Origin of the sequence: Curtobacterium luteum (assembly GCF_014646995.1) — a bacterium.
GTDB lineage: Bacteria > Actinomycetota > Actinomycetes > Actinomycetales > Microbacteriaceae > Curtobacterium > Curtobacterium luteum.
This window is the reverse complement of the sequence record NZ_BMOI01000006.1, coordinates 1-56,508: the sequence shown is the minus strand read 5'-3', so window position 1 is coordinate 56,508 and position 56,508 is coordinate 1. Positions and strand designations below refer to the sequence as shown.

At 71.0% G+C, this 56,508-nt stretch carries 55 protein-coding genes; 36 read left to right on the top strand and 19 right to left on the bottom strand.

The annotated features are described in order from the left end of the window. Positions 1-18 precede the first annotated feature (18 nt). Entirely contained in the window at positions 19-213 is a 195-nt protein-coding gene (locus tag IEY20_RS08230; protein WP_175327890.1) for a DUF2795 domain-containing protein, read from the top strand. Positions 214-240: 27 nt separating this feature from the next. Here IEY20_RS08230 and IEY20_RS08225 read toward each other — a convergent pair whose 3' ends face one another. The 3 genes from IEY20_RS08225 to IEY20_RS08215 all read right to left on the bottom strand — a co-directional run bounded on the left by IEY20_RS08225 (position 241) and on the right by IEY20_RS08215 (position 2,588). Continuing rightward, positions 241-1,737 carry a threonine/serine exporter family protein gene (locus tag IEY20_RS08225; protein WP_175327889.1) on the bottom strand — a complete coding sequence of 499 codons (1,497 nt, stop codon included), beginning with the start codon at positions 1,735-1,737 and terminating at the stop codon, positions 241-243. Between the two features lie 74 nt (positions 1,738-1,811). Further along, positions 1,812-2,066, bottom strand: a complete 255-nt coding sequence (locus IEY20_RS08220) for a hypothetical protein (RefSeq protein ID WP_175327888.1) — start codon at positions 2,064-2,066, stop codon at positions 1,812-1,814. A gap of 81 nt (positions 2,067-2,147) precedes the next feature. Next, positions 2,148-2,588: an OsmC family peroxiredoxin gene (locus IEY20_RS08215; RefSeq protein WP_022902870.1), complete on the bottom strand. Its 441-nt coding sequence runs from the start codon at positions 2,586-2,588 to the stop codon at positions 2,148-2,150. 137 nt (positions 2,589-2,725) lie between these two features. Between IEY20_RS08215 and IEY20_RS08210 the strand changes: the two genes are divergently transcribed. Both IEY20_RS08210 and IEY20_RS08205 read left to right on the top strand, forming a co-directional pair. Continuing rightward, complete coding sequence (locus IEY20_RS08210) at positions 2,726-3,340, top strand: DUF805 domain-containing protein (protein WP_022902869.1); 615 nt, start codon at positions 2,726-2,728, stop codon at positions 3,338-3,340. 78 nt (positions 3,341-3,418) lie between these two features. Further along, positions 3,419-3,760, top strand: a complete 342-nt coding sequence (locus IEY20_RS08205) for a hypothetical protein (protein ID WP_175327887.1) — start codon at positions 3,419-3,421, stop codon at positions 3,758-3,760. Between the two features lie 60 nt (positions 3,761-3,820). Here the strand turns inward: IEY20_RS08205 and IEY20_RS08200 are convergent, their stop codons facing one another. Further along, complete coding sequence (locus tag IEY20_RS08200) at positions 3,821-5,683, bottom strand: gamma-glutamyltransferase family protein (protein WP_175327886.1); 1,863 nt, start codon at positions 5,681-5,683, stop codon at positions 3,821-3,823. A 147-nt stretch (positions 5,684-5,830) separates the two neighbouring features. On the opposite strand from IEY20_RS08200, the gene IEY20_RS08195 reads away from it, so the two are divergent. From IEY20_RS08195 to IEY20_RS08175, 5 genes are all read left to right on the top strand, one after another. Next, positions 5,831-7,042 (top strand): peptidoglycan DD-metalloendopeptidase family protein, encoded by a 1,212-nt coding sequence (locus IEY20_RS08195; RefSeq protein WP_022902866.1) that lies wholly within the window; start codon positions 5,831-5,833, stop codon positions 7,040-7,042. Between the two features lie 528 nt (positions 7,043-7,570). Beyond that, positions 7,571-8,665: a type I restriction endonuclease gene (locus IEY20_RS08190; protein WP_175327885.1), complete on the top strand. Its 1,095-nt coding sequence runs from the start codon at positions 7,571-7,573 to the stop codon at positions 8,663-8,665. Positions 8,666-8,669: 4 nt separating this feature from the next. Further along, the gene (locus IEY20_RS08185; RefSeq protein WP_175327884.1) at positions 8,670-9,512 is read left to right on the top strand and encodes a hypothetical protein; all 843 of its coding nucleotides are present in this window, start codon (positions 8,670-8,672) and stop codon (positions 9,510-9,512) included. Between the two features lie 49 nt (positions 9,513-9,561). Next, positions 9,562-10,365, top strand: a complete 804-nt coding sequence (locus IEY20_RS08180; RefSeq protein WP_175327883.1) for a sulfite exporter TauE/SafE family protein — start codon at positions 9,562-9,564, stop codon at positions 10,363-10,365. After that, positions 10,362-11,012: a DNA alkylation repair protein gene (locus tag IEY20_RS08175; protein WP_175327882.1), complete on the top strand. Its 651-nt coding sequence runs from the start codon at positions 10,362-10,364 to the stop codon at positions 11,010-11,012. The genes IEY20_RS08180 and IEY20_RS08175 overlap by 4 nt, the downstream gene beginning before the upstream one ends. Before the next feature lie 59 nt (positions 11,013-11,071). Here IEY20_RS08175 and IEY20_RS08170 read toward each other — a convergent pair whose 3' ends face one another. Further along, positions 11,072-11,440 (bottom strand): nuclear transport factor 2 family protein, encoded by a 369-nt coding sequence (locus IEY20_RS08170; protein WP_175327881.1) that lies wholly within the window; start codon positions 11,438-11,440, stop codon positions 11,072-11,074. Between the two features lie 22 nt (positions 11,441-11,462). Here IEY20_RS08170 and IEY20_RS08165 point away from each other — a divergent pair, with 22 nt between their 5' ends. Further along, entirely contained in the window at positions 11,463-12,356 is an 894-nt protein-coding gene (locus IEY20_RS08165; RefSeq protein ID WP_022902859.1) for an aminoglycoside phosphotransferase family protein, read from the top strand. A gap of 18 nt (positions 12,357-12,374) precedes the next feature. Here the strand turns inward: IEY20_RS08165 and IEY20_RS08160 are convergent, their stop codons facing one another. Further along, a complete protein-coding gene (locus IEY20_RS08160; RefSeq protein WP_175327880.1) occupies positions 12,375-13,187 on the bottom strand; it encodes a polysaccharide deacetylase family protein in 813 nt (270 codons plus the stop codon). A gap of 233 nt (positions 13,188-13,420) precedes the next feature. Between IEY20_RS08160 and IEY20_RS08155 the strand changes: the two genes are divergently transcribed. The 5 genes from IEY20_RS08155 (at position 13,421) to IEY20_RS08135 (ending at position 17,301) form a co-directional block, all read left to right on the top strand. After that, positions 13,421-14,614, top strand: coding sequence for a zinc-dependent alcohol dehydrogenase (locus tag IEY20_RS08155; protein WP_175327879.1), 1,194 nt, complete (start codon positions 13,421-13,423; stop codon positions 14,612-14,614). Between the two features lie 79 nt (positions 14,615-14,693). Beyond that, positions 14,694-15,767 carry an NAD-dependent epimerase/dehydratase family protein gene (locus tag IEY20_RS08150; protein WP_372379215.1) on the top strand — a complete coding sequence of 358 codons (1,074 nt, stop codon included), beginning with the start codon at positions 14,694-14,696 and terminating at the stop codon, positions 15,765-15,767. Between the two features lie 97 nt (positions 15,768-15,864). Further along, positions 15,865-16,188 carry an SHOCT domain-containing protein gene (locus IEY20_RS08145; RefSeq protein ID WP_175327878.1) on the top strand — a complete coding sequence of 108 codons (324 nt, stop codon included), beginning with the start codon at positions 15,865-15,867 and terminating at the stop codon, positions 16,186-16,188. 26 nt (positions 16,189-16,214) lie between these two features. Beyond that, a complete protein-coding gene (locus tag IEY20_RS08140) occupies positions 16,215-16,628 on the top strand; it encodes a DUF6314 family protein (protein ID WP_022902854.1) in 414 nt (137 codons plus the stop codon). 4 nt (positions 16,629-16,632) lie between these two features. Further along, the gene (locus IEY20_RS08135; protein ID WP_175327877.1) at positions 16,633-17,301 is read left to right on the top strand and encodes a pentapeptide repeat-containing protein; all 669 of its coding nucleotides are present in this window, start codon (positions 16,633-16,635) and stop codon (positions 17,299-17,301) included. A gap of 132 nt (positions 17,302-17,433) precedes the next feature. Here IEY20_RS08135 and IEY20_RS08130 read toward each other — a convergent pair whose 3' ends face one another. Then, positions 17,434-18,426 (bottom strand): NAD(P)/FAD-dependent oxidoreductase, encoded by a 993-nt coding sequence (locus IEY20_RS08130; RefSeq protein WP_175327876.1) that lies wholly within the window; start codon positions 18,424-18,426, stop codon positions 17,434-17,436. Positions 18,427-18,492: 66 nt separating this feature from the next. Here IEY20_RS08130 and IEY20_RS08125 point away from each other — a divergent pair, with 66 nt between their 5' ends. Then, the gene (locus tag IEY20_RS08125; protein WP_022902851.1) at positions 18,493-19,116 is read left to right on the top strand and encodes a cupin domain-containing protein; all 624 of its coding nucleotides are present in this window, start codon (positions 18,493-18,495) and stop codon (positions 19,114-19,116) included. Here IEY20_RS08125 and IEY20_RS08120 read toward each other — a convergent pair. After that, positions 19,113-19,790, bottom strand: coding sequence for a hypothetical protein (locus IEY20_RS08120; protein ID WP_175327875.1), 678 nt, complete (start codon positions 19,788-19,790; stop codon positions 19,113-19,115). The genes IEY20_RS08125 and IEY20_RS08120 overlap by 4 nt on opposite strands. Positions 19,791-19,939: 149 nt before the next feature. Then, a complete protein-coding gene (locus IEY20_RS08115; protein ID WP_188889041.1) occupies positions 19,940-21,103 on the bottom strand; it encodes a LacI family DNA-binding transcriptional regulator in 1,164 nt (387 codons plus the stop codon). A gap of 94 nt (positions 21,104-21,197) precedes the next feature. Between IEY20_RS08115 and IEY20_RS08110 the strand changes: the two genes are divergently transcribed. From IEY20_RS08110 to IEY20_RS08065, 10 genes are all read left to right on the top strand, one after another. Next, the gene (locus tag IEY20_RS08110; RefSeq protein WP_175327792.1) at positions 21,198-22,463 is read left to right on the top strand and encodes a sugar ABC transporter substrate-binding protein; all 1,266 of its coding nucleotides are present in this window, start codon (positions 21,198-21,200) and stop codon (positions 22,461-22,463) included. 5 nt (positions 22,464-22,468) lie between these two features. Continuing rightward, positions 22,469-23,509: a carbohydrate ABC transporter permease gene (locus tag IEY20_RS08105; protein ID WP_022902847.1), complete on the top strand. Its 1,041-nt coding sequence runs from the start codon at positions 22,469-22,471 to the stop codon at positions 23,507-23,509. A 29-nt stretch (positions 23,510-23,538) separates the two neighbouring features. Then, positions 23,539-24,420, top strand: a complete 882-nt coding sequence (locus IEY20_RS08100) for a carbohydrate ABC transporter permease (RefSeq protein ID WP_175327795.1) — start codon at positions 23,539-23,541, stop codon at positions 24,418-24,420. Beyond that, positions 24,417-26,363 carry an amylo-alpha-1,6-glucosidase gene (locus IEY20_RS08095; RefSeq protein ID WP_175327791.1) on the top strand — a complete coding sequence of 649 codons (1,947 nt, stop codon included), beginning with the start codon at positions 24,417-24,419 and terminating at the stop codon, positions 26,361-26,363. Before IEY20_RS08100 ends, IEY20_RS08095 begins: the two co-directional genes overlap by 4 nt. Before the next feature lie 104 nt (positions 26,364-26,467). Next, the gene (locus IEY20_RS08090; protein WP_022902845.1) at positions 26,468-26,893 is read left to right on the top strand and encodes a MarR family winged helix-turn-helix transcriptional regulator; all 426 of its coding nucleotides are present in this window, start codon (positions 26,468-26,470) and stop codon (positions 26,891-26,893) included. 30 nt (positions 26,894-26,923) lie between these two features. Further along, positions 26,924-27,565, top strand: coding sequence for an MBL fold metallo-hydrolase (locus IEY20_RS08085; protein ID WP_175327790.1), 642 nt, complete (start codon positions 26,924-26,926; stop codon positions 27,563-27,565). Positions 27,566-27,618: 53 nt separating this feature from the next. Continuing rightward, entirely contained in the window at positions 27,619-28,299 is a 681-nt protein-coding gene (locus IEY20_RS08080; RefSeq protein ID WP_175327789.1) for an HAD family hydrolase, read from the top strand. 15 nt (positions 28,300-28,314) lie between these two features. After that, positions 28,315-28,707 (top strand): hypothetical protein, encoded by a 393-nt coding sequence (locus tag IEY20_RS08075; protein ID WP_175327788.1) that lies wholly within the window; start codon positions 28,315-28,317, stop codon positions 28,705-28,707. Positions 28,708-28,891: 184 nt separating this feature from the next. Continuing rightward, on the top strand, positions 28,892-29,122 hold the full coding sequence (locus tag IEY20_RS08070; RefSeq protein WP_175327787.1) for a hypothetical protein: 231 nt from the start codon (positions 28,892-28,894) through the stop codon (positions 29,120-29,122). Positions 29,123-29,395: 273 nt separating this feature from the next. Continuing rightward, positions 29,396-32,581 carry a cutinase family protein gene (locus IEY20_RS08065; RefSeq protein WP_188889038.1) on the top strand — a complete coding sequence of 1,062 codons (3,186 nt, stop codon included), beginning with the start codon at positions 29,396-29,398 and terminating at the stop codon, positions 32,579-32,581. A gap of 1,728 nt (positions 32,582-34,309) precedes the next feature. Here the strand turns inward: IEY20_RS08065 and IEY20_RS08060 are convergent. Both IEY20_RS08060 and IEY20_RS08055 read right to left on the bottom strand, forming a co-directional pair. Beyond that, a complete protein-coding gene (locus IEY20_RS08060) occupies positions 34,310-35,044 on the bottom strand; it encodes a hypothetical protein (protein ID WP_175327785.1) in 735 nt (244 codons plus the stop codon). Positions 35,045-35,157: 113 nt separating this feature from the next. Further along, positions 35,158-36,012 carry a TrbL/VirB6 family protein gene (locus IEY20_RS08055; RefSeq protein ID WP_175327784.1) on the bottom strand — a complete coding sequence of 285 codons (855 nt, stop codon included), beginning with the start codon at positions 36,010-36,012 and terminating at the stop codon, positions 35,158-35,160. Positions 36,013-36,107: 95 nt separating this feature from the next. On the opposite strand from IEY20_RS08055, the gene IEY20_RS08050 reads away from it, so the two are divergent. Genes IEY20_RS08050 through IEY20_RS08040 form a run of 3 tightly spaced genes read left to right on the top strand, consistent with a single transcriptional unit; the run spans position 36,108 to position 38,949 of the window. Then, on the top strand, positions 36,108-36,602 hold the full coding sequence (locus tag IEY20_RS08050) for a GNAT family N-acetyltransferase (protein ID WP_022902842.1): 495 nt from the start codon (positions 36,108-36,110) through the stop codon (positions 36,600-36,602). A 35-nt stretch (positions 36,603-36,637) separates the two neighbouring features. Further along, entirely contained in the window at positions 36,638-37,261 is a 624-nt protein-coding gene (locus IEY20_RS08045; protein ID WP_229727952.1) for a TetR/AcrR family transcriptional regulator, read from the top strand. Next, on the top strand, positions 37,258-38,949 hold the full coding sequence (locus tag IEY20_RS08040) for an MDR family MFS transporter (RefSeq protein WP_175327783.1): 1,692 nt from the start codon (positions 37,258-37,260) through the stop codon (positions 38,947-38,949). Before IEY20_RS08045 ends, IEY20_RS08040 begins: the two co-directional genes overlap by 4 nt. Before the next feature lie 647 nt (positions 38,950-39,596). Here the strand turns inward: IEY20_RS08040 and IEY20_RS08035 are convergent. Next, entirely contained in the window at positions 39,597-40,583 is a 987-nt protein-coding gene (locus IEY20_RS08035) for a LacI family DNA-binding transcriptional regulator (RefSeq protein ID WP_229727951.1), read from the bottom strand. Positions 40,584-40,752: 169 nt separating this feature from the next. On the opposite strand from IEY20_RS08035, the gene uriH reads away from it, so the two are divergent. The 4 genes from uriH to IEY20_RS08015 are packed head-to-tail and all read left to right on the top strand — an operon-like array spanning position 40,753 to position 45,058. Continuing rightward, complete coding sequence (gene uriH, locus IEY20_RS08030) at positions 40,753-41,805, top strand: uridine-preferring nucleoside hydrolase UriH (RefSeq protein ID WP_022902838.1); 1,053 nt, start codon at positions 40,753-40,755, stop codon at positions 41,803-41,805. A 6-nt stretch (positions 41,806-41,811) separates the two neighbouring features. Continuing rightward, on the top strand, positions 41,812-43,236 hold the full coding sequence (gene uriT / locus IEY20_RS08025; protein WP_175327782.1) for a uridine transporter UriT: 1,425 nt from the start codon (positions 41,812-41,814) through the stop codon (positions 43,234-43,236). After that, positions 43,233-44,090, top strand: a complete 858-nt coding sequence (locus IEY20_RS08020) for a ribokinase (protein ID WP_175327781.1) — start codon at positions 43,233-43,235, stop codon at positions 44,088-44,090. Before uriT ends, IEY20_RS08020 begins: the two co-directional genes overlap by 4 nt. A 32-nt stretch (positions 44,091-44,122) precedes the next feature. Further along, entirely contained in the window at positions 44,123-45,058 is a 936-nt protein-coding gene (locus IEY20_RS08015) for a Ppx/GppA family phosphatase (RefSeq protein WP_022902835.1), read from the top strand. An 8-nt stretch (positions 45,059-45,066) separates the two neighbouring features. On the opposite strand, the gene IEY20_RS08010 is transcribed toward IEY20_RS08015, so the two are convergent. Then, positions 45,067-45,672, bottom strand: a complete 606-nt coding sequence (locus tag IEY20_RS08010; protein ID WP_042726460.1) for a putative antibiotic biosynthesis monooxygenase — start codon at positions 45,670-45,672, stop codon at positions 45,067-45,069. Between the two features lie 83 nt (positions 45,673-45,755). Between IEY20_RS08010 and IEY20_RS08005 the strand changes: the two genes are divergently transcribed. After that, positions 45,756-46,241, top strand: a complete 486-nt coding sequence (locus tag IEY20_RS08005; protein ID WP_175327780.1) for a DUF6328 family protein — start codon at positions 45,756-45,758, stop codon at positions 46,239-46,241. 48 nt (positions 46,242-46,289) lie between these two features. Here the strand turns inward: IEY20_RS08005 and ku are convergent, their stop codons facing one another. Continuing rightward, on the bottom strand, positions 46,290-47,366 hold the full coding sequence (gene ku / locus IEY20_RS08000) for a non-homologous end joining protein Ku (RefSeq protein WP_175327779.1): 1,077 nt from the start codon (positions 47,364-47,366) through the stop codon (positions 46,290-46,292). Positions 47,367-47,471: 105 nt separating this feature from the next. On the opposite strand from ku, the gene IEY20_RS07995 reads away from it, so the two are divergent. From IEY20_RS07995 to IEY20_RS07985, 3 genes are all read left to right on the top strand, one after another. Next, positions 47,472-48,362: an SDR family oxidoreductase gene (locus tag IEY20_RS07995; RefSeq protein ID WP_175327778.1), complete on the top strand. Its 891-nt coding sequence runs from the start codon at positions 47,472-47,474 to the stop codon at positions 48,360-48,362. Beyond that, complete coding sequence (locus IEY20_RS07990) at positions 48,359-50,845, top strand: ATP-dependent DNA ligase (protein WP_175327777.1); 2,487 nt, start codon at positions 48,359-48,361, stop codon at positions 50,843-50,845. The genes IEY20_RS07995 and IEY20_RS07990 overlap by 4 nt, the downstream gene beginning before the upstream one ends. Before the next feature lie 142 nt (positions 50,846-50,987). After that, entirely contained in the window at positions 50,988-51,140 is a 153-nt protein-coding gene (locus tag IEY20_RS07985; protein ID WP_175327776.1) for a hypothetical protein, read from the top strand. Positions 51,141-51,382: 242 nt separating this feature from the next. Here the strand turns inward: IEY20_RS07985 and IEY20_RS07980 are convergent, their stop codons facing one another. The 5 genes from IEY20_RS07980 to IEY20_RS07960 all read right to left on the bottom strand — a co-directional run bounded on the left by IEY20_RS07980 (position 51,383) and on the right by IEY20_RS07960 (position 56,257). Then, the gene (locus IEY20_RS07980; protein WP_175327775.1) at positions 51,383-51,550 is read right to left on the bottom strand and encodes a hypothetical protein; all 168 of its coding nucleotides are present in this window, start codon (positions 51,548-51,550) and stop codon (positions 51,383-51,385) included. Between the two features lie 10 nt (positions 51,551-51,560). Further along, positions 51,561-52,538, bottom strand: a complete 978-nt coding sequence (locus tag IEY20_RS07975; protein ID WP_175327774.1) for a sugar phosphate isomerase/epimerase family protein — start codon at positions 52,536-52,538, stop codon at positions 51,561-51,563. A 158-nt stretch (positions 52,539-52,696) separates the two neighbouring features. After that, the gene (locus tag IEY20_RS07970) at positions 52,697-53,380 is read right to left on the bottom strand and encodes a fumarylacetoacetate hydrolase family protein (protein WP_175327773.1); all 684 of its coding nucleotides are present in this window, start codon (positions 53,378-53,380) and stop codon (positions 52,697-52,699) included. Positions 53,381-53,417: 37 nt separating this feature from the next. Continuing rightward, positions 53,418-53,633 carry a hypothetical protein gene (locus IEY20_RS07965; RefSeq protein WP_022903652.1) on the bottom strand — a complete coding sequence of 72 codons (216 nt, stop codon included), beginning with the start codon at positions 53,631-53,633 and terminating at the stop codon, positions 53,418-53,420. A 242-nt stretch (positions 53,634-53,875) separates the two neighbouring features. Then, entirely contained in the window at positions 53,876-56,257 is a 2,382-nt protein-coding gene (locus tag IEY20_RS07960; protein ID WP_175327772.1) for a phosphoketolase family protein, read from the bottom strand. Positions 56,258-56,508: the final 251 nt, after the last annotated feature.

The window sequence follows — 56,508 nt, the reverse complement described above, 5'->3', positions numbered from 1 at the left end:
AACCGGAAGGAGCCCGTCGTGGCGAACCCCGACCCGATCGAGATCCAGAAGTACCTGAGCGGCATCGACTACCCGGCGTCGAAGGACGACATCGTGGCCACCGCCGAGCGCGAGGGCGCGACCGGTGACGCCCTCGATGCGCTGAAGGACATCCCGGACGGCGAGTACGACGCCCCGACCGCGGTGTCGAGCGCGATCAGCGACGCGAGCTGAGCCGCGGACCGGTCGACCGCGCCGGCGTCACCAGCGCGGTCGACTGCCGTCTCCGGGGTCGTAACCGGAGTCGCGGATGACCCGCAACGCGGTCGTGTCGCTGTGGACCGAGTGCACCACGACCTTCCGCGCTCGACGCAGGGCGCGACGGGCACCGGGCGTCGCGAACAGTCCGCCGAGGACGAGTCCCGCGCCGATCGCCAGCGCGACGGTCACCGCGGACACGAAGTCGAGTGCCGACGTCGACGACCCGGACATCACGGCGAGGAGCGCGTTCGACACCGCGACACCGGGCAGGAGCGCTCCGCAGAAGGCCGGCACGGCGATCGCCCCGACCGCCGTGCGCATCCGGGCCGCCGCGATGGTCGCGAGGACACCGAGGAGCACCGAGGCCAGGAAGGTCGCGCCGAGCAGCGGGAGGCCGAGCTGCCGCAGGCCCCACAGCGCGGCCCCGGCGGTGACCGAGAAGGCCACCGCGACCGGGATCACCCGCGCGCTGGCCTGCTGCACGAAGCAGTTCGCGGCGGCGGACACGACCGTGAGGGACAGTGACGCCCAGAGCGGCAGGGGGTCGAGCACGATGCCGGACGGGTCGACCTCGATCCGCAGCCAGTGCGTCAGCGCGATGCCCGCCGGGACGCCGACGACGATCGCGGCGATGACGAGCAGGATCGAGAACGCCCGCGCGACGGCCATGGCGCGGAACCCCGAGATCGCGTCCTGCGCCCAGGTGACGAGCGACACGTGCGGCAGGAGCAGCACCACGAGCGCGGCCACCATCGTCGCGGCACCGGCGGGTCGCAGGACCCCGGCGGAGATGGCGAGGGTGCCGATCGCCGACGCCACCGCACCCTGCGCGCCGGACACGAAGAACTGCGGGAAGCCCCGGCCGGTCAGCCACCGGCCGGAGACGATGATCCCCATCATGAGCACGAAGGCCCCGACCCCTGCTCGCCAGCCACCGCCGGCCTGCATGGCGATCGAGGTCCCCAGGATCGCGAGCCCGACGTCCGCCAGCCAGGTCGGCCAGCGGGGCGGCATCCGGAGCACGGCGACGAGGGCGCTCACGGCCGAGGTCATGTCCCGCGAGCCGTGCACGAGGTCGTCGACGATCTGGTTCGCCCACGCCAGGCGCCCGAGGTCGGACCCGTCGATCGTCACCGTGCGGAACTTCACGAGCGCCGGACCCTCGGCCGGGGCGTACTGGATCGTCACCGAGCTGCCGGTGAGGTCGAGGTCGAGCGGCGCGAGGTTCCACTTCGTCGAGACCGCGACGACGGCCGTCTCGACGCTCCGGGTGTCGGCGCCCGAGGCGAGCATCACCTCCGCGAGGTCGAGGCAGAAGTCGACGATCTGCACGGGGGAGTACTGCTCACGGGGTCGGACGTCCGGGGCGACGTCCTCGTAGATCGTGCCGCGCAGTCGTGCGCGGGCGTCGCGGAGGTCGTGCTGCGCGACCTTCCGGACACGGGGCCGCGGAGGGCGGCCGGGCTTCGGCACGCCGGGGAGGAACTGCTCGGCCATCCCGCCATGGTGCCAGTCGCGATCAGCCGAGTCCGGACGCGCGCTGAACGTGACCCTGGCGCCGGCTGGGACGGTCAGTGCGGTCGGCGCACGCTGAGCCGGCCGAGGGCGAAGGCCGCGACGACCGCGCCCACCAGGACGAGGACCGGCCCGACGACCTGCTGCCACGAGTGCGTCACCGGGTCGAAGACCGCTCCGGCGAGTGGGGCGTACGCGAACCAGCCGAACGAGGCGGTCGGTGCGGAGAGCCAGACCACCACGCCCGCGACCAGGACTGCGGTGCCCGCCCACAGGGCGAGCCAGGTCGGGGTGGCGAGGAACCGGGGCACGTCACCCAGCGTACGGGGCTGACGGACGGGAGGCCCGTGGCGGAGTCGCCACGGGCCTCCCGTCCGTCACGCCGGTGACGACTACTGCTCGAACGTCGCGTGCAGCTCGATGTCGACGCCGGTGAGCGCCTTCGAGACCGGGCAGGTGGCCTTGGCCTCGTCAGCGGCCTTGAGGAAGGCCGCCTCGTCGATGCCGGAGACCTCGCCGCTCACGGTGAGGACGATGCCGGTGAGCTTGAAGCCACCGGCCGAGTCCGGGCCGAGGGAGACGTCGGCCTTGACGTCGAGCGCCTCGACGGTGCCGCCGGCCTCGCCGAGGATCGCCGAGAACTGCATCGCGTAGCAGGAGGAGTGCGCGGCGGCGATGAGCTCCTCGGGGCTGGTGGTGCCACCGGCGTCGTCGGCGGCGCGCTTCGGGAAGGACACGTCGTAGGTGCCGACCTTCGAGCTCGAGAGTTCGACCTGACCGGAACCGTCGTTGAGGCCGCCGTTCCAGGCGGTGCGTGCGGTGCGCGTGGGCATTCCCGCTCCTTTCGTGTGGGGGTCGGCTCCGTGGAGCCGTCTGCTCCTGGTCGGAGCCAAGGCCGAGTCAATCGGAGAACGTTCGTTCTCGCAACCCGCTCACGGGGAAGACGCAGGTCTGCCCTACGATCGGGCGCATGGGGGACAGAGCGTCGTTCCGGTCGCGTGTGACCGTGCAGGGCCCGGTCGACGTGTCCGGGCGCCCGGACGTCGCCTGGGTCCGCTTCTGGACGCAGGGGTGGCGGTTCCACGGCCGCGCGAGCCGGAGTGAGTTCTTCTGGGTGATCGCCCTGCAAGCGGTGGTCGTGCTCGCGGTGTGGTGGCTCGTGGTGCAGCTCGGCATGACGGCGCGTTGGACTGTGTACGCGGACCCGTTCGGCATCGTGCCCTCGCCGCAGGTCGGGTTCCACCTGTTCGAGATCCACCGGGACCGGTACTCCGCCGCGTGGTGGGGCTACGGGACCGGTCGGGACACCTGGCCGGACAGCTGGGACGTCGCGATCATCGTCGGGGTCCTGGTGACCGCGATCCCGCGGTGGTCCTTGCTCGTCCGCCGACTGCACGACCGCGACCACACGGGCGTGTGGATCCTGCTCCTGGTGTTCACCGGGCCGATCGGGTGGCTGGTCGTGACCGGCATGGTCGTCAGCCGTGCGCGGGTGCGCGGGGCCCGGTTCGACCGCGGGGTGTTCGCCGGGCGGCGCGAGCCCGACCTCGCCGCCGACGGTGGCGCCCTGACGACGATCCGGTAACGCCCCTGGTGCGCCCGGAGTCACCGGGGCTACGGTGGGGTCGCGGGGCAGGGGCTGCCCCGCAGTGGGGAGCAGATCATGTCGACGAACCCGGACTACACCGAAGCGGTCAGGCCGCGGAGTTCCGGCAACGGGACCACCGATGGTGGCATGACGATGGGGATCCCGTACGACGCCCCGGCGCGCGGCCTCGTCAGCGGCGACGCCGAGCCGGTCTCGCGGTCGGGGCTCGCCTGGCGGATCGTCGCGTCGATCGTCCTCACCGTGGTCGGCATCAACGCGCTGGTGGTCGTCGGGCGGATCCTGGCCGGGCCGGCGGACGTGTGGGCGGGGGCGATCGGCATGGCGCTGGTCGCCGTGCTGGCGCTCGCCTACCCCGTCGTGAACGTGGTGCGCTGGGTGCGCGCCTCCCGGCGGTAGACCCGCACGACGACTGACGGGAGGCGCGGTGCCAGCTGGCACCGCGCCTCCCGTCCGCCGTCAGCGTGCGATCGCGTAGCCCTGCGCGCCACGCGGGTTCGCTGCGGCTCCGACCACCCCGGAGGACGGCTCGCGGGTGACGCAGCACAGTCGCCCGAGCGCCCAGTCACCGGCGCGGGTCACGACGTGGCCACGTGCCTCGAGTCCGGCGATCACGTCGGCCCCGAGCCGGTCCTCGACGACCAGGCCCGCCGGCTCCCACGTCCGCGGCCAGAACGACCCCGGGAACGACGTCGTGTGCAGCGCCGGGGCGTCGATCGCCTGCTGCGGCGAGTACCCGCCGACGATCCAGCGGAGCAGGAAGAGGAGCTGCCACTGGTCCTGCTGGTCGCCGCCGGGCGAGCCGAGCGCCGCGACGGGCTGCCCGTCCCGCAGCACGAGGGTCGGCGTGAGGGTCGTCCGCGGGCGCCGGCCGGGCGTCAGCGTCGTGGCCGTCCCCTCCTCGAGCCAGGTCATCTGCAGGCGGGTGCCGAGGCAGAACCCGAGCTCCGGGATCGTGGGGGACGACTGCAGCCATCCGCCGGAGGGCGTCGCGCTGACCATGTTGCCCCACCGGTCGACGACGTCGATGTGGACCGTGTCGCCGCGGGTCTCGCCGGTCGGGGCGACGAAGGGCTCGCCGCGGTCCTCCACGGGGACCGCGCGGGCGGCGTCGCGGGCCACCCGGACGGTGGGCTCCCCGGCGGAGCCGCCGGCGTCGGTGGCGTACGTGGTGCGGAGCGGCGGTGTGGCGTGCTCGAAGCCCGGCACCGTGCCCGGCCGGAGCTCCGCTGACGCCCGTTCCCCGATCAGCGTGCGGCGCTCGTCCGTGTACGCGTCGGACAGCAGCACGTCGAGCGGCACCTCGCCGTCGCCGTAGAACAGGTCGCGGTCGGCGAGGGCGAGCTTCTGCGCCTCGACGATCGTGTGCGCCCCGACCTCGGTGGACGGGTCGAGCAGTGCGTCGTCGAGCGGTTCGAGCAGTCGCAGCGTCTCGAGGAGCGCCGGGCCCTGCCCCCACGGTCCGGTCTTCGCGATCGTGCACCCGCGGAACTCGGTCGTCGTGGCCGGCTCGTACGTCGCCCGGAAGGCCTGGAGGTCGGACGCCCGGATCACCCCGGCGTGGTCCGTGCCGGAAGCGTGGCGGTGCGGTTCGCGGACGAACCGGTCGATCGCCTGCGCCACGAACCCCTCCGCCCACTCGGTCCGGGCGGCGTCGATCCTGGCGGTGCGTCCGGCGTGGTCGCCGCCCGCGGCGACCAGCCGCTCCAGGACCGAGGCGAGCGCCTCGTTGCGCACGACGGTCCCGGGTTCCGGCATCGCGCCTCCCGGCAGCCACCGCTCGGCGGAAGTGGGCCAGTGGTCCCGGAAGAGGTCCTGCACGGCGGTGATGGTCCGGACCACGGCCGGCGCGATCGGGTGCCCGTCTCGGGCGTAGCCGATCGCGGGGGCGAGGACGTCCGCGAGGTCCCAGGTCCCGCGGTCACGGAGCAGGAGCAGCCAGGCGTCCACTGCGCCCGGGACCGTCGCCGCCAGCGCACCGGCGCCCGGCACGAGGTCGAGCCCCTCGGCCAGGTAGTGCTCGCGGGTCGCGCCGGCCGGTGCCGGACCCTGACCGCAGAGCACGACGGGAGTCGGGTCGTCGGCGGTCGCGAACACGGCCGTGAGGTCGCCGCCGGGGCCGTTCAGGTGCGGTTCCACGACGTGCAGCACGAACGCTCCGGCCACCGCCGCGTCGAAGGCGTTGCCGCCGCGCTCGAGGACCGACTGCGCGGTCGCGGTCGCGGTCCAGTGGGTCGCTGCGGCGGCGCCGAACGTGCCGGCGAGGTCCGGGCGGGTGGGGGTCGACGTCGGCGGGGTGAAGGCGGGGTTGGGCGTGGGCATGCCTCCCATCCTGCTCCGTGCCGGCCGTTGCCCCCGGAACTGGGGTTGTGCTCAGCAACGCGGAACACCGACCATCGTTCGGTGACTCGTGCAGGGCGGGTCGCAGTCCGTGCAGGGGCACGGCGCACACCGACCAGCAGGGGAACCATGACCAGCAACCCGTCCACCGTCACGCGTCCGCGCCGGATCGCCCGACGGGGTCTCGTCCGGATCGCGGCCGTCGCCACCGCCCTCGCCGTCGGCGCCGGCGCGCTCGTCGCCGTCGCCGCGCCGGCCTCGGCGTCCGTGGTCTACAAGGAGACCGTCCCGGCCGGGACCACCCTCTTCCCCGGCGACTCCGTCACCTCGGCCAACGGGCAGTTCCGCCTGATCATGCAGGGCGACGGCAACCTCGTCGAGTACGGCATCGGGAACGCGGTGCTCTGGGCGTCCGGGACGTCGAACCAGCCCGGGGCCGTCGTGAAGATCGGGACGAACCGCGCGGTCGACATCCTCCGGAACGGCAAGCGGGTCGAGCGGTGGTCCTCGGCGGGCACGAAGCAGTCGACCTCGTTCAAGGTCCGCGGCGACGGCACGATGGCGCTCCTGTCCGGCACCACCTCGATCGTCGCCTGGAACGGCTACCAGGCCAGCATCCCGGCCGGGAACACCCTCCTGCCCGGCACCACCCTGCGCTCGGACACCGGGACGACACGGACCCTCGCGATGCGCATGGACGGCAACCTCATGCAGAAGCAGGGCTCCAAGGTCGTCTGGCAGTCGGGGACCAAGGGCAAGACCGGTGCCTGGACGGAGCTGCGGTCGGACGGCAACCTCATCGTCTGGTGGCGCAACGCCGCGCGGACCAAGGTCGCGCTGTGGTCCACCAAGACGACCAAGGCCGGCGGGGGGAACCTCCTCGTGCAGGTCGACGGCAACGTCGTGCTCTACGGCGGTCAGGACACCCGGGTGTGGTCGACGAAGCCCGTCACCGGCCTGCTCTGGCCCGTCAACGGCACGAAGATCACCGGCCGGTACGGCGACGACCGCGGCGAAGGACACGTGCCCCGCTACCACCAGGGCACCGACGCACCCGTGGCGGTCGGGACGCCCGTGTACGCCTCTGCGACCGGCACTGTGACGAGCACGGTGGCGAACAACGCCTCGTACGGCAACTACATCGTCGTGACCTACGGCAACATGACGGTGCTGACGGCGCACCTCAGCAAGATCGAGGTCAAGCAGGGACAGATCGTCTCGGTGCGGACCGAGATCGGGAAGTCCGGGAACACCGGGCAGTCGACGGGACCGCACGTGCACGTCGAGACGCGGCGGGCCGGCACCCTCGTCGACCCGTTGTCGGTGCTGCACTTCCGCTGACGCAGCCGCGATCGGGGCGCGGCCGGCCGGAACGGCCCGCACGCGTGCTGCGTGCGGGCCGCCCGTCTCAGTCCCTCCGCCAGACGTCGAGCAGGAGCCTGGTGCAGGCCACGAGCAAGCTCGCGACCTGCAGCCAGGACACCCGACGCCTGGGTTCGGACTCGTTGTCCTTCGACATCGAGACCACCTCTGGTGTCAGCGCCGGCGGACACGAAGAGCGGGGGTGCCGAGGGGTGCGTCCGTGACCGGGGTCACGTATGCTGATTCCGAGCGATCCGCTCGGGACGTACGCGGTCCCTCTGCACTCCACTCGGAGAGCAATTCGAAGCCCATCACTGTTCGCGCGGTGGTGGGCTTCATCCTTGCCCGGGGCGATCGTCCGGCGACCGCCGCCCCGCCGAGCAGCCTATCCTTGATGTGTGATGTTCCACCTACGGTAGTTTGGCCACTGCCCGCGAAGTGGGGGCGCGAGCGATCGCATTGGTGACGGGTCTTCAACTAACGTTGGATCGACTCAGGGGAGGAACGATGGAGTTCGAAGAGCGTCTCGCGGCGCTGGCGACGAAGGTGCAGAACCAGCGCGACGCGATCCAGACCGAGGAAGCGACGAAGAACGCGTTCGTGATGCCGTTCATCTCGACGATCCTCGGCTACGACGTGTTCAACCCGCTGGAGGTCGTGCCCGAGTTCACCGCCGACGTCGGGGTGAAGCGCGGCGAGAAGGTCGACTACGCGATCATGCGCGACGGCGAGGTGCAGATCCTCATCGAGTGCAAGAAGTCCTCGGGTCAATTGACCATCGAGAACGCGGCGCAGCTGTTCCGGTACTTCTCGGTCACCAACGCACGAATCGCCGTCCTGACGAACGGTGAGGTCTACAACTTCTACACGGATCTCGACGCGCCGAACAAGATGGATGACCGACCCTTCCTCGTCCTGGACCTCGCGGACATCGACGAGACCCTGCTGCCGGAGCTCCGGAAGCTGACGAAGGACGTCTTCGACCTCGACTCGGTCATCAGCGCCGCTGAAGAACTGAAGTACGTCGGTGCCATCAAGCGAGCGATCTCCGTGCAGTTCCGCGAGCCCGAGGAGGACTTCGTCCGGCTCTTCGCATCGCGGGTCTACGACGGCCGCTTCACCCAGGAGGCGCGGACACAGTTCACGACCCTGGTCGCGAAGGCCTCGAAGCAGTTCCTCAACGAGCAGGTGAACGACCGGCTGAAGACCGCGCTCGGCGCTTCCTACAGCGCTCCGGTCGAGGCCGCAGCCCCGGAGGAGGCCGTCACGAGCGCGCCGGTCGTCGAGGGTGATCTCGACCGGGACACTGAGATCGAGACGACGCTCGAGGAACTCGAGGGCTACCAGATCGTGAAGGCCGTCGCCTGCAGCGAGGTGAAGCCGGACCGCATCGCGCACCGGGACCAGAAGTCGTACTTCGCCGTCCTGCTCGACGACAACAACCGCAAGCCGATCGCTCGGCTGTGGTTCAACGGCAAGAAGCAGAAGTACCTCGGGCTCTTCGACGAGAACAAGGTCGAGACGAAGCACCCGATCGACGCGCTCGACGACATCTACCTCCATGCGGAGGCGCTCCGTGCAGCCGTCGCCCGGATGGTCTGACGGGATGAAGGCTCTCCACGTGCCAACGGACCGCATTTACGATCCGAGCGAAGTGACGGACGAGACTCGCGCGGGCCCGTGGCGTTGCGCGTGGCCGGGCTGTGCGGCCGTCCTCTTCCACTCTCGCGGGACGGAGCGAAAACTCGCCTCTGGCGGCACTACGACCGTCGCGGCCAAATTCTCCTGCTACTCAGACTCGTCACATTCTGCCGACCCGCACGGCCAACCGATTCGCTGGAGCGGCGACCCCGATGCCGTAGGCGCCTCGGGTACGCCCCGAGAACACATTCACCGACTCACGGATCTTCCCCTACCGGAAGCAAACAAGCACGCGGCCCCCTCGTCGACACGCGAATCGACCCCGCGCACTCAGTACACCTACGGTTCGCCGCTCGGAGGCGTCCGTGGGCTGCGGGCGTTCTCGATGAGGGTGGCAGCGGACGAAGAAGGGGCGGCAAATGAGCAAGTCCGATACCTCGGTATCGACTACTTCTGGAAGCAGATAGCGTTTGCGCCGACGGGCAGTAGCTTCGTATCCCTGGACGCGACGATCCGTGCGCAATTTCAGCGGTACCGCGCTTACTACGTCGAGGGCGCAGCTAAGTATCACGCCTACCCGGTCAGTAACGGAAAGCGCTTGGAGCTGACACTCATGGACTTGTCGGGCTCCCACGACGTAGAACTGAGCGTATTCATGCCCAGTAATCCCTACTTTCGGGAGCTCACAGCGACAGTCTCGCCTGGCGCGCGCTTCGCCCTGTTCTCCTTCGATTCTTTCGTGAAGAACACCGGGCGGGTCGCGTTGAGTCTGAGCGATGAGTCGCAGCTCGTCCCACTCGAGAACTGAGATTCACAGAATCTCCGAGCGGGTTCTCTCCCGCCGTAGGGTGGACGGGATGGAGAAGCGCGGCGGACGGGTCATCGTGTTGGTGGCGATCGGGATCGTGGCGGGGACTCTCTCCGGCCTGTTCGGCGTCGGCGGCGGGGTCATCGTCGTGCCGGCCCTGATGGCGTTCCTCCACCTCGACCAGCGCCGGGCATCGGCGACGTCCCTCGTGGCGATCGCCCCCGCGGCCGTCGTCGGGGCGATCACGTACGGCGTGCAGGGCGAGGTGCACTGGCTCGCGGCCCTGACCCTGGCGGTCGGCAGCGTCGTCGGTGCTCCGATCGGCGCGCGGCTCCTGCGGGCGCTGCCGCTCCGGGTCCTGCCGTGGACCTTCGTCGGGTTCATCGCCGTCGTGCTCGTCTCGCTGTTCGTGGCGGTGCCGACGCGCGGGGGCGAGGTGCACTTCGGCGTCGTCGAGGCGATCGTCCTTCTGCTGCTCGGGCTGCTGTCGGGCGTGCTGTCCGGGCTCGTCGGGGTCGGCGGCGGGGTCGTCATCGTGCCGGGGCTCGAGGTGGCCCTCAGCGCGGGCGATCTGCTCGCGAAGGGCACCTCGCTGCTCACCATGGTGCCGACGTCCGTCTCGGGCACGGTGGCGAACCTCCGACGCCGAGCGGTGGACCTGCGGGTCGGCCTCACGATCGGCGTCACGGCCGCGGTCTGCGCTCCCGGAGGCGCGTGGATTGCCCGCCTCGTCGATCCGCAGGTGGGCACCTGGCTCTTCGCAGCGTTCCTCGTGGTGGTCGCGGTGATCGTCCTGCGCCGCGGTCGCCGGACCGCACCGCGGAACGAGGCGACGGACGGGGAGGTCGCGTGACGCGCCTCCGGTCCGGCGGTGGACGGAACCCGGCGGATGCGGAGGCCGTGCTCGCGGCGTTCGCGCGCACACCCGGTGACGTGCCGGCGGCGCGACGCGTCGCGCGGCAGTTCGCCGACCTCGACGAGGGTGAGCGGTCCGCGCTGCTCTGGAGCGAGGACCGGGGCGCGCGGCTCGTCGCCGTCCTGCTCCTCGTGCAGGCGATGCGGGAGCACCCGGACCGGGAGCTGACCGACGAGTACCTGTCGGCGGCGAAGGCGGAGCGGTTCGACGACACGGTGCTGGTCGACCTCGGGGCGGAGGAGCTCGTGGGTGCCCCGCTCGTCGGGGGCTCGACCGGCCCGCTGTTCGCGCTCGTGAAGTCCGACGTGGCGATGGTCCGTCGGATCGCGGTCGTGGCCACCCTGGCGTTCGCGAAGCAGGGTGACGCCGAGGTGCCGCTCGCCATCGCGGGGCGGCTCGTGCGGGAGCGGAACGACACCGTGCAGTCGGCGCTCGGCCGGGTGCTCCGCGAGACCGGCAAGCGGGCATCCGAGGCGGCGCTCGTGGCGTTCCTCGAGCAGCAAGGGCGGTTCCTGAGCCCTACGGCCCGAGCGACCGCGACCGAGCACCTCCCGCTGGCGGAACGCGACCGACTGCGCGGCTGACCCCGCAGGCCGGGGCGCTGACACCGTCCAGACGTCGGACGGCGCCACCCAGCGAGGGATCAGTCGGAGGCCGTCGATTCCGCGAGGACGGTCGTGAGCGACACGACGACGCCGTCCCGTACCTCGACGACGTCGACGCCCCGGACCGCCGGCGCACCGACCGGGCCGAAGCCCCACGCGAGGACCCCGTGGTGCTCGGAGACGTAGCGACGCCCCTCCTCGACGAACTGGAACGCACCGGGCGCCTCGTCGAGGATACCCGCGGCCTTCTGGTCGAGGGCGTCCCAGCCGGTGACGGTCCCCTCGGGGTCGGTGAAGGTCACGTCGGGGGAGTACGTCCGCTCGATCGCAGCGCGCCGTGCGGCAGCGTCGCGGTTCCCGAAGACGTCGTGGAGGTTCGTGGTCAGCAGCTCGGACACGGTCGACATGGGCGGAGCCTAGCCTGGGCGCATGCACACCGAGGTGCCCCGACCCCGCATCGATGCCGCGCTCGTGGAACGGCTCGTGGCCGCCCAGTTCCCGGAGTGGTCCGGGCTGCCCGTCCGCGAGGTCGATCCGCAGGGGTGGGACAACCGCACCTACCGGCTCGGCAGCGAGTTGGCCGTCCGGCTGCCGAGCGCAGCCGGCTACGTCGCAGCCGTCGAGAAGGAGCAGCGCGTCCTGCCGTACCTCGCAGCGCGGCTCGACGTCCCGGTGCCGGAGCCGGTCGGCCTGGGGGTCCCGGCCGAGGGCTACCCGTTCCCGTGGTCGGTGCGCCGCTGGATCGACGGCACGGTCGCTGCCCGGGCCTCGACCCTCGACCGATGGGTCCTCGCCGCTGACGTCGGTGCGGTGCTCCGGCAGCTGCGGGCCGTGCCGGCGGGTGACGGTCCGGTCGCTGGAGCGCACTCGTTCCACCGGGGAGCGCACCCGTCGCACTACGCGGTCGAGGTGGTCGCGGCGCTCGACCGGCTCGGTGACGCCGTCGACCGTCATGCGTGTGAGGCGGTCTGGGGCGCAGCGACCGCCTCGGTCCGGGACCGGCCGGCCGTGTGGTTCCACGGTGACGTCGCCCCGGGCAACCTGCTCGTCGACCGGGACGGACGGCTCTCGGCCGTGCTCGACTTCGGCACGTGCGGTGTCGGTGACCCGGCGTGCGACCTCGTCCTCGCCTGGACGTTCCTCGACCCGGAGGCCCGACGGGTGCTCGGCGACGCCGTCGGCCTCGACGCCGGCACCTGGGCACGGGCGCGGGGCTGGGCGCTCTGGAAGGCGCTCATCATGCTCGCGGGGAGCGCCGGGCCCGGGGACCGCGCCGAGCACGAGGCGGTGCTGCGGGCGGTCCTCGCCGATCCGGTCGCCTGAGGCGCCGGGCGCGCGTGCTCAGCGTGAGAACACGTCGTCCAACGTGTAGGTCCCCAGCCGACGCTGCCGAACGAGGGCGCCCAGCCGGGGCAGCGCGCGGATGGTCCCCGGGAAGTTCGCGTGGCCGATCACGATCCGACCCGGCGCGAACCAATGGTCGGCGAACCCGACGATCTGTCCGGCGCCGATGTCACCGGAGTCGGCGAGCGTCCCGTACCAGAGCAGCGGTGTCGTGTAGCCGACCCGTGCGGCGGCGGCGTCGACCCGGGCGTCGTGGTACCCGTACGGCGGTCGGAAGTACGGGCGTGCGTCGACGCCGAACGTCCGCTCGATGAACTCGTGGTTGCGGGTCAGCTCGTCCTCGATGGCCTGGTCGCCGAGCCTCGTCAGGGCCGGGTGGTCCCAGGTGTGGTTGCCGATCTGCACCTGCCCCGACGCGATGAGGGGCCGCAGCACGTCGGCGTGCTCCGTCCACGAGGGCCGGACGCCGTTCACGAAGAAGGTGAGCCGGGTGCCGGTCTCGGCCGCGAAGCGGGCGTAGGCACCGACGACGTCGGAGGACGCGCCGTCGTCCACGGTCCAGGCGATCCCGGGTGTCCCGGCGGGCAGTCCGGTGACGGTGCCTGCAGGCAACGGTGTCCGCGTGAGCGTCGGCTGCACCCACGTCGGCGTCGGCGTCCGGGTGGGAGACGGGACGGGCGTCGGGGTCGGCGAGTGCGTCGCGACGGCCTCCCGTCGCGGTCCGGTGGGCGCACAGGCGGAGAGCGCTCCGGCCGCGAGCAGGGCGCCCGCTCCGGCGAGCAGGGAGCGGCGGGTGGTGCGGTGGTCCATCCGCACCAGCATCGGGTGACCGGCCGGTCGGGCGCATCGGCTCCCGGGACGATCCGGTTGGCCGATCGGCCACCGGGGCCACAGGGACCCAGCCAGGAGGCGCGGCTCGCGTCCGCCACGGACCGCGCTGGCCGGACGGGGCTGAGAACGCACCACGGGGCGGGCGGGTACCGACGTGGGGAGACGAGCCGCGCCTCCTGGCCGACTCGAAGCGACCACGAGAGGAACGCGACGTGCGCGCATTGACCTGGCAGGGCACCGAGAAGGTGTCCGTCGAGACCGTCCCCGACCCGACCATCCAGGAGCCGACCGACGCGATCGTGCGGATCACGTCGACCGCGATCTGCGGCTCCGACCTGCACCTGTACCGCGTGCTCAGCCCGTACATCGACAAGGGGGACGTCCTCGGGCACGAGCCGATGGGCATCGTCGAGGAGATCGGCTCCGGCGTCACGAACCTCAAGGTCGGCGACCGGGTCGTCATCCCGTTCAACATCTCGTGCGGGCACTGCTTCATGTGCCGCAACGGCCTGCAGTCGCAGTGCGAGACCACCCAGGTGACCGAGTACGGCACCGGTGCCGCGCTCTTCGGGTACACGAAGATGTACGGCCAGGTTCCCGGTGGGCAGGCCGAGTACCTCCGGGTGCCGCACGCCGACTACGGGCCGATCGTCATCCCGGACGACGGGACGCCCGACGACCGCTGGCTGTTCCTCAGCGACATCCTGCCCACGGCGTGGCAGGCGGTGCAGTACGCGAACGTGCCCGAGGGCGGGACGCTCGCGGTGCTCGGCCTCGGCCCCGTCGGCCAGTTCGCCGCCCGCATCGGCGCGCACCTCGGCTACCGGGTGCTCGCCGTCGACCCCGAGCAGGTCCGCCGCGACCTCGGGGCGAAGCACGGGGCCGAGGTGTTCGACCTGACGAAGGACGTCGTGCCGCAGCTGGTCGACCTGACCGACGGGCGCGGGCCCGACGGCGTCGTCGACGCGGTCGGCATGGAGGCGCACGGCAACCCGGTCGCCGGCTTCGCCCAGCGCGCCGCCGGGCTCCTGCCCGACAAGCTCGCACAGAAGGCGATCGAGACCGCCGGCATCGACCGGCTCGCCGCGGTGCACGCGGCGATCGACCTCGTCCGCCGCGGTGGCACGGTCTCGCTGAGCGGCGTCTACGGCGGGATGGCCGACCCGATGCCGATGATGACGCTGTTCGACAAGCAGATCACCGTCCGCGAGGGGCAGTGCAACGTGAAGCGCTGGATCGACGACCTCATGCCGCTCGTCTCGGACCCGTCTGACCCGCTCGGCACGCTCGACCTGACGTCACACCGGGTGTCGCTCGAGGACGCTCCGCACATGTACTCGGTCTTCCAGAAGAAGGAGGACGACTGCGTGAAGGTCGTCCTCGACCCGTCGATGGCCGCAGCGTGACGAGCGGGTCGCGGGTGTCGCGCGTGTCCTGCGTGGCTGCTGGATCGCGCGTGGCTGCTGGATCGCGACTGATCGCTGGATGGCGTTCGACCGCGGCGGTGCGCTGATGCGGGTCGTCGTGGTCGGGGCGACCGGGAACGTCGGCACGGCGCTGCTGCGGCGGCTCGCCGCCGCGCGCCTCACGGGAGAGGGCGACGGCGACCTCCGAGTCGTCGGCGTGGCGCGCCGACTGCCGGACGCCCGGGTGGCCCCCTACGACGTGGCCGTCTGGCACGCACTCGACGTCGGTGACCCCGGCGTCGTCCCGCAGCTCGCCGCGGTGCTGCAGGGTGCGGACGCCGTGGTGCACCTCGCGTGGGCGATCCAGCCGACGCACGACATCCCGGCGCAGCGGCGGACGGACGTCGACGGCCAGGCGCACGTCCTCGAAGCCGCGGTCCACGCGGGCGTCCGACACGTCGTCGTCGCCTCGTCCGTCGGGGCCTACCGCGGTGTCGACGCTGCCGGCAAGCGCAGACCCGTCGACGAGTCCTGGCCGGCGACGGGCATCCCGACCGCGACCTACTCGAAGCACAAGGCCGAGAACGAAGCGGCACTCGACGCGTTCGCGGCGGCGCACCCGACGGTGACGGTGACGCGGCTGCGACCCGGGCTCGTGTTCCAGCGGGCGGCCGCCGCGGAGATGCACGGGCTGTTCCTCGGACACCTCGTCCCGATGCGGATCGTCCGCTGGGTGCGGTGGGCGGTACTGCCGCTGCCGTACCCGTTCGTGTTCCAGGCGGTGCACGCCGACGACCTCGCCGACGCGTACTGGCGGGTCCTCGACCAACGTGCCGGTGGTGCGTTCAACGTCGCGGCGGCGCCGGTGCTCACCCCACCGCGCATCGCACGGGCGCTCGGCATGCGGGGGGCCGTGCGGATCCCGCTCCGGCTGCTCCGGGGGATCGTGACGCTGACGTGGCGGCTCCGGGTGCAGCCGACCGACGCGGGGTGGATCGACATCGCCGCCTCGGTCCCGGTCATGCGGACGGACCGGGCCCGGTCGGTGCTCGGGTGGGAGCCGCGGTACACGGCCGAGGAGGCGCTGCGCGAACTCGTCGGCGGGTTCGCGGACGAGGCGAACGTGCCGGCATCGGGGCCGTTGCGGGGGTAGTGCGCCCCGGTCGGTCGTCCCGCGCCGCCTGTTCGCGGGGCAGCGCTCGAGGCCTCCGGACCACTACGGTCGGAGTAGTCCGACGAAGGGGGACCACGTGTTCGGTGAGCTGCTCGGTGATGATCCTGGTGCCGGCTTCGGTGCGTTCGGGGTGGTCTTCGGCGTGGTCGCGGTGGTGATCGGCCTCGGGTTCGTGGCGATGATCGTGACGGTCGCGGTCCGCAGTGCCCGGATGGCGAAGCGCGGCCAGAACCCGTTCACGCTGCAGGAGGACCTCGCGTACCAGGCGATGCAGAGCAGGACCCTGGCGCCGGACAAGTCGCTCGAGCAGCGGCTCGCCGAGCTCGACGACCTCCACGCGCGCGGCGTCATCTCCGACGAGGAGCACCGGCTGGCCCGTGCGGAGGCCCTGCGCGGGTGAGCATCCCGCCGCCGTAGGGTGGTGGGGTGCTGGAACCGACGGATCTCCTCGGGGAGTGGGAACTCGACCGCCACGTGCTCGACCGGCGTGCGGGCGTCGACGGGACCGTCACCGGCACGACCGTGCTGACCGCCACCGGCCCGGACGAGGTCCGCTGGGAGGAGTCCGGCTCGATGCGCTTCGACGGTCGCACCGTGCCTGTGTCGCGCACGTTGGTCGTCCGACGGACCGGCGGCTCGTGGACCGTGCACTTCTCGGACGACCGGGTGTTCCATCCCTGGGTCTGGGGGACGTCGGTGTCCCACGCCTGCACGCCGGACGACTACACGGGGGTGCTCGAGGGCGACGCCGATCGGTGGACGGTCCGGTGGGAGGCCCACGGCCCCGCGAAGGACTACGTGCTCGAGAGCGTGCTCCGTCGGACCCGCACGGCAGACTGACCCCATGGCCCGCAGAACCGACGGTACCGACGCCCCGCGCACCTCCTTCACCGAGCCGGCCGACCTCGAGCCCTGGGCGCCCGGCGCCGGCGACGTCCTGTCCGGCGACCGGATCGACGGCAAGCGCATCGACGTGCTCGACCTCGCGGGGGAGCGTGTGCCCGACCTCGAGCTCGAGGAGTCCGTCGTCGACACCCTGCGGGCTGGAGACGCCGATCTGCGCGGGCTCCGGATCCGCGACGCGACGGTGGGGGAGTTCGATGCGCCGGTCCTCCGGGCGTCGAGCAGCACCTGGCGGGAGGTCCGGGTGACCGGCGGTCGCATCGGGTCGGCGGAGCTGTACGACTCCGCGCTCACCGGGGTCGAGTTCGTCGGCATGAAGCTCGGCTTCGTGAACCTCCGCGGTGCGACCCTCACCGACGTCGTGTTCCGCGACTGCGTCGTCGACGAGCTCGACCTCGCGGACGTGAAGCTGCTCCGGGTGGCGTTCCCGGGCACGCGGATCCGGGCGGTCGAGGGCACGAACACCCGCGTCGAGCACGTCGACCTGCGCGAGGCCGACCTCGACCGGGTGGAGCGCCTGGAGGGCCTCCGCGGCGCGACGATCGGTACCGACCAGCTGTACACCCTGGCTCCGCTGCTGGCGGCGCAGGCGGGCTACCGCGTCGACTGACCTCGCACCGTGCGACGGCCCGGCGCAGCGTGCGACGGCCTGGCGCACCGCGCGACGGCGCAGCGTGCGAGGTCGTGCACACGGTGCGAGGGTGTGGCGCTGCCACCGTGCGTGGAACCTCGCACGCAGCGCTCAGGGGCGAGGCGTGCCCCCCGCCGACGCCCCCGCCGCCGCCACCGCCGACGCCACGTCCGCCTGCACCAGGTCCCCGTGGACCGCTGCCCCGACCGCCGTCCCCGCAGCAGCCGATGCGATCACGGTCGCCATCGGCGAGGACACGTTCCCCGCGGCGTAGACCCCGCGGACTGCCGTCTGCCCGACCTCGTCGACCGGCAACGCGCTCCCGTACCGGTGGTCGCCCATGAACTGGTCGGCGGCCTCGAGACCGAGACCGGTCAGGAACCCGACTCGGGCCTCCGGCGTGCTCGCCGCAGCCAGGGCATCGAGTCCGACGAGACCGCCCGCTGCGAGCGTCACGCCGGTCAGACGATCGCCGTCGGACACGACCGCGGTCACCCTGTCCCGCACGACGTCGATGCCGCGGGCCGACAAACCCGCCAGGGCGGTGTCATCGACGAGGGAGGGATCGGCCACGAACGCCGTCACGTCGTCGCTCAGGGCGCGGAACATCAGTGCGTGGTGCGCCCCGGTCGGCGTGGTCACGAGCACGCCGATCCGTCGGTCGCGGATCTCCCACCCGTGGCAGAACGGGCAGTGCACGACGCCCCGCCCCCACTGCTCGGCGAGCCCCGGGGCCTCCGGCAGGACGTCCACGGCGCCGGAGGCGACGACCAGCCTGCGGGCCGTGACGACCTCGCCGGAGTCGAGCGTGACCGAGAACCCGACCGGGTCGTCCGCGTCGCCCTCGGTGGCGGACGCAGCCACGATCCTCCCGGCAGTCACCTGGACGCCGTAGGCGGCGACCTCCTCGCGGCCGAGGTGGCCCAGCTCGGCGGGGGCGGCGCCCTCCCGCCCGAGGTAGTTGTGGATGCCCGCCGCCGGAGCGTTCCGCGGCTCGCCCGCGTCCACGACGAGGACGGAGCGCCGAGACCGGCCGAGGACGAGCGCGGCGGACAGGCCGGCGGCCGCGCCGCCGACGATGATGACGTCGAAGTGATCTCGCATGACGGCAGCTTGGGCGGGATCGCCCGTGATCAGCAAGCACGGTTGCCGGCATGGCAACATGGCGGCATGGCACACGACCGGGAGGCGCGGATCACCCCGAGCACGACGGCCGACGTCGTCGAGGCGGTCGGCCCACGACTCCGCGCGCTGCGCGGGCGCCGCGACGTCACGCTGGCGGCGCTCGCCGCGGAGACCGGCATCTCGGTGTCGACGCTCTCACGGCTCGAGTCCGGGCAGCGGAAGCCGACGCTCGAACTCCTCCTGCCGCTCGCGCGGGCCTACCAGGTGCCGCTCGACGACCTCGTCGGGGCGCCGCCGACGGGCGACCCGCGGGTGCACCTCAAGCCCGAGCGCCACGGCGACCGGATCGTCGTCCCACTGACCCGGCGGACCGGCGGGGTGCGATCCTTCAAGCAGCTCATCCCACCCGGACCGGCGAACACGGATCGGACGTTGCGGACCCACGAGGGCTACGAGTGGCTGTACGTGCTGTCCGGACGGCTCCGGCTGCTGCTCGGCGACCGTGACCTCGACCTCGGCCCGGGCGAGGTCGTCGAGTTCGACACGCACACGCCGCACTGGGTGGGAAACACGACGGACGAGGTCACCGAGGTGCTCTGCCTCTACGGGCCACAGGGGGAGCGGGCGCACGTCCGGTCGCGCCCGGTCCCACGGACAGCGGAGCGCTAGAACACGTGCGCGATGACGTCGTCGAGCAGCCCGGAGGTCGTCACGTTCGACTGCCGGATGTGGATCCCGACGTCGCCGCGGGTGTAGTACGTGTCGCCGTCGGTGACCGGGTACTGGCTGTTCTTCGAGACCTTCTGGCAGCGGTAGCCGTACCCGTCGAGTGTGCAGTCGTACCCTTGCAGGGCGCTCTCGAGGTGCGGGTACGCCTTCGCGGAGTCCACCGTGGCGACCCGGATCGACAGGTACGTGGTGTCCGCCCCAGGATCACGCCAGACGCAGTACAGGGACTTCCCGTCCGGCTGCAGCACCGGCGTCAGCGCGTCCTTCGGCACCTCGGCCGGGTCGCCGACGCTGCTCGGGTCGTTGAGGGGAGCTGACGCGAACGAGTCGTCCCACTTGCCCGCGGTGATGAGTCCGGTGCAGGAGTCGGGAAGGTTCCCCGCATCGTCGTCGACACCGGGAACGGGGGTGATCGTGGAGGTCGGGCGGGGCGTCGGCGAGGTCGTCGGCGACGGGGTGGCGGCGTCGGCGGTCGCGGTCGGCTGGCCTCCTGCGCTGGTCGTCGCCGTGGGCGAACCCGGTCCGGCCGGCCCCTGCTGCGCGCAGCCCGCCAGTGCGGTCGTCACGAGGAGCAGCACCCCGATCGCGACCGTGCTGTTCGTCCGGTGTCCCATGGCTCCCCCTGCCGTCGTCGTCGTCCCGACGGTAGCCCGCCGTGTGGGAGCGGGCGCCGGGGTCGCGGGAGTCGTCACCGGATCGTGTCCGGACGCGGCACCGCGGGTCCCGGCGGGGGTGGACGCCGGGATCCGGTGCCCTCGCTCGGTCAGCCTCGCCAGACGACGTGCGGGGCGAGCAACCGGTGCCCGCCCGAGGCCGGCAGGACCGACCGCCCGGACCCCATCAGGAGCTCCACCGCCGCTGCGGCCGCTGCGTCCAGGGGCTGCTCGACGCTCGAGATACCGACGGCCGCAGCGACCGGGGTGTCGTCGTACCCGACCACCGGCACCTCGGCGCCGAGCGCGAACCGGGCTCCGAGCGCGAGGGTGTCGGAGGCGCACACCACGGCGTCGAACACGGTCCCGCCCTGCAGGGCCGCGGCGACGACCGCGGTGGCGGCCGCGACGTCGTCCTCGCAGGCGAGGTCCACGGCGCCCGAGGCCGAGCCCGAGCCCGCGCCCGTGGCCCCGTCGGCGGCCGCGTCGGCGCCGCCGGCCGGGGGAGCGCCCAGTCCCGCGTCGGCGCTGCCGGCCGGGGGTGCGCCCAGTCCCGCGTCGGCGCTGCCGGCGGGGGGTGCGCCCAGTCCCGCGTCGGCGCTGCCGGCCGGGGGTGCGCCCAGTCCCGCGTCGCCGAGGGCGTCGCGCCACCCGAGTCGTCGTTCGTCGCCCTGGCCGGAGGGGCTCGGCCAGCCGAGGAACCCGATCCGCCGGTGACCCCGGGCAACGAGTCCGGCCGTGGCCTCACGGAGCCCGGCCCGCCCGTCGACGTCGACCCAGGGGTGCGGGGCGTCGTCCATGTCCGGCACGCCCCACGGTCGGCCGAAGGTGACGAACGGCACGTCACGCTCGCCGAGCCAGGCCGCGCGCGGGTCGCCGTGCGCGGTCGACGTGAGGACGAAGCCGTCGACGTCGGACCCCTCCACGAGCCGCTCCATGTGCGCCAGCTCGTCGTCGAGGTCGGTCGCCGTGAAGAGCAGGATGCGCATCCCGCGTTCGTCGGCGCGTTCCACGAGGGCGTGGAGGAAGCGGTCCAGGACCGCGCCGGAGATGCCGTGCACCGGCGGGAGCCGGACGCCGAGCGTGGAGCTCTGCCGTGTGCGGAGGCGCCTTGCCGAGGCGTGCGGCCGGTACCCGAGCTCGTCGATCGCGGCGCGGACCCGGGTGAGGGTCGCCGGCCGGACGATCTCGGGCCGGTTCAGCGCGTTCGACACGGTCTGCCGGGACACGCCCGCGGCGGCGGCGACGTCGGCGACGGTGGCTGGCTGGGACACGGGGTTCACGCTAGCGCGTCGAGGGTGTACCGTGGACGCGTTTGATCGATCAAATTTGAACGATCGAAGTCGACTCGACGAGGAGCCCTCCCTGATGCAACGACGCACAGCACGCAAGCTGACCGCGGGCGCGATCGCGCTGACCGCGGCCCTGACCCTCTCCGCCTGTGGCTCGGGCTTCTCGGGCTCCGGCGGATCCGGTGGATCCGGTGACGCCGGCAAGCTGACCTCGAGCGACAAGGACCTGACCGTCCTCATCGGCTCGTCCGGCGACGCGGAGACCGCCGCGGTGAAGAGCGCCGCCTCCGCCTGGTCGAAGTCGTCCGGCACCGGCGTCTCCGTGCAGGCCGCCAACAACCTCGACCAGCAGCTCGCGCAGGGCTTCGCGTCCGGCAAGCCGGCGGACGTCTTCTACGTGAGCACGTCGTCCCTCGCCGGGTACGCGTCGAACGGCTCGCTCCTGCCCTACGGCGACCAGCTGAAGGACACGGGGGACTTCTACCCGACCCTGACCAGGTCGTTCACCGTCGACGACCAGCTCTACTGCGCGCCGAAGGACTTCTCGACCCTCGCGCTCTTCATCAACACCGCCGACTGGAAGGCCGCCGGCCTCACGGACGCCGACGTCCCGAAGACCTGGGACCAGCTGGAGACCGTGTCCGAGAAGCTCACCCAGGACGGCCGGGTCGGACTCTCCACCAGCCCGCAGATCGAGCGCCTCGGTGCGTTCATGGCCCAGGCCGACGGTGGCCTGACGAACGCCGATCAGACGAAGGCCACCGTGGACTCCGCGGCGAACGTCGAGGCGCTCGACTACGTCAAGGGCCTGCTCGACCAGGGGTCGATGAAGTTCTCGAGCGACCTCGGCGAGAGCTGGGGCGGCGACGCCTTCGGGAAGGACAAGGCCGCGATGACCATCGAGGGCAACTGGCTCACCGGCGCGATGTCGTCCAGCTACCCCGACGTCGAGTACGAGGTCGTCCCGCTGCCCGAGGGCCCGAAGGGTGCCGGCACGCTCCAGTTCACCAACTGCTGGGGCATCGCGAAGGACTCGCCGAACCAGAAGGCGGCGCTGTCCTTCGTCGAGAAGATGACCAGCACCGACCAGCAGCTCGCGTTCGCCAAGGCCTTCGGCGTCATGCCCTCCGTGGAGTCCGCGGCCAGCACCTGGAAGCAGGAGTACCCGCAGTACGCGGCGTTCCTCGACCAGGCCGACGCGGCGCAGGGCCTGCCGAACGCGAGCGGCACGGCCGACGTCATCGCCGACTTCGACTCCAAGCTCGGCACGCTGCGGAGCACCGACGTGAAGACCCTGCTCGAGGGCGTGCAGAAGAACATGTCCGCCGCGTTGAGGGGCTGACGGACGTGTCCCGGAAGAACCGCGGCGAAGCCGTCTCCGGCTGGCTGTTCACCGCCCCGACCGTCATCGTCCTCGGCCTGTTCCTCCTCGTCCCTGTGCTCATGGCGGCCTGGGTGAGCGTGTCCGACTGGCGCGGGGTGGGCAGCCCGTTCTCCTCCGACGTGTCGTTCGTCGGCGGCCAGAACTACGCGAAGATCCTCGGCGGGGGCGGCCTCGACGAGCAGAACTTCGGGACCGCCCTGCGGAACAACCTCTGGTACGTCGTCTTCGTCGTGCCGCTGCAGACCGCCGTCGCGCTCGGTCTGGCCGTCCTCGTGAACGGTCGGGCCCTGCGCGGCCGCGGGTTCTTCCGGACCGCGTTCTACTTCCCGTCGGTGACGAGCTCCGTCGCCATCACGGTGCTCTGGCTGTTCCTGTTCTCGTCGACCGGCGCCGTGAACACGATCATCGGGTGGATCGGACTGCGGGGTCCGAACTGGTTCAACGAGCCGACCGGGATCTTCCAGCTCGGGGCCGGGAACCCGCCGGCGTTCCTCGCCGACCACACCCTGCTCGGCATCTCGTGGTGGGAGTGGCTGTCGGGGCCGTCGGTGGCGATGACGGCGTTCATCCTGCTCGCGGTGTTCACCACGAGCGGCACGTTCATGCTGCTCTTCATCGCGGCGCTGCAGAACCTGTCGCACGACGTCGACGAGGCGGCGATGATCGACGGCGCCGGTGCGTGGACGCGGTTCTGGCGGGTGACGCTGCCGCAGCTGCGCCCGACCCTGTTCACCGTGCTCACCCTCGGGCTGATCGGCACGTGGCAGGTGTTCGACCAGATCTACACGGGCACGCGGGGCGCGCCGGCGAACACCACCATCACCCCGGCGTACCTGTCGTACTCCACGGCGTTCGGCAGTCAGCAGTGGGGCGTGGGCGCGGCGATCGCGTTCGTGCTCTTCGGCATCATCGTCGTCTTCGCGCTGCTGCAGCGCTGGGCGCTCCGGGAACGACCGGTGTCGCGTCGTCGCATGCGCTGGATCGAGAAGGGATCGGTCCGGTGACCGCCACCTCCACCCGGCCTGGAGGCGCGGTGCCCGACCTCCGCGCCGCCACCGTCACGCAGGCGCCCGGCCCGGGCCGGCGGCCGCGGCGGCTCACCGTCCGCGGGATCGCCTTCCTCGTCGTCGGCGCGCTGATCGCCGCCGTCTACCTGCTGCCGTTCTACGTCGCGATCGTCAACGCCTTCAAGACCGACCAGGACGCGTCGCTGCACCCGCTGGCGCTCCCCACGACCTGGACGGGCGCGGCGTTCCGCACCCTGTTCGAAAACTCCGACTTCGGGATCTGGACGATGAACTCGATCATCGTCGCGGTGTTCGTGACGCTCGGGCGGATCTTCTTCGACTCGCTCGCCGGGTACGCGCTGGCCCGCCTGCGCTTCCCCGGACGTCAGACGGTGTTCGCGCTGATCATCGCGGTGATGGCCGTGCCCGGGGTCGTCCTGCTCATCCCGAAGTTCCTCGTGATCAACCAGCTCGGCATGTACGACTCGTACTCGGGCATGATCGTCCCGCTGCTCGTCGACGCCGCCGGTGTGTTCATCATGAAGAACTTCTTCGAGTCGATCCCGGCGAGCGTCGAGGAACAGGCCCGCATCGACGGCGCCGGGGTGTTCCGCACGTTCTGGTCGATCGTGCTGCCGATGGCCCGGCCGGCCGTCGTCACCATCACGATCCTGTCGTTCCAGGGCTCGTGGAACGAGCTCGCGCACTTCATCGTCTCGACGTCGTCGCCGAACCTGACGACCCTGACCAAGGGCGTCGCGTCGCTCGCCTCCGGAGCGCTCAGCGCCGGCAACCAGTACCCGATCAAGCTCGCCGCCGCGTTCGTCATGACGATCCCGGTCGCGGTCGCGTTCTTCGTCTTCCAGAAGCGCATCATGAACTCCAGCGAAGGGGCGGTCAAGGAATGACCACCACGACCACCAGCACACCCACCACGAAGGCCGAGGCCCCCGCGATGCCCCTGCAACCGCTGCTGCACGACGAGGTCGTCGTCCTCGCCGCGCCCACGCAGGCGTGGTCCGACCGGCACGGCTCGGTCGGCACCAACCCGGTCCACGGCTACTGGACCGGTGACCAACGGGTCGTGTCCACGGTCGGCGTCAGCGTCTCCGGGTCGGACGTCGAGCCCGTGTCCGTCGCTCCGGCGTCGGCCCGCGAGGTCGTGTTCTCGGCGCTCCTGCGCGGACTCGACGCGCCGGGCGCCGACCCCGACGTCCGACTCGACCGTCGCCGCACCGTCCGCACCGACGGCGTGCGCGAGACCCTCCGCATCGAGGACCGCACCGCTTCCGCGGAGCCGGAGCCGGGGCCTGGCGGCCGCACGCTCGAGGTGGTGGTCCGCATCACGCCGGACGCGAGCGGCATGGACGCGGTCAAGGCGGGGGGCGCCCCTGCGCCCGTGCCGGCCGTGCTCGCACCGGGAGCCGACACGGACGGGGTGCGCCGCGCCTCCTGGACGGCCGGCTCGGTGGACGTGACACTCGACGCCCCCGGGGCCGACGTCGCGCTCGACGACGGCGACGTCGTCCTCACCTGGCGCGTCCCGCGCGCCCGGGTCACCGAACTCGGCTGGGACTGCGCGGTCGTCGCGCCCGACGCCGTGGTCGGCGGCGCGACCACGCCCGCGACCTTCGCCGCACCCGAGGGCGTCGCCGACGACCGGCTCCGGCGCTGGCTGGTCCGGGCGACCGACGACCTCGACGCGCTGCGGATGACCCGGCCGGAGGGCGAGTTCCTCGCCGCCGGGGCCCCGTGGTTCTTCACGCTCTTCGGGCGCGACTCGATCTGGGCGGCACGGTTCCTCCTGTCGGTCGACACGTCCATCGCTGCCGGGACGCTCCGCGTGCTCGCGGCACTGCAGGGGACCCGGAGCGATCCGGCGACCGCCGAGCAACCGGGCAAGGTGATGCACGAGCTGCGGCAGGCGAGCCTCCCCGTCGACAACGACGAGATCTCGCTGCCACCGCTCTACTACGGCACCGTGGACGCGACCGCGCTCTGGGTCTGCCTGCTCCACGACGCGTGGCGCGCCGGACTGCCCGACGCCGAGGTCGAGGACCTGCTCCCGACGCTCGAGCTGGCCCTGGCGTGGATGCGCGACCACGGCGACGACGACGGCGACGGGCTCCTCGAGTACGTCGACGAGTCCGGCAGGGGCCTGGCGAACCAGGGGTGGAAGGACTCCGGCGACAGCGTGCAGTGGCGCGACGGCACCCTGGCGGAGGGGCCGATCGCCCTCTGCGAGGTGCAGGGGTACGCGCACGAGGCCGCCGTCCACGGTGCCGACCTGCTCGACGCCTTCGGACGACCCGGCGGCGACGACTGGCGTGCCTGGGCGGCGCGGCTCGCCGAGCGCTTCCGCGCGACCTTCTGGGTGCGGGACGCGATCGGCCCGTACCCGGCGATCGCGCTCGACGCCCGGAAGCGGCCGGTCGACTCCGCCACGAGCAACATCGGCCACCTGCTCGGCACCGGCCTGCTCACCGCGGAGGAGGAGGCCGTCGTGGCCGCCCGCGTCGTCGCGCCCGACATGGCGAGCGGGTTCGGCCTGCGGACCCTGTCGACCACCGCGTCGGGCTACTGGCCCCTGAGCTACCACGGCGGCTCCGTGTGGGCGCACGACACCGCGGTGGTCGTGAGCGGCCTGACGCGGACGGGGCACACGGCCGAGGCCCGGACGCTCGCCGAGCAACTCCTCGCCGCCGCGGTGGCGTTCGACTTCCGCATGCCCGAGCTGCACGCCGGGGACGACGCGCACGACGTCTCGCGACCGGCGCCCTACCCGGCGGCGTGCCGACCGCAGGCCTGGAGTGCGGCGGCCGCCTTCCCGGTGTGGGTCGCGCTGCGCTGACGCACGCAGGGGACGGACGGGAGGCCCGTGGCGACGCCGCCACGGGCCTCCAGTCCGTCCCGGGGTGCGCTGGTGCACCCGCCGACGGCGGGTACGGTCGGACCATGACCGAGCCCGCGGACGACCTGGCCGACGCCCTCCGGGAGTCGGTCGGACGGCTCGTCCGGGCGACCCGCGGGCACGCCGACAGCCTCCCGCCGGCCCATTCCGCGACGTTGGGGCTGCTCGACCGTGAGGGCCCGCGCACGATCGCCGCGCTCGCCCGGCGACGCGGCGTGAAGCACCAGGGGCAGTCGCGCACGGTGGCCGAGCTCACGGCGCGCGGGATGGTCGAGCGCGAGACGTCGGGCGACGACCGGCGCGTCTCGGTGATCCGGATCACGACGGCCGGCGAGGCCGCGATCCGCGAGGACCGCCGGGCTCGTGCGGACTGGCTCGCCTCGGCGATCGACAGTGAGCTCGACGACGACGACCGGGCCCTGCTCGAACGGGTCCCGGCACTCCTCCACCGCCTCGCCGACCACGGATGATGTCTACAACAGTGTTGTATACTTGCTCGCATGGAGCTCACGAAGTACAACCACGCCACGGTCGTCCTCGGGCAGGACGGCACCACGCTCGTCATCGACCCGGGCACCTTCACGCCCGAGTCCGCCGACCTGCTGCGCTCCGCGGTCGGCGTGCTGATCACGCACGAGCACTTCGACCACTTCGACGTCGAAGCCGTGCGCTCCGGCCTCGAGGCGAACCCGGCGCTCGTCGTCCGTGCGCCGCAGGCCGTCGTCGACCAGCTCGGGACGCACGACGGACGTGTCACGGCGGTGCAGGCCGGGGATGCGTTCGAGGTCGGGCCGTTCCCGGTGCGCGTCTTCGGCGAGGAGCACGCCGTCATCCACCAGGACATCCCCACGATCGCGAACGTCGGCTACCTCGTCGCCGACCGTGTCTTCCACCCCGGCGACGCCTACCTGGTGCCCGGCGTCCCGGTGCCCCTCCTGCTCCTGCCCACCAGCGGTCCGTGGACCCACACGGCCGAGGCGGTCGACTACGTCCGCGCGGTCGCGCCGGAGCGGGCGGTCCAGATCCACGAGGCGATGCTGAGCGACCTCGGCCAGCAGTCGGCCGCCCGGTTCCTCGGGTCGGACGGTCTCGGTCCGGTGCCCGTGACGATCCTGCCCGCGGGCGAGTCGATCACCGTCTGACCGCACGAGGCGGCCTGGGAAGGGGCACGCCCGACGCGGAGGACCATCGAGTGATGGCCGACGCACCCAGGACTGCAGTCCTCTTCGACATCGACGGCACGCTCGTCGACTCCGACTACGCCCACATCGACGCCTGGTCACGGGCCTTCGCGGCGGCGGGCGAGTCGGTCGACGCCTGGCGGATCCACCGCTCGATCGGGATGGACTCGGCGAAGCTCCTCGGAGCGCTGCTCCCCGACGCCTCGGAGGGTACCCGGACGACCGCGCAGCAGTACCACTCGGCCTACTACTCGGAGCACCAGCCGCGGCTCCGGCTCCTCCCCGGCGCCCGGGAGCTCCTCGCCGCGGTCGCCGACGCCGGGCACGCCGTGGTCCTGGCCACGAGTGCGCCCGAGCCCGAACTCGTCCGACTCCGCGAGCTCCTCGACGCCGAGCAGTGGCTCACGGCGGTGACGAGTTCGGAGGACGTCGAGCAGGCCAAGCCGGACCCGGGCATCATCCAGGTCGCGCTCGACCGGGCCGGGGTCGACGCGGGCGAGGCGGTCATGGTCGGCGACGCGGTGTGGGACGTCGAGTCCGCCGGTCGGGTCGGGGTGACGAGCATCGGCGTGATGACCGGCGGCGTCGGCGGTGACGAGCTCCGCGAGGCCGGCGCTGCGGCGGTGCACGACGACGCGGCCGCGGTCCTCGCGGCGTTCCGGGCGGGGGAGGGGCCGATCGCGGCGTTGCGCTGACGGTGGACGCAGCCGGTGACAGCGGCTGCCTTGGCCTCTGTGGTGTCGGCAGCGGGCACAGCGTCGCCGACACCCCTGCCCTCGCCCGTACCGGCGGCCGGTGCCACGAGCGCCCAGGCAACAGCCACCCTCATCGCGGCGATCATCGCCGGTGCCGCCGCACTCACCGCCGCAGTCATCGGACTGATCAACGCGTCACGGAGCCTTACCCAGATCCGACGCGAGCAATGGCGGCAGCAGTTCCAGTGGGCGATCGAGAAGGCGCTCAGCCACGATGTCGACGAGTCGAACGTCGACCTCGCCGTTCTCACGAAACTTGTTCAGCAGCCAGAGGCCCACGAGGAAGATAATGAGATCGCGCTAGTGGTTGCCGACCTCGTCACAGATCGGACCACGCAGCCGTGCTGATGGAGGTGGCGAACATGGTCATGGAAGCAGCCCCGCGTCCGCACTTGTTGTTCGGCGGCGACGTCCGCGAGGAGAAGTCCCGACAACTGGCAGCCGAACTCCGCCAGACCGTGCTCCGCAATCTGGGCCGGGCCGTCGATCCTGAATCGAGCAGGCGCTCCATCCGACCAGGGAGGAAGAACTCATGAGCGACACCTCCGCCGAACACTCCCGAGCACTCGCCGACCAACTCCGCGAGACCGCTCTCAAGAATCTCGGCCGAAGCGGCCCCCACCGTTCGGCTATCTCCGGACGCTTCATCACGCCCGGGTATGCGTCGCGGAACCCCGCGACCACGACCACCGAGATGGCGGGCGGCTCGTCGACGACGTCCCGCAGCACGGAACGGCTCAGCCGGAAGTCGCGGAAGCCCTGACCTACTGCAGTGCTGGTGAAGCGTCCCGGACAGCACAAACCGCCGATCGGCATTGTCGGCTGCTACACCCTCGATGCCGAGCGAAGCGCTGCGCTGAGAGTGCATTAAGACCGAACCGGTACTACCGACTCTGATCTGGGCTTTTCCTCCCGACCCCCGTTTGGGTGACACGATTCAAGGCGTGCGCTGCTCTTACGCTGCGAGAACGAACAGCAACTTGTGCAGTTCGTTCATAGAGGGGGTCTCGTGCAACCAGTTCTGCACGCTCCGCGGGTGAGGAAGCGCAGCCTGGCTGCTGCGGTCCTCGGCGCGCTCGCACTTGTCGGCTCTTTGCTGGTGGCCGCGCCGCCAGCTCAGGCGTTGAACGACACCGGGACGGGTGGTGTGTTCGTCCCCGCGACGGGCCGCATCCTCGACACGCAGGCCGGCACGGGCGGGTACAACACCCCGATGCCGGCCGGAACGTACCGCACCATCAAGGTCGCAGGACTGTTCGGGTTGCCTGACGATGGTTCGGTCGGTGCCGTGTCGCTGAACGCCACAGTAGGCGCCTCGAGCGGCGCCGGCACCTTGTTCGGTCGCCCTGACGCGGACACGGGTCGCACAACGATGCTGATCTACAGCGGGGTCAAGGGCGAATTCACCTCCAACACCGCCACCCTCGCAGTTGGTGCGGACGGCACGATCCAGGTGATGGCGGAGACGAACGCTCGCCTGATCTTGGACGTGCAGGGCTACTACACGGCGAACACGGATGGCACCGCCGCCGGCGGATTCGTACCCGTCGCGAAGCGCATCGTCGACACCCGGTCCGGCCTCGGGGCTGCGAAAGCAACGATCGCGCCCGGGAAGAGCATCGACGTGCAGATCACCGGCGCGAACGGGATCCCGGCCGGTGCGTCCGGCGTCGTGGTGAACCTCATCGCGATCAACACCACCGACAGTGACGGCTACCTCACCCCGTATGCCACCGGCAGCACGAAGCCACAGAACGCGCTGCACTACGCCCCGTCCGTCACCACCTCGATGCAGGCACAGGTGCCGGTCTCCTCGGGTGGGAAGATCACGATCGCGAACGGCTCATCGACCGCGAACCTCGTGATCGACCTGCAGGGCTACTTCACCGCAGCCGGCACCAACGGGGCCGTCTTCACCCCCTCCTACGGGCGGGCATACGATTCCCGGGCATCCGGGAACACGGCACTAGCGAAGAGCGAGACACGGCTGATCCAGATCGCCGGCCAGGCCGGCGTCCCCATCATGGGATCCGGCATCACCGCGGTCACGCTGACGCTCATCGTCTCCCACGCAGGCAGCGCCGGCTGCGCGCAGGTCTACGCCGATGGAACGTCGAACCCGGGGACCACCGCGATCAACTTCCAAGCCGACGACATCCGCACCAACACGATCACCGTCCCGCTCGGCGCGAACGGGAAGATCGCGCTTCGCAACGTCGCCGACGCTTCGAACTACATTGTGGATGTGCAGGGCTGGTACACCAATCCACAAGCGCCGACGATCACTTGTCCGAGCCCATACGCTGCTGGTAGCTGGGCGACGACGGTGCCGTCGGCTGACATCACGTGCACCGTGATCACGCCCGCGGAGTCGAGCAGCAACCAGCAGCTCACGGTCAATCTGGACGGAGATCTCGACAGCCTCAACGACCTTTCCGAGACCGCCAGCACGTCGACCTCGGTGACGGTACCTGCGCAGGGTGGGGCGCACACTATTGCGGTAGAGGTTGACGACGCCCGCGGCACCACTATCGCAACGAACGCGTACTCGTTTGGTCTCGGCGACTGGTTCTCGAAGACGCTGACTCCTACTCCCGCCGACGGAGCGGAGGCAGACACAGCCGGATCCCTCTCGGTCGCTCCCGCGAACGACAATTTCGGCACAGACGCTCAGTTCGACTACGTCATCACGAATGGCACAGCTACGAATGATCCGGTGGCCGACAGCGGCTGGGTCACGGGTGCGTTCCAGATCCCGGCAACCGTAATGACGGCTGGGACCACCTACTACTGGACCGTGACGGTACGCGGCACCAGCGGAGGCTCCACGACAGTCAAAACCGAGACGTCGCCAACATGGTCGTTCATCGCGAGCACAGCACCGACCGCTGCGATCTCCTGCCCCGCTCCGTATACAGACGGCAGCTGGCAACGAGACGCCCTCACCTCACCGGTGACGTGCACAGTAACAGCGCCCTCGGCGTACACGACCGCGGCGAAGCTGTCCGTCGCACTCGATGGCAATATCACCGATACTCAATCGCTCAGCAGCCAAGGTTCAACGAGCACATCTGTGACGATCCCAGCAGGGGCCGCGGCGCACTCGATTACCGCCACAACATCAATTGATGCAACCGGCGCCAGCACTGACTCCACATCCGATTTTGGTTCCGGGCTATGGAGCAACGCCAACTACGTGCCATCAATCACAGGCGGAGCCAACAGCAACGACAGCGCCCCGGTGCTTTACACGAACACGGACGGCGCTCCCTTCACGAGCAGCGTGGTGCTGCAGTATACCGTGAGCGCAAATCAGGACGGATCAGGCGTTATTGCGCAGTCTGACTGGTCCGCTCAACCGCTTGCAGTCCCAGACGGAACTTTGATCAACGGCCAGACCTACTACTGGCATGCAGAAGCCAAGGGAAAACTCAACGACGGGTCAGGTGACGCAGACACCATTTCTCCTACCTGGTCATTCGTTGCAACCGCCGATCCGACGTTGTCTGCATCCACCCAGGCGTCCACGACGACACAGTCGTCTTCCGTGCAAGCATCCGCGACTTCAAGCTGTCCGTCGTGGCTATTCATCGGGGTACGCGGAACGAACGAGCCGGCTGGCTCTGGCAAGTCCCGAGGGGGTTATGGTTGGACTTCTGGGGGTTTGGGCGAGATGGAACAAGTTGCAAAGAAGCTCAAAAGGGACCAAAATGCCACAATTGAATCGCTCAAATACCCTGCCTCATGGGCGGGTGTCGTCGGGCCGGCATATTGGAATAGCGTAGCCGCAGGACAAGCGAATCTCGTTGCTGAGGTTAATGCAGTAGCGAAGAGTTGCTCGTCCACAAAGATATGGCTTGGTGGCCATTCCCAAGGAGCTCATGTCGTCGAGAACACCATAGCCAGCGGAAAATTCTCGCGAACCGCCAAAATTAACTTCCGCGGTGCTGTGCTTGCAGGCAATCCGACTTACGATAATTCCGATAAAATTGATGCGCCGGGTAACGGTACTGATAACGGTCCCCTGCATGCTTGGCATCACAATATCAACTACTACACTGCGGTTAACAATAAGGGAAAGAGAGTTACCCAGGCTCGCTCCCGGTGCTTCCGTAACGACATATTCTGCCAGAAGTGGGGAATGTCCTTGCCGGTACACAATTCGTACAAGAATGAACCAACTCCCACTAACGAGGAGAAATGGCTGAGGCAGTTCGCATGAGTAAATCGACCAGCGGCAATCGAGAGCGATCGGGTTCGACTAGTGACCTGGTCACGATCTGGGTTACCTTTTTTGTGAGCTTGCTCGCGGCCGTGGTAGGCGCAGGTGTTGTGTTCGACAATAATCTGACTGTCTATGCGGCTTGTGGAGAGAAATCAAGCGCACTCTGTTCCGGTGTTGGCTGGTACGGGAGCATGGCTATATCTCTTGCTATCGGATTCGGTGTCGTCGTAGCAGGGCTCGTTCTTGGCATACTTCGACATCGCACCGGCCGCCGGGGTGCGTGGTTTTCCCTAGGCGCATTTGTCGGGGTGATTCTTGTCACGCTCCTAGCGATTGTATTCCTCAGGGTGACGGTCCCTTGAACGCCAGCCCACCAGGGTGCTGACCGGCGATTCACCCGCTGAACGAACGCGGGGAGACCGACCGTCACCGGTCCGGCAGTGACTCGAAGCACCGCCGGAGCGGGGACCGTGAGTCGCGCCAGCTGACGCGGAGCGGGGGCGGGCACCCTTGGTGCCCGCCCCGCTCCGTGTCTGCATAGTGTCGCGGTGCTCGGCGCGGCGCTTCTCATCGCGCTTGTCGGGGTCGTAACCGGCGCCCTCGAGGAGTCGACGCTCGCTCTCACGATCACAGTCGGCGATCCGCCAACTGCCTAGCAACTCGCGCCGATAATATAGATTATGCCAGCTTTGATGTGCGGCTCGGTGGCATTCGCCGACCGCTGCGCTGCCCCGTGGCGACAAGCGTTACCCCAATGTCGCCGGAAACGATGCTGACTATGAGGGACGCGCCACCGAACGCGTGGCCCCCACCCCCGACACGGGTGCGGGAGCCACGCGTCATGCATCGATCGGATTGCAGTACAGAGGAGATATGCGGCCAAGAGAATGACGGGCAACTTCCGCTAACTCGAGGTCAACCCGAATGATTCTCTGCAAGGAACCGTCCCTGGCTAGAGGTAGCTAAGCCCTGCGCGACGCCATGATGCGAATGATGGTCGCTGCTAAACCTGAAACAACCCCTACCCCACCGGCACCTAGGGCAAGGATGGCAAGAATACCAATCCCGATATTGGCGCCCCCCTCTGTGTCCCCATAGTTGACGACCAAAAAGAACGCCGCCAACCCTATATATCCAACTGCGAGCAGGGCGACACATACACCAAAGAGGCGCTTTGAGATTTGCTTCAATTTTAGTTCTTTCCGTTGTGCAACCGCAGGAGCGCACCACCTAAGATGCAAAACGCGGCCGCTATGAGTAATGTGTATGCAACGCTGATGTCAGCCCCGCTGGAAGCATCGATTAGAGCCACAACGATTTTGACGACTGTCCAAGCAAAGAACGCAAGGCCAATGCCGAGGAGCAAGCCGCCGAAAAGCGTCTTTGTCCTCGACCGGCGTACCCCAGGGGGCGACAGCGACTGACGGCGGTCGCCGTACGGCGGGGTAGACCTTTGTCCGCTCAGACCGTCTTCAAATTCGTCAACCATGCCACTCAACATCTCCTACATCTACGGTCAGCGCTCTACCTCGGGTCACCCTTGCCCTTGTAGAACACGCGCCCAGCCGCTCGAAGTCCTGCATAGTAGCTTGCTGCGATTGAGATGCATCCAGCTCTTTTCGCAGCGTTGACAAGGCCGCTGTTACGCGGATAGACCGTCCAGCAGACCGCTTGGAGACCTGCAGCGAAGGCTAGGTCGCAATTGAGTGGCCTGCGCCTGGCCCGTCAGCCGTTATCGTCGTCGCGAGGTTCTGCGGGCTCCGGTGATAGAACCTCCACTAGTCCGTTGAGGCCGTACCAGCGCACCTCACCCGTGCTGAAGGTCACCTCTCCGACGAGGCGAGAACTGAGCTGCCAGTCGGAAAGGTCAGGCTCATTGTTTCCCGGTGCAGGCTTGTATCCCCATACCCTGCGCTCTGCACGCCGGACATCCGGGGCGGGGTACGGCGGGGGCATCGGATCGTCCCCGCTGACGGCGCGCAGCGATCGCCGCACATACTCGCTGTAGTTCAGCAGGTCGCTATAGTCGCGTCGCCGGTCATCATCGGACCGCTCGGGCTGCGTCGAGGTGTTGAATCGGACCAGCCAAGTGAGCGCATCCCAACGGTCTCTCACCGGCTCAGGTAGGGCATGCGAGTAGCTGGCACCTGATTCAAGTAGGGCGGACTCTCGACGGTCGCGATCACGGTGAACATCGTCAGTCGCGCGCACTCGTACGAAGTGAGCAAGAGCGTCGAGGCGGCCTTCAGCAGAAGTTAGACAGCTCGCGAGAGCCGCAATCAACCGATCGGCAACAACTGACTGTCGACGCTCGTCTTCCACTCGCTCAGCCTCACGGCGCTCGGCTGCTGCCATTGCGGTTTCGTGCTTCAGGACCTTGCCCGTCTGCCAGGCACTCCCTCCAGCGGATAGCAGGCCACCAAGGAGTGCGCCCAGGAGCGCCGCCAGCATCTCGGTCATGACGTGAAATCTAGTTGCCGGTGGCTCCCGTGTGCAGTACGCCTCGGAATGCTTCGGCTACGCGGCGCTCTGCATCTTTGGATCAACTGACGAGGACCTCCATGCTCGCGACGCTAGTAGAGCTGCAACCGGTCAGGAGCACAGTCCTCCGCGGGGGCCTGCAGCGTGCCATTCCTTGCGGTGAGCCTCGAGCAAGCACCCTCGCAGTCACTCAGAACTGATGAGACGCGAAGCTTGACAGGTCCGCCGATAATGTCTCTTAAGTCAGATGGACGATTGTGCGCTTCCCAGCGCGGCTGGGGACGGCCGCTCTTGCCGCCGGGCTGCGTCGACCCGGTCGATGCCTCCGTCTTCGACGTCGATCGCGACGAGGAGGACGACGTGTTGCTGCTCGACTTCGACGGCCAGGGCTTGATCGCACCGGTTGCAAGCTCGCCCGCGGCGATGCCGAGACCGCCGGCGACCGCCGCGCCAGCGGCTCCGCCGCCGGCAAGGGCGACCATCCTGGCGATGAAGCGCATGAGCGCCGGCAGCGCGACGAGGGCGATGATCATCAGCGCCAGGCCGGTCATGACCAACCAGATCCCGCCGTCTTCCTTCAAGAAGATGTCCGTGCCGATGAGCTTGAACGCTGCGGCGTAGATCAGCGCGGCGGCGGGCTTGTAGAGGATGAACGTGACCAACCAGCCGAGGGAGCGGCGGAACCACTGCTCGCCGCTGGGAATGCTCGTGAACGACGCTGTCAGCGGCAGAACGCCCGGCAGGAGAACGAGCACCGCCGATCGAACGACCATGAGGGCGATCTGCACGAACGTCATCAGGATCGCGATCAGCGCCAGGATCAGGACGCCGAGCGTTCCGATGGGCGACTGCGCCGTGAGGCCGATGAGACCGGCGAGGTTCGTGCCGAAGCAGGACGACGTGCCCGTGTCTGCGGCGACGCTGCAGTCCGTGGCGGCGTTGATCACACCGACCGAGAGGGCGTCGCTCGCGCCGACGGCGAGCTGGATGACTGTCCGCTGCGTCGTCGTGCTGCCGCGTCGGCGTGCCAGGATCGTTCTTCGTGATCACGATCGAACGCGTCGCCTGGGACGACCCCCGCGGAGTGGCCCTCCGCGCCACGATGGACGAGGAGATGCACGAGCGCTACGGCTCGGCGAACGCGATGGAGGACCCCGCCGTCACCGCCGAGCGCGACCGCGTGCTCACCGTCGACCCGGCGGACGTCATCACCTCGGTGCTCGCGATCGACGACGACGGCACCCCGCTCGGGCACATCGCCGTGCGGCGCCTCGGGGACGAGGTCGAGCTGAAGCGCCTGATCGTGCTGTCGGCTGCCCGGGGGAAGGGTGCGGCGACGGCGTTGCTGGCCGAGGGGGAGGAGGTCGCGCGCGAGCAGGGGGCTGCGCGGGTGATCCTGCAGACCGGCGACAAGCAGCCCGAGGCCGTTGCGCTGTACCGGAAGACCGGCTGGGAGCAGATCCCGGTGTACGCGCCCTACGCGGAGACCATGCCGTGGTCGTTCTGCTTCGCGAAGGCGCTGCCGTCGTCTTCTTGATTGCACTCTCAGACCGATAGTGCAATTCTGGTGCGGTGAGCACCACCGAACGCACCCGCGCGCTGCGCCGACGCATGATCGTCGAGGCGCGCCGGGCGACGATCGAGCACGGGCTGCACGGCTTCACCATCGAGCAGCTGTGCGAGCGGGTCGGGGTGTCCCGTCGGACGTTCTTCAACCACTTCGCGTCGAAGGACGATGCCGTGCTCGGGATCGAGCAGGGCGCGTCGGAGGAGATGTTCCGTGCCTTCGCCGCCCGGACGCTCGTGCCCGAGGAGACCGACCCGCTTGGATCGGTCGTCGCGCTCGCGATCGAGCAGATGCACGTCGTCGGACTCGACCGTGCGGACGAAGCCCTCGTCCGTCGGGTGTTCGACCGCGAGCCCGCGATGGTCCCGAAGTTCCTCGACGTCGTCGACATGCAGCTCGCCGCCGTCGCCCGCGCCGTGCGCGAGCGCTTCGGCTGGCACGACCCCGCCGACCGCCGCGCACAGCTCGTGGCGGAGACCGCGGGGGCGCTGCTCAAGGTCACCGCCGGCACCTACTTCGACGACGCCTACGACGAGGCGACCGACCCGCCGTTCGAGGCGTTGCTCACCGACAACCTCCGCCAGCTCAGGGCGGCCCTCACCACCACCGGACAGGACCCCACCGCATGACCGCCACCGCGCAGGGCGCCCGACGCGCCCGCCCCGGCTCCGACGGGCCGCTGCTGCTCACCCAGCGGCGCATCTGGATCATCTTCTCGGCGCTCATCGCCGGGATGCTGCTGTCCAGCCTCGACCAGACCATCGTCTCGACCGCGATGCCCACCATCGTCGGCGAGCTCGGCGGCGTCGCGCACCAGGCGTGGCTGACCACCGGGTACCTGCTCGCCTCGACCATCGTCATGCCCGTCTACGGCAAGTTCGGCGACGTCCTCGGGCGACGGAACCTGTTCCTCGTCGCGATCGCGCTGTTCACCATCGCGTCCGCCGGGTGCGCGTTCGCCGGTGACTTCACGCAGCTCGTGGTGTTCCGTGCCGTGCAGGGACTCGGTGGTGGCGGCCTGATGATCCTGTCGCAGGCGATCATCGCGGACATCGTGCCCGCCTCGCAGCGCGGCAAGTACCTCGGCCCGCTCGGCGCGATCTTCGGGCTCTCCGCGATCGGCGGACCGCTGCTCGGCGGCTTCTTCGTCGACCACCTCACCTGGAACTGGGCGTTCTACATCAACATCCCGGTCGGCATCGCGGCGTTCTTCGTGGCCTGGTTCGCACTCACGCTCCCGACCAAGAAGGCGACGAAGCGGATCGACGTCCTCGGCGTGCTGCTGATGTCGGCAGCCACGACGTGCCTCGTCTTCTTCTCGGAGTTCGGCGGGAGCAAGGACCACGGCTGGGACGCCCTCGAGACCTGGGCGTGGTTCGCCGGCCTCGTCGTCGCGGCCGCGCTGCTGGTGCTCGTCGAGTCGCGCGCCCAGGACCCGGTGCTCCCGCTCGCGTTCTTCCGCAACCGCACGTTCCTCCTCGCGACGGGCATCGGGCTCGTCCTCGGCATCGGCATGTTCGCGGCGATCGGCTTCGTCCCGACGTTCCTCCAGATGGCCTCGGGCACCTCGGCGGCGGTCTCCGGGCTGCTGATGCTGCCGATGATGGTCGGGCTCATCGGGACCTCGATCGTCTCCGGCATCCTGATCACGAAGACGGGCCGCTACCGGATGTTCCCGATCGTGGGGACCGTCCTCGTCGCGATGGCGATGCTCGCGATGACCCAGCTCGCGGCGGACACCCCGATCTGGCTGATCTGCGCGTACCTGTTCGTGTTCGGCGCCGGCCTGGGGTTGATCATGCAGGTGGTCGTGCTCGTCGCGCAGAACGCCGTGCCCGCGGACCAGGTCGGGACCGCGACCTCGACCAACAACTACTTCCGCGAGGTCGGGGCCTCCCTCGGCACGGCCGTCTTCGGCGCGCTGTTCACCGCGCGGCTCACCACGGCCCTGACGGACGTGTTCCGGGGTGCCGGGGGATCGGCGACGGACGCGGCGTCGTCGGCGGGGAGCATCGACCCGGCGACCGTGGCGAAGCTGCCGGCGGCCGTGCAGGACGGCATCGTGAACGCCTACGCCGACTCGCTCGCGCCGGTGTTCTGGTACCTCCTGCCGTTCATCGGCGTCGCGTTCCTGCTCGCACTGTTCCTGCCGCAGATCACCCTGTCCGACACGGCCGGCATGGTCGCCCGCGGCGAGGCCGTCGGCGGTGCGGAGGCCGAGCAGCTCGAGCGAGCGCAGCGCGGCGGCGCCGCCGCCGCGCCCGCGGCCGCGGCCGCCGACGGCGCGGGCGACGGCGTGGGTCGAGACTCGGCCTGAGCGACAGGACTCGCGCGATCGGGCGCGAGCCTTGTCGCCCTGCGCGAGTCTCGGACCCGCCGGCCACCGGACGGGAGGCGCGGGACCAGCCGGCACCGTGCCTCCCGTCCGCCACGTGGACCGGTCCCGAGATTCGCGGTGGGCGACGGTTCTCGTGCGGATCGGCGCGAGTCCTGTCGCTCTGCGCGAGTCTCGGACCCGCCGGCCACCGGACGGGAGGCGCGGGACCAGCCGGCACCGTGCCTCCCGTCCGTCACGTGGACCGGTCCCGAGACTCGGCCTGAGCGACGGGACTCGCGCGGATCGGCGCGAGTCCTGTCGGCCTGCGCGAGTCTCGGACGCGCCAACCACCGCACGGGAGGCGCGGGACCAGCCGGCACCGTGCCTCCCGTCCGTCACGTGGACCGGTCCCGAGCCTCGCGGTGTGCGACGGTTCTCGCGCGGATCGGCGCGAGCCTTGTCGCCGTGCGCGAGTCTCGGACCCGCTGGCCATCGGACGGGAGGCGCGGGACCGGCCGGCACCGTGCCTCCCGTCCGTCTCGTGGACCGGTCCCGAGACTCGTGGTGGGCGACGGTTCTCGTGCGGATCGGCGCGAGTCCTGTCGCCCAGCGCGAGTCTCGCGCCCACGCGGCCCGCGGCGCGCGGCTCAGCCGGCGGTGCTCGCCCGCACGACGAGCCACGTGGGCAGGGACGGCGCCTCCGGGGCACCGCCGTCGAACGTCGCGAGCAGCCGGAGCGCCGCCGCCCGACCGAGGTCCGCGCCCGGGAGGGCCACGCTCGTCAGTGCGGGCGCCGTGACCGACGACGACGGCAGGTCGTCGAAGCCGGCGACCGCCAGTCGCCCGGGCACGGCCACCCCTCGAGCCGCCGCAGCACGGAGCACCCCGTACGCCAGGGTGTCCGCCGCGGCGACGACCGCCGTCACCCCGTCGTCGAGCCAGTCGTCGAGCAGGTCGTCCGCGGCCGACGCGCCGGCGTCCACGGCGAGGTCCGCCGAACCGACGATCGGAGACACCGACAGTCCGGCGGCCACGGCGGCGTCCTCCAGGAGTCGGCGGCGGAGGGCGAACGTCGCCGCGCGCGAGGTGCCGTCGAGGTACCCGATGCGGCGGTGCCCGAGGTCGGCCAGGTGCGCGACGAGTTCCTGGACGCCGGTCGCGAGGTCGTAGTTCACGGCGTCGGTCCCGCCCGGGGCGTCGAGCTGGACCACGGGGACGCCGGCGGAGAGGTCCTCGCCCGCGGCCGGGGCGTCCACGAGGATGCCCGCGGGGCGCAGCCGCTCGAAGCGCCGTACGTCCGCCGTGACCGGCTGCCGCCCGCGCTCGGTCACGGACAGCACGAGCTGGAAGCGGTCGGTCAGGGTGTCCCGGACGCCGCGGATGACCTCCGCGAAGAACGGGTTCGACAGGTCGGGGGCGATGAGGACGACGAGGTCCCCGCTACCCCGCGCCAGGGAGCTCGCCGCGTGGTCGACGACGTACCCGAGCTCGTCGACGGCCGCGCGCACCCGCTCGGCGATCGGCGCGGACACCCGGCCGCGGTCCTTGCCGTTGACCACGAGGGAGACGGTGGCGATGCTCGTCCCGGCGCGCTCGGCGACCATCGCGGCGGTCACGCGGGCGGGGGAGGGCACCAGGCGATCGTAGCGAGTGCGCGAGCCGACAAGCGCTCATGAGTTGACGTCAAGCGCTTGACGTGTTCTGATGTCAAACGCTTGACGCGCCGCGGGAGCTGATTCCTCCGCCGCGGACCCCACCGCGTCAGGCCCTGACGTCCCATCCCCGAAGAAGTGGAGACCCGCGGTGCCCCGCAAGATCATCCTCGACTGCGACCCCGGCCACGACGACGCCGTCGCCATGCTGCTCGCCCACGGGAACCCCGACATCGAGCTGCTCGCCGTGACCACCGTCGTCGGCAACCAGACCCTCCCGAAGGTCACCCGGAACGCCCTCGCCGTCGCCCGGATCGCCGGGATCACCGGTGTGCCGTTCGCGGCCGGCTCGTCACGACCGCTGCTGCGCGAGATCGAGGTCGCCGGCGACATCCACGGCGAGAGCGGCCTGGACGGGCCGGAGCTGCCCGAGCCGGCGTTCGACCTCGACCCGCGGCACGCGGTCGACCTCATCATCGACACGGTCATGGCGCACGAGCCCGGGACCGTCACCCTCGTCCCGACGGGTGGTCTGACGAACATCGCCCTCGCGGCCCGGAAGGAGCCCCGGATCGTCGAGCGTGTCCGGGAGGTCGTCCTCATGGGCGGCGGCGTGCACGTCGGCAACTGGAGCCCGGTGGCCGAGTTCAACATCGTCATCGACCCCGAAGCGGCCGACATCGTCTTCCGCGCCGGGTGGGACGTCGTGATGGTCGGGCTCGACCTGACGCACCAGGCACTGGCCACCCCCGAGGTCGCCGACCGCATCGCAGCCGTCGGCACCGGTCCGGCCGCCTTCGTCGGCGAGCTCCTCGACTTCTTCGGCCAGACCTACAAGGACGCGCAGGGGTTCGACGCACCGCCCGTGCACGACCCGTGCGCCGTGGCGTACGTCATCGACCCGACCATCGTGCGCGCCGTGCGGGTGCCGATCTCGATCGAGACACAGGGCGTCCACACCCTCGGCATGACCGTCGCGGACTTCCGCGCACCCGCGCCCGCCGACTGCCGGACGAGCGCGGCGCTCGAACTCGACCACGGCCGGTTCTGGGACCTCGTCGTCGACGCCCTCGAGCGCATCGGCGAGACACCGGACACCGGATGGACACCCCGCGGAGGCGCCAGCGCGCCGCGCGCGGACGCACCCCACGCCGTCGCCGCCGCCCTCACCGACCCCGACACCGCCGTCACCCCGGAGCACTGACCCACCATGACCACCACCTCGACGACGACGTCGACCCCGAAGCGGTCCGTCACGGCCCTCACCGCCGCCCTGCTCGCGGCGTGCATCGCGTTCCAGCTCAACGCGAGCATGCTCAGCCCGGCACTCGTCACGATGGCGCGCGACCTGCGCACGGACGACGCCACGATCGGGCTCTCGCAGACCCTGTTCTTCACCCTCGCGGCGCTCTTCTCGCTGTTCCTGCCGCGGCTGTCCGACATCGTCGGCCGGAAGCGGGTCCTCCTCGGCATGCTCCTCGTGATGCTCGTCGGCAGCGTCGTCGCGGCGCTCGCCGTGAACGTCCCGATGCTGTTCGTCGGTCGGATGATCCAGGGCGTCACCGGCCCCGTCGTGCCGATCGGCCTGCTCGTGCTCCGCAACGAGATCGCCGACCCGAAGCGCTACGGCGCCGCGCTCGGCCTCCTCACCGCGGTGAACGGCGGCATCGCGGGCGTCGACGCCCTCGCCGGCGGCTGGATCGCGACCCACTTCGGGTTCCGCGGGATCTTCTGGGTGATCGCGGCCGTGACCGTCGTCGCCGCCCTCATGGTGGCCGCCTGGGGCGTCGAGTCGAAGCCGTCCGCCGGCACCCGCATGGACTGGTGGGGTGTCCTGCCGCTCGTCGTCAGCGTCGGCGCACTGCTCACCGCGTTCAACGAGGCGGGCAAGCTCGCAGCCGCCGACTGGGGGCTCGTGGTGGGCGGCATCGTCGTCGCGCTCGTCGCCTTCGGGGTCTTCTGGGCGGTCGAGTCGCGGGTGCGCGAGCCGCTCGTCGAGACCCGGTTCCTCAAGCGCCGCGGGACCTGGGCGCTCCTGGTCACCACGCTGCTCACGATGACCGGCGTGTTCGCGGTGGTCAACGGCCTCGTCACGAGCCTCGCACAGAACCCTGACGCGGGCTTCGGCATGGAGGCCGACCTCGCCTCGCTCGCGTTCCTCACGCCGTACGCGCTGGTCGGCTGGGTCGTCGGACCCTTCGCCGGTCGGCTCGCGCCGACGCTCGGCTACCGCGCCGTGCTCCGCGTCGGCCTCGTCGGGAGCATCGTCGCGACGCTCGTCATGGCGTTCGTCGGCGTGCACTCGCTGCCCGTGCTCGTCGCGGCGACGGTCCTGATCGGCATCACCTACGCGGGCATCGCGAACATCATCCTGAACGGCCTCGGCATCGTCCTCTCGCCGGAGTCGAACCCCGGGTTCCTCCCCGGCCTCAACGCGGGGGCGTTCAACCTCGGCGCGGGCATCAGCTTCGCGGTGCTCCCGGCGCTCCAGATCGCGCTCGGGACCGGCGGGTCCGCCGGCACCGCCGGGTACTCCGGTGGCATGCTGCTCGGTGCCGTGATCACCTGCGCGGCACTCGCCACGTCCTTCCTCATCCCGCGCCCGGCCTCGGCCGAGACAGGAGCAGCCGCATGACCGGCATCGTCGTCGTCGGCAGCCTCAATGCCGACCTCGTGGTCCGCACGGAGCGCTTCCCGAAGCCCGGTGAGACCCTCCAGGGGTCAGACCTCGCGATCCTCCCCGGTGGCAAGTCCGCCAACCAGGCCGTGGCAGCCGGGAGGCTCGGGGGCACGGTGCGCATGATCGGTGCGGTCGGCGACGACGGGAACGGTGCGCTGCTCCGCGACTCCGTCGCGGCCGCCGGTGTCGACACGACGCACGTCGCCGTCCGCGAGGGGGTCGCCACCGGCACGGCGGTCATCACGGTCGACGGCGCCGGCGAGAACACCATCGTGATCTCCGCCGGGGCGAACGGCACGCTGACGCCGGCCGACGTCCCCGCCGACGCCTTCGCCGACGCCGGGGTGCTCGGGCTCTGCCTCGAGGTGTCGCTCGACGTGGTCGTCGCCGCAGCCCGGGCCGCGCACGAGGCCGGGGTCACGGTCCTCACGAACCTCTCGCCGCTCGGTGCCGTCCCGCAGGAACTGCTGGACCTGACCGACGTCCTCCTCGTGAACGAGCACGAGGCCGCGGAACTCGGTGCCCACGGCGTCCGCCGCTCGATCGTCACCCGCGGCGGGGCCGGCTGCACGGTGCACGACGGCGACGCAGAGCCCGTCCCCGTCGACGCCGTCCGGGTCGAGCCCGTCGACACGACCGGCTGCGGTGACGCGTTCATGGGTGCCGTCGCTCTGCGGCTCGCCGCCGGGGACACGCTGCTCGACGCCGCCCGGTTCGCGGTCGGGGTCGGGGCGTACGCCGCGACGAAGCCGGGCGCGCAGGCGTCCTACCCGAGCACCGCCGAACTGGAGGCGTTCCTGCGGGCGTGAGACGCGCCTCCAGTCCGCACTAGCGTGGTGCCATGCGCGTGGGAGTCCTCGACATCGGGTCCAACACCGGCCACCTGCTCGTGGTGGACGCCCACGGCGGTGCCGCGCCGCTCCCGGCGTCCTCGTTCAAGCAGCCGCTGCGCCTGGCCGAGCACCTCGACGGATCGGGTGCCGTGACCCGAGCGGGGATCGACGCGCTCACGGCGTTCGTCGCCGACGCCGTCCGCATCGCCGAGGACCGCGGCTGCGAGGACATGCTGGCGTTCGCCACCTCGGCGGTCCGCGACGCCGTGAACTCGGACGCCGTCCTCGCCCACGTCGAGGCCGAGACGGGCGTCGAGCTCGCCGTGCTCTCCGGTGGCGACGAGGCGCGGCTGACCTTCCTCGCCGTCCGCCGCTGGTTCGGCTGGTCCGCCGGTCGGCTCGCGGTGTTCGACATCGGTGGTGGTTCGCTCGAGATCGCCGGGGGAGCGGACGAGGCCCCCGACGTCGCGTGGTCGATGCCGATCGGCGCCGCACGGCTCGCCCGCTCGTTCTTCGCCGCCGGCACACCGACCGAGGACGACGTCCGGCGGCTGCGGCACGAGATCCGGGTGTCGATCGCACGGGACGCTGGGCTCCTGCTCCGCTCCGGACGGCCCGACCGTGCCGTCGCGACCTCGAAGACGTTCCGGTCGATCGCGCGGATCTGCGGCGCCGCGCCCTCAGCCGAAGGGCCGCTCGTCCCGCGGTCACTCGACGGCGCCGAGCTCCGGCGGCAGCTGCCCGGCCTGCTCCGGATGACGGTCGACGAGCTCGCGACGCTGCCCGGTGTCTCGCCGAGCCGGGCGCACCAGGTCGTCCCCGGAGCGCTCGTGGCCGAGGCGTGCCTCGACATCTTCGACCTGCCCGCGCTCGAGGTCTGCCCGTGGGCGCTGCGCGAGGGCGTGATCCTCGAGCGGCTCGACCAGCTGTCCGTGCTGGGCTGAGGTCGGGGTCAGGCCCTCCGGGGTGGGGCGAGCAGCCAGGGGCGGATGAGCCCCGTGACGAACGGCAGCACCCAGAACGTCATGATCGGCGTGAGCACGAGCGTCGTCACGAGGACCCGGGGCAGCACCGGGAGGTGTCCGAACGCCGGCACGAGCCAGCCGACCAGGTACGTGAAGACGAGGTTCACCGGGAAGAAGCCGAGCCAGATGCTCACCGCCTGCTTCCACCGCGGCGGCGCGCTCGACGTCGGGGCGTCCTGCGGAGCGTCGAACCACCCCTCGATGCCGGTGCGCTTCTCGACGCGGGACTCGACGACGAGGTCGCGGCCGAGGTCCAGCCACCGCAGCCGGTCGTCGGAGTTCTCCCACGTGGCGAGCTGCTCGTGGTCGGCGAACCGGTAGAGCATGTGCCACTCGTGGCTCGTCGCGTGCGAGCGGACCCAGCCCGAGCCGAGGAAGCCGGGGTAGCGGTTCGCGAGGTTCACACCCGACTGCACCCAGCGGGTGGCGTCCGGGATGCGGTCGGGTTCGACGAGGCGGGTGATGGACACGGTGACGGGCGGGCCTGCACTCACGGATGACGAGGACAGGCTCCCAGGCTCTTGTGGAGTCATGCCTCCAGTGTCCCCGATGCGTGTTTCCGCTGCGTGACGGAGCGCCCGGCCGTGCTCCTCGTGGCGACCAGTACGGTCGCGGCATGAGCGAGTTGCAGCGGGGCCGGAACGAGACCCCGACCGAACGGTGGGACCGCAACTGGAGCGACATCCAGCAGGAGCTCCGGATCGTGCAGACCGGCGCGCAGATCCTCGCCGGGTTCCTGCTCACGCTGCCGTTCCAGCAGCGGTTCTCCTCGCTCAGTAGCCGGCAGGAGACGATCTACCTCACGCTCGTCGTGCTCGCCGTCGTCGTCACCGTCGTGGCGCTCGCCGTGGTCGCCACCCACCGGCTGGTGTTCAAGCAGCGGCAGAAGCACGACCTCGTCCGAGCAGGCAACGTCCTGCTGCTCGTCACGCTGTTCGCCGCCGCACTCCTGTTCGCGGGGACCGTCTGGTTCGTCTTCGACGTGGTGCTCGGCGGCCGCGGCGGGATCATCGCCGGCGTGGCCGTGTTCGTGGGCACCGGGACGCTGTGGACGGCCCTGCCCACCGTGCTCCGCCGGACCGCGAAGGACACGGAGGACTAGGAGGACACGGAGGACCAGCCGGGTCCGAGGACCAGCAGCAACCGAGGACTAGCTCGCGCGCTTCTTCGCGGCGGGCTTCTTCGCGGGGGTCTCCTTCGCGGGGGTCTCCTTCGCCGGGGCCTTCTTCGCCGGTGTGCGTCCCGCCGGCGCCTTCGTCGTCGCAGTCTTCTTCGCGGCGGCCGGGGTCTTCGCGGGGGCCGTCTTCTGCGCGGGGGTCTTCTTCGCAGGGGTCTTCTTCTCCGCGGCAGGAGCGTCGTCGCTGGACGCGTCGCCGGCAGTGGAGCCGGCCTTCGTGGTCCGCGACCCGCCCCGGGACCGCGACCCCGAGCCTCCCGTCCGCTTCTTGTCGACGGACGCCCGCAGGGCGGCCATCAGGTCGATCACGTCGCCGCCCTCTCCGTCGTCGTCGTCCGAGTCGCGGTCGCCGAACGTCTCCGCGGTGTCGACGTCGTCGCCCGACGCGAGCTTCGCGTCGATGAGCTGCTGCAGTTCTTCCTGGTACGCGTCGGTGTAGCGGTCCGGGTCGAAGTCGGTGGACATGCTGTCGACGAGCGAGGACGACATCTTCAGCTCGCTCGCGCTCACCTTCACCGTCGAGTCGAGGCTGCCGAAGTCCGCCGCACGGACCTCGTCGCCCCAGAGCAGGCCCTGCAGCAGGATGACGTCGTCGTGGACCCGGAGCACGCCGAGCCGGGTCTTCTGCCGGAGCGTGAACTGCACGATCGCCAGCCGGTCGGTCTTCGCGAGCGTCTCGCGGAGGAGCACGTACGCCTTCGGGGAGCGCGAGTCCGGTTCGAGGTAGTACGACTTCTCGAACATCATCGGGTCGACCTGCTCGACGGGCACGAACTCGAGGACCTCGATCTCGTGCGACTGCTCCTCGGGCAGCTGCTTGAAGTCGTCGGCGGTGAGCACCACCGTCTTGTCACCGTCGTCGTACGCGCGCTGGATGTCGGCGTACTCGACCTCGTGGCCGAACTCGCACACACGCTTGTAGCGGATGCGTCCCTTGTCCTCGTCGTGCACCTGGTGCAGGGAGACGTCGTGGGTCTCGGTGGCCGCGTAGACCTTGATGGGCACGTTGACGAGCCCGAACGCGATGGAGCCCTTCCAGATCGACCTCATGGGCACATGATGCCCGTCCCTGCACAGGAGCGTCCGGAGCGAGCGGTCGTCCACAGGTCGGGCTTCGCTGGACCGGAGCCGCGCCGGGACGAGCACGATGGGCGCATGAGCCAGCTCGACAAGCAGGATCCGCGCACCCAGCACCCGCGACCGCCGTTCCCCGAGCAGACCCAGACCGGTTCGGGCCTGGCGAGCGCGATGGACCCCGCGCCCGACCACGGCGAACGCAGCTACCGGGGCACGGGGCGGATGCCGGGCTACCGCGTCCTCGTCACCGGGGCGGACTCCGGCATCGGCCGGGCGGCGGCGATCGCGATGGCGAAGGAGGGCGCCGACGTCGCCCTCAACGCCCTCCCGGAGGAGCAGGACGACCTCGAGGAGGTCCGCGACGTCATCGGCGCCCTCGGCCGCAGGGCCGTGCTGCTGCCGGGCGACCTGACGGACGAGGCGTTCTGCGCCGACCTCGTGCGCGACGCCGTGAGCACGCTCGGCGGTCTCGACGCGCTCGTGCTCGTCGCCGGCCACCAGCAGGTGCACGAGGACGTCACCGAGCAGACGACGGAGTCGTTCGACCGGACGCTCAAGGTCAACCTGTACTCGCTGTTCTGGCTCGTGCGGGCCGCGGTGCCGCGCATGGCGCCCGGCAGCGCGATCGTCACGACGAGCTCGGTCTCCGCGCACGAGCCGCAGGCGCGGATGATCGACTACGCGGCGACGAAGTCCGCGATCACCACCTACACGAACGGCCTCGCCCGGCAGCTCGCGTCGCGGGGGATCCGGGCGAACACGGTCGTGCCCGGCCCGGTGTGGACGCCCCTGCAGCCGACCAGCTACCCGGGCGACGAGATCGCCCACTACGGCGAGGGCACCCCGTTCGGCCGTCCGGCGCAGCCCGTCGAGCTCGGCAGCGCCTACGTGTACCTCGCCGGGCCGGAGTCCTCGTACACGTCCGGCTCCACCCTCACGGTCGCGGGAGCGACCGGGGTGGCGCTGTGAGTCCCGTCGCCAAGCGCAGGACCGTCCTCGTCGGCGGGCGGACGATCAGCCTGAGCAACACCGACAAGGTCCTCTACCCGGCGACCGGCACGACGAAGGGGCGGGTGATCGAGTACTACGAGCGGGTCGCCCCGTGGATGATCCCGCACGTCAAGGACCGCCCGGTCACCCGGAAGCGCTGGGCGAACGGCGTCGACGGCAAGGTCTTCTTCGAGAAGAACCTGCCGGACACCGCACCCGACTGGGTCCGGCACCACACCATCGCGCACAAGGAGCACGACACCGAGTACCCGATCGTCGACGACGTCGCGACGCTCGTGTGGATGGCACAGCAGGCCGCGCTCGAGCTGCACGTCCCGCAGTGGCGCTTCGGGCCACGCGGTGGACACCAGGACCCGGACCGGCTCGTCCTCGACCTCGACCCCGGCGAAGGCGTCGGCCTTGCGGAGTGCGTCGAGGTCGCCGTCGCCGCACGTGAGGTCCTGCAGGGCATGGGACTCGACCCCTACCCGGTGACCTCCGGCTCCAAGGGCATCCACCTCTACGCCGCCCTCGACGGACGCGCGACGACGACGCAGGTCTCCGAGGTCGCGCACGAGCTCGCGCGTGCACTCGAGCAGGACCTGCCCGACCTCGTCCTGTCGTCGATGAGTCGGGCCGACCGCACCGGCAAGGTGTTCGTCGACTGGTCGCAGAACAACGGCAACAAGACGACGATCGCTCCGTACTCGTTGCGCGGCCGTGACCGGCCGACGGTCGCTGCCCCGCGCACCTGGGACGAGCTCACCCAGCGCGGCCTCGCCCAGCTGACGCTGGACGAGGTCCTGGACCGCCTGGAGGCCCGTGGCGACCTCCTGCACCCGGTCGCCGCCGCCTCGTTGTCGGTCGGCCGCCCGGACGCCGGACACTGGGACGGCGCGCGGACGGCCGACGCGAACCGGGCGAGCGAGGACCGGCTGAGCGCGTACCGCGCCAAGCGCGACGCGTCGAAGACCCCGGAGCCGGTCCCGGCCGGACCGCCGACGGTCCGCGAGGACGGCCTGCCGACGTTCGTCATCCAGGAGCACCACGCCACGAGGGACCACTACGACTTCCGGCTCGAACACGACGGGGTGCTCGTCAGCTGGGCCCTGCCGAAGGGGGAGCCCACCGACCCGGGGAAGAACCACCTCGCCGTGCAGACCGAGGACCACCCGCTCGAGTACGGCGGGTTCGAGGGGACCATCCCGCACGCCGAGTACGGCGGGGGGACCGTCACGGTGTGGGACGACGGCACGTACGACCTCGAGAAGTGGCGCGACGGCGAGGAGGTCATCGTCACGCTCCACGGCCGCACCGGCGGCGCCCGTCGCCTCGCACTCCTGCACACCCGCGGCCGTGGTCGTGGACGCGACGGCGACGAGAAGAACTGGCTCATCCACCGGACGAAGGAGCAACCCGCCCGCGAACCCGGCGCCGGCGACCGGGCAGCGTCGGGGCGGACCGAGCGGCCGACGGTCCACGCGACGACCCGTGCCTCGGAACCCCCGACCGAGCGCCGCACCATGCAGGCCTCCCTCACGACGGGCGAGCCGCACCTCGACCCCGACGACTGGGCCTTCGAGCTGAAGTGGGACGGCGTCCGCGTGCTCGCCACCGTACGGGACGGCCACGTCACGCTGCGCAGCCGGAACGGCAACGACCTGACCGACCAGTACCCGGAGCTGCAGGACCTCGGCGACCGGGCCGCGGTCGACGGCGTCTACGACGGCGAGGTCGTCGCGCTCGACGACCGGGGTCGGCCCTCGTTCCAGCTCCTCCAGGAGCGCATGGGCCTCACGAAGCCGCGCGAGGTGGAGGCAGCCCGCCGACGGACCCCCGTGCGGCTGTTCCTCTTCGACGTGCTCGAGGCCGACGGGCACGAGCTGACCCGGCACGGGTACACGGCACGCCGGGAGGCCCTCGCGACCGTGGTCGAGCCCGGCGGTGCGGTCGAGGTGCCAGACGCCGTCGAGGGCGACTTCGCGGCGGCGCTCGCCGAGTCCCGTCGTCGTGGTCTGGAGGGCGTCGTCGCGAAGAAGCGCACCTCCCGGTACGCCGAGGGCCGCAGGTCAGAGGCCTGGCTGAAGGTGAAGCACCACGCGACGCAGGAAGTCGTCGTCGGCGGGTGGAAGCCCGGTGCCGGTCGACGTGCCGGCGGCATCGGGTCCCTCCTGCTCGGTGTGCCGGGGCCGGACGGGTTGGAGTACGTCGGCAAGGTCGGCACCGGCTTCCGCGACCGGGACCTCGACGAGATCGCGGACACCCTCGGCCCCCTGGAGCGGAAGACGTCGCCGTTCGTGGACGTCCCGCGTCCCGATGCGCGCGACGCGCACTGGGTCCGAGCGACACGGGTGGGCGAGGTGGAGTTCGCCGAGTGGACCGGCGACGGTCGGCTCCGGCAGCCCTCGTGGCGCGGGTGGCGGCCCGACAAGGACCCCGGGGACGTCGTCCGGGAGTCCTGATCGCGCACATGCACACGCATGGGGTCCGCCTCGGGCGAACTTCCGTCCCCCGTTCGGCCGCTCCACGGGGGACGATCCCGCCGGGAGCCTGCCGCCGCTCCTCGCGCGACTGTTACGTTCACGGGGACGGAAGGGCGTGACCATGAGCACGAGCAAGTACCTGCCGCCGTTCACCCCGGAGGAACGCGGAGCGGCACCGGGCAACCGTGCACGTTACGCGGTGGAGCCGCCGGCCGTCGTCTCGGACGGCGAGATCACGTACGCGGACTTCCTCGGCGACGAGGTCGAGGACTGAGACGCGGTGAAGGTGAGACGCGGCCGAGGACTGACCGCACTGACGGCGAACTGAAGGCGGCCCGCACGCCGGATCAGGGGACGCACGGGCCACCGTCGGGAGCGCCGTGACCGGCGTTCAGGGATGGACCGGCCACGGCGCGCTCGGGCCAGCAGCGGGGAGCCGCTGGCAGGCTCACCACTGAGACGGTGTGACGAACCGGATCGTCACACCGGGTCGTGACGATGTCCGGATGACGCGGGTCAGGGTGCCGGAGCGGGACCGTCCGCCGGTGCGGCGTCGTCGGCGGCGGCCAGGTCCTCATCGACGAGCTCGTCCTCGTCGGGCTCGATCACGTCGGCCGCAGCGGCCTTCGCCTCGTCGATCGCGTCCTGGGAGCGGCGGAGGAGTTCGTCGTCGTGGTCGGTCATGACCGCGACGCTACGCGGGGGTCCCTGTGTCGGCCTCGCGGCGAGGCGTGGGGAGCGTCGGCATCGGCGATCGTGGCGCACCGTGCGACGACTCGTAGTCCACTGCGGACGTCGGCGCCGGGGTCGACGGCATGGCCGGGGCGGCGGGGGCGCCGAACGCGTCGGCGGCGTCGAGCACGGCCCGGGTCGCGGCAGCTGCGGTGCGGAGTGCTTCGGCCGTCGGCATCGCCCGGTGCGCCGCCGTCCGCACCTCGACGCCCCAGGGCTCGTCGAAGCCCAGGTCGCGGACCGTCCGGACGAAGCCGGGCAGGTCCCACGCACCGGACCCGGGGAGGTGGCGGGCAGCGCGGGACTCCTCGGCGAGCGTCATGCCGGCCGGTGTGTGGAGGAGACCGTCGCTCAACTCCACGGCGGCGAGGGCCGACGGGGCGACACCCTCGTGGACGGACGCGAGGGTCGAACCCCCGCGGAGCGTGTGCATCGCGTCGAGGAGCAGGCCGCCGTTCGGGTGCCCGGCGGCGGTGACGAAGCGGGAGGCCCGCTCGACGGTGGGCAGGTTCGACCACGGTTCGGGCTCGAGGACGAGCTGGGCGCCGAGGTGCTCCGTCCGTTGCGCGAGCGCGATCCAGTCGTCGAGCATCGCGTTCGGCGTGACGGTGAGGGTGGTGTCGGCGCGGACGACGACCTGCCACGCGCGCAGCGCAGCCGTCGCCTCGAACACCACGCCCCGGTCGGCCTCCTCGTCCGCGGAGCGATCGGCGCTGGTCCACCACCGGTCGAGCGGGCCGAGCTGCACCCACACGATCCCGGCACGGTCGAGCACGCGACGGAGCGCAGCGAAGCCCATCGTCGCGCGCACCTCGTGGAGGTCGCCCACGGTGAGCGAGAGCCCCGCGAAGCCGGCGTCACCGACGGCGCGGACACGGTCGCCGATCGGTTCGTCGCCAGCCCAGGTCGAGGACGTGGCGAGCAGGTCGTGTTCGAGCACGGCGGCACCTCCGGAATCCGGACGGGCGACTGCTCCCCAGCAGGCTGCCCCGTCCGTGGTGTTGCGACGCCGCAGACCCCCGACGTCACACCGAGGTCTACGCCGCAGACCTGCGAGCGCTCCCAGTCGCTCGACACGTGGCCGGTGTGCGCGGGTGCTCAGACGATCCGTGTGCGCACGGTCCCGACGCCGGCGATCCGGCCCTCGACGACGTCACCGCGCACGAGCGGGCCGACCCCGTCCGGGGTGCCGGTCATCAGCAGGTCGCCCGGAGCGAGGCGGACGGACCGGGACAGCTCGGCGATGGTCTCCGCGACCAACCAGATCTGGTCCGCGAGGTCGCCGGACTGGCGCAGCGCACCGCCGACGTGCAGCTCCACGGCTCCGGAGGTCGGGTCGACCCCGGCGGCCGGCACGAGCGTCCCGACGGGGGCCGAGGCGTCGAAGCCCTTCGCGGCGTCCCACGGGCGCCCGAGTCGCTTGGCCTCGGCCTGCAGGTCACGCCGGGTGAGGTCGAGTCCGACGCCGTAGCCCCACACGACGTCGAGGGCATCGGCCACGGGGACGTCGACCGCGGGTGCGCCGATCGCGACGACGAGCTCGACCTCGTGCTCGAGCTGGCCGGTCAGCGGCGGGTACGGGGTGTCGGCGTCGTCCGTCACCACGGCGTCCGCCGGCTTCGTGAAGAAGAACGGGGGCTCGCGGTCCGGGTCGTGGCCCATCTCCCGAGCGTGCGCGGCGTAGTTCCGGCCGACGCAGAAGACGCGGCGGACCGGGAACCGACCGCCGGTGCTCGTCGGGACGGACGGCTGGGGCGGTACCGGGACCACGAAGTCGCTCACCCGCCCACCATGGCACGACGAGGCCGGACCGTCCCCGTCACCCCTCGGCGAGGGACGCCTCGGCGCGGAGCTTCCGGGCGCGGGCACGCTCTTCGCGCTCCCGGCGTTCGATCCGCAGCTCCTCGAGGCGTTCGAGTGACCCGTCCGAGCGGATGATCGGGCCGTAGTGCGGGTCCTGGAGCAGTTCGAGCGTGCTGCGCTCGTACCGCGCGAAGACCTCGAAGAACCGCTCGTCCTCCATCTCACCGATCATGATGTGTCTCCTTCCGCCTCCTGTTGGACGCCCTCGACCACCGTCACGACCAGGCTCGCGACCGCCACCACGGCACCGATGACCGCCACCGCCGCACTCGTCCACCCCACGTCCATGCCCCGAGCTTGACGGCAATGGACCGGCCACGCGACGAGCGTGACCGGTCCTGTGGAGGGTGGGTCGTGCCTCCAGGCAGGTGCAGGAGCCGCGTCCGGGGACCGCCCGGCGGGGCCGCGGCCCGCTCAGTCCTGCGGCCACCCCGCGAACTCCCACCCGGTGACCGACGGGTGGTCCTCGCCCCGCGAGTACGCGTACGCACGGGCGGCGTCACGGGCCGCGGTCAGGCGGTCGAGCAGCTCGCTGTGCGCCGACGCGTCGACCCGCGTCAGTGCGTCGTGGGCCAGCGCGAACCGGTCCATGTCGTTCCGGATGAGCATGTCGAACGGGGTCGTGGTCGTGCCCTGCTCCTGGAAGCCGTGCACGTGCAGGTCGTCGTGCCCGTGGCGGCGGTAGGTGAGCTGGTGCACGAGCGCCGGGTACCCGTGGAACGCGAAGACGGCGGGCGTCCCCGGGAGGAACACCTCGTCGTACCGCTCGTCCGACACCGGGTGGTCGTGCTTCCGCGGGTCGCCGATCGACAGCAGGTCGACGACGTTCACGACCCGGACGCCGACGCCGGGGGCGTGCTGGCGGATGATGGCCGCCGCGGCGAGGGGCTCGACGGTCGGGACGTCGCCGGCGCCCACGAGCACCACGTCCGCGCGCCCGACCTCGGTCTCGGTGCCGGCCCAGTCCCAGACGCCCAGGCCGGCCGCGGCGTGGGCGACCGCGTCCTCGAGGGACAGGAACACCGGCTCGGGGTGCTTGCCGGCGACGATGACCTCGATGCGGTTCGTCGTCTCGAGCGCGTGGGCGGTGACCGCGAGCAGGGTGTTCGCGTCGGCCGGCAGCTTGATGCGCACGAGGTCCTGCTGCTTCGACGCGACGACGTCGAGGAAGCCGGGGTCCTGGTGGGAGAAGCCGTTGTGGTCCTGCCGCCAGACGTGCGACGAGAGCAGGATCGTCAGGTTCGAGACCGGCAGGCGCCAGTCGAGGTCCGAGGACGACTCGAGCCACTTGGCGTACTGGCCGACCATCGAGTCGATGATGTGCGCGAAGGCCTCGTAGGTGTTGAGGATGCCGTGCCGACCCGTCAGGACGTAGCCCTCGAGCATGCCCTCCAGCACGTGCTCGGACAGCAGTTCGATCACGCGGCCCCGCGCGGCGAGGTGCTCGTCGCCGGGTGCGCGGTCCGCCCGCCACACGCGCGAGGTCACGTCGAACACCGCGTCGAGCTTGTTCGAGACCGTCTCGTCGGGCCCGAACAGCCGGAAGGCCGACCCGTTCCGCTCGACCACCGACGCGAGCCAACGGCCCAGCGTGCCCGTCGCGGAGGCGGGTTCGCCGGCCGCGACGCCGTGCTCCGTGATGGCGGGCAGGTCGAGCGCGGTCCGGAGCCGCCCACCGTTCGCGACGGGGGTGGCGCTCATGCGCAGGTCGCCCTCGGGCCGGATCGAGCCGAGGATCCCGATCGGACGGCCCCGCTCGTCGAAGAGCTCCTCCGGGCGGCAGGAGCGCATCCACGCCTCGAGCCGGGCGCGGTCCTCGTCGTTCGTCCGCACGTCCGGCAGCGGGATCTGGTGCGAGTGGAACGTGCCCTCGTTCGGCCCCGTCCACCCCTTCGGCGTCCGGAGGATGATCATCGGCCAGCGCGGCCGCAGGTCGGCGGCCCCGGCGGGCTGTCCGGCAGCGGCGCGCTCCGCCTGGGCGCGGGCGGCGGCCTGGATGTCGTCGATGCGCGCGAGGGCTCGCCGGAGCGCGGCGTCGAAGAGTGCGTGCACGGCGTAGGGGTCGTCGCCGACCCGGCCGGAGTCCACGGTGATCGGCTCGTACCCGAGACCGCGGAAGTAGGCGTCGAGGTCCTCGCCGGGGATCCGGGCGAGGACGGTCGGGTTCGCGATCTTCCACCCGTTGAGGTTGAGGATCGGCAGCACGGCCCCGTCCGACACCGGGTCGATGAACGTGTGCGCCTGCCACGAGGCGGCGAGCGGACCGGTCTCGGCCTCGCCGTCGCCGACGACGCACGCGACCACGAGGTCGGGGTCGTCGAGCGCCGCTCCGTACGCGTGGGCGAGGGAGTACCCGAGCTCGCCGCCCTCGTTGATCGAGCCGGGCGTCTCGGGTGCCGCGTGCGACGGGATGCCCCCCGGGAACGAGAACTGCCGGAAGAACTGCCGGAGACCGTCCTCGTCCGGGGTGATCTCCGGGTAGAGCTCGCTCCAGGTGCCCTCGAGCCAGGCGTTCGCGTTCATCGCCGGGCCCCCGTGCCCCGGACCGCAGACGTACAGCAGACGGCGGTCCGTCTCGGCGATGAGCGCGTTGCAGTGCGCGTAGACGAGGTTGAGCGCCGGCGAGGTCCCCCAGTGGCCGAGCAGGCGCGGCTTGATGTCGTCCGGCTCGATCGGCCGGGTGAGGAGCGGGTTGTCGAGCAGGTGGATCTGCCCGGCGGTGAGGTAGTTCGCGGCGCGCCACCAGGCGTCGATCGCCCGGATGCGGTCGGTGGTCGCGATGGGTGCAGGGGACATGACCCCACGCTACGGACGGGTGGGTGGAGATTTTCCAGCAACGCATCCAAACCGATCGGCAGGGGGTGCCGAATGCCTGTCACAAGGGCGAAACGCCCAAGAAGCTCCCCGGCCATGTACGGCCGGTACACGTCTCCCGCACAGCAAGGGAGGCAGGGCCACCGGCCGGAGCACCGACACAGCAAAGGAACTCATCATGCGCAAGAGCCTGAAGACCACGATCACCCTCGCCACGACCGGCGCGCTCGTCC

Bases quoted from the DNA above. Each gene is read 5' to 3' on its own strand.
- IEY20_RS08225 (WP_175327889.1), bottom strand. From the start codon at position 1,737: ATGGCCGAGCAGTTCCTCCCCGGCGTGCCGAAGCCCGGCCGCCCTCCG.
- IEY20_RS08215 (WP_022902870.1), bottom strand. From the start codon at position 2,588: ATGCCCACGCGCACCGCACGCACCGCCTGGAACGGCGGCCTCAACGAC.
- IEY20_RS08210 (WP_022902869.1), top strand. From the start codon at position 2,726: ATGGGGGACAGAGCGTCGTTCCGGTCGCGTGTGACCGTGCAGGGCCCG.
- IEY20_RS08205 (WP_175327887.1), top strand. From the start codon at position 3,419: ATGTCGACGAACCCGGACTACACCGAAGCGGTCAGGCCGCGGAGTTCC.
- IEY20_RS08200 (WP_175327886.1), bottom strand. From the start codon at position 5,683: ATGCCCACGCCCAACCCCGCCTTCACCCCGCCGACGTCGACCCCCACC.
- IEY20_RS08195 (WP_022902866.1), top strand. From the start codon at position 5,831: ATGACCAGCAACCCGTCCACCGTCACGCGTCCGCGCCGGATCGCCCGA.
- IEY20_RS08190 (WP_175327885.1), top strand. From the start codon at position 7,571: ATGGAGTTCGAAGAGCGTCTCGCGGCGCTGGCGACGAAGGTGCAGAAC.
- IEY20_RS08185 (WP_175327884.1), top strand. From the start codon at position 8,670: ATGAAGGCTCTCCACGTGCCAACGGACCGCATTTACGATCCGAGCGAA.
- IEY20_RS08180 (WP_175327883.1), top strand. From the start codon at position 9,562: ATGGAGAAGCGCGGCGGACGGGTCATCGTGTTGGTGGCGATCGGGATC.
- IEY20_RS08170 (WP_175327881.1), bottom strand. From the start codon at position 11,440: ATGTCGACCGTGTCCGAGCTGCTGACCACGAACCTCCACGACGTCTTC.
- IEY20_RS08165 (WP_022902859.1), top strand. From the start codon at position 11,463: ATGCACACCGAGGTGCCCCGACCCCGCATCGATGCCGCGCTCGTGGAA.
- IEY20_RS08160 (WP_175327880.1), bottom strand. From the start codon at position 13,187: ATGGACCACCGCACCACCCGCCGCTCCCTGCTCGCCGGAGCGGGCGCC.
- IEY20_RS08150 (WP_372379215.1), top strand. From the start codon at position 14,694: ATGGCGTTCGACCGCGGCGGTGCGCTGATGCGGGTCGTCGTGGTCGGG.
- IEY20_RS08135 (WP_175327877.1), top strand. From the start codon at position 16,633: ATGGCCCGCAGAACCGACGGTACCGACGCCCCGCGCACCTCCTTCACC.
- IEY20_RS08130 (WP_175327876.1), bottom strand. From the start codon at position 18,426: ATGCGAGATCACTTCGACGTCATCATCGTCGGCGGCGCGGCCGCCGGC.
- IEY20_RS08125 (WP_022902851.1), top strand. From the start codon at position 18,493: ATGGCACACGACCGGGAGGCGCGGATCACCCCGAGCACGACGGCCGAC.
- IEY20_RS08120 (WP_175327875.1), bottom strand. From the start codon at position 19,790: ATGGGACACCGGACGAACAGCACGGTCGCGATCGGGGTGCTGCTCCTC.
- IEY20_RS08110 (WP_175327792.1), top strand. From the start codon at position 21,198: ATGCAACGACGCACAGCACGCAAGCTGACCGCGGGCGCGATCGCGCTG.
- IEY20_RS08095 (WP_175327791.1), top strand. From the start codon at position 24,417: ATGACCACCACGACCACCAGCACACCCACCACGAAGGCCGAGGCCCCC.
- IEY20_RS08090 (WP_022902845.1), top strand. From the start codon at position 26,468: ATGACCGAGCCCGCGGACGACCTGGCCGACGCCCTCCGGGAGTCGGTC.
- IEY20_RS08085 (WP_175327790.1), top strand. From the start codon at position 26,924: ATGGAGCTCACGAAGTACAACCACGCCACGGTCGTCCTCGGGCAGGAC.
- IEY20_RS08080 (WP_175327789.1), top strand. From the start codon at position 27,619: ATGGCCGACGCACCCAGGACTGCAGTCCTCTTCGACATCGACGGCACG.
- IEY20_RS08070 (WP_175327787.1), top strand. From the start codon at position 28,892: ATGAGCGACACCTCCGCCGAACACTCCCGAGCACTCGCCGACCAACTC.
- IEY20_RS08060 (WP_175327785.1), bottom strand. From the start codon at position 35,044: ATGACCGAGATGCTGGCGGCGCTCCTGGGCGCACTCCTTGGTGGCCTG.
- IEY20_RS08040 (WP_175327783.1), top strand. From the start codon at position 37,258: ATGACCGCCACCGCGCAGGGCGCCCGACGCGCCCGCCCCGGCTCCGAC.
- uriT (WP_175327782.1), top strand. From the start codon at position 41,812: ATGACCACCACCTCGACGACGACGTCGACCCCGAAGCGGTCCGTCACG.
- IEY20_RS08020 (WP_175327781.1), top strand. From the start codon at position 43,233: ATGACCGGCATCGTCGTCGTCGGCAGCCTCAATGCCGACCTCGTGGTC.
- IEY20_RS08015 (WP_022902835.1), top strand. From the start codon at position 44,123: ATGCGCGTGGGAGTCCTCGACATCGGGTCCAACACCGGCCACCTGCTC.
- IEY20_RS08010 (WP_042726460.1), bottom strand. From the start codon at position 45,672: ATGACTCCACAAGAGCCTGGGAGCCTGTCCTCGTCATCCGTGAGTGCA.
- IEY20_RS08005 (WP_175327780.1), top strand. From the start codon at position 45,756: ATGAGCGAGTTGCAGCGGGGCCGGAACGAGACCCCGACCGAACGGTGG.
- ku (WP_175327779.1), bottom strand. From the start codon at position 47,366: ATGAGGTCGATCTGGAAGGGCTCCATCGCGTTCGGGCTCGTCAACGTG.
- IEY20_RS07995 (WP_175327778.1), top strand. From the start codon at position 47,472: ATGAGCCAGCTCGACAAGCAGGATCCGCGCACCCAGCACCCGCGACCG.
- IEY20_RS07985 (WP_175327776.1), top strand. From the start codon at position 50,988: ATGAGCACGAGCAAGTACCTGCCGCCGTTCACCCCGGAGGAACGCGGA.
- IEY20_RS07980 (WP_175327775.1), bottom strand. From the start codon at position 51,550: ATGACCGACCACGACGACGAACTCCTCCGCCGCTCCCAGGACGCGATC.
- IEY20_RS07965 (WP_022903652.1), bottom strand. From the start codon at position 53,633: ATGATCGGTGAGATGGAGGACGAGCGGTTCTTCGAGGTCTTCGCGCGG.
- IEY20_RS07960 (WP_175327772.1), bottom strand. From the start codon at position 56,257: ATGTCCCCTGCACCCATCGCGACCACCGACCGCATCCGGGCGATCGAC.